Below are 56,711 nucleotides of genomic sequence, written 5' to 3'. Positions count from 1 at the left end.
CCGACCAGTGCCGGATCTGCCGGGACCCGCGCCGCACCGACGAGGTGCTCTGCGTGGTCGAGGAGCCCAAGGACGTGGTGGCGATCGAGCGGACCGGGGAGTTCCGTGGCCGCTACCACGTGCTCGGTGGCGCGATCAATCCACTGGAGGGCATCGGGCCGGACAACCTGCGCATCCGGGAGCTGATGACCCGGTTGGGCAGCGGTTCGGTGCGGGAGCTGATCCTGGCCACCGACCCGAACACCGAGGGTGAGGCGACGGCCACCTACCTCGCGTTGATGGTCAAGCCGATGGGCATCGCAGTGACCCGGCTGGCCAGTGGCCTGCCGGTCGGTGGCGACCTGGAGTACGCCGACGAGATCACCCTCGGTCGGGCCTTCGAGGGCCGCAGGGCGGTCTGACCGACCGGTGTCGACGTGGCTCGGCCCGCGCTCCGACCAGGCCGGGCCCGTCTGACACAGAATGGTCACCAGAGCAGGTGTGACGTAACAGTTTGGCATCGTGGATCGAGATCATTCGGCGAACGGGACGTCTGACCTTCGAATCGTCGGTCAGAAGGCGGCAAAGACACGATCCGATACCAACCGTCCATCCGGCTGTTTCCGCAGCGTCGGCCCGGGAGCTATGGTCACCGCCATCGGTGACCCCTGTCACCACGTTGTCCGTACCCCCAAGGACGAGGTGAAGCACGATGCGTGCATCCAGGCCGAAGGCCGCCGTCGCGGCCATTGCGGTCGCGGCCCTCGCGGTTGCAGGCTGTGCCGAGAGCGACCGCGATGACACTTCCGGCGGTAGCAAGAAGGACGTACTCGTCTTCGGTGTAGCCGGAGACCCGAAGGTGCTCGACCCGAGCTTCGCCAGCGACGGTGAGTCGCTGCGCGTGGCGCGTCAGGTCTTCGAGACGCTGGTCCGTCCGGAGGAGGGTGGCACCAAGGTCACTCCCGGCCTGGCCGAGTCCTGGACCCCGGACGCCGCCGGCACCACCTGGACCTTCAAGCTGCGCTCGGGCGTGAAGTTCCACGACGGCACCGACTTCAACGCCGAGGCCGTCTGCGTCAACTTCAACCGCTGGTACAACGCCAAGGGCCTCATGCAGAGCCCGGACGTGACCGCGTACTGGCAGGACGTCATGGGCGGCTTCGCCAAGAACGAGTCCCCCGAGCTGGGCGAGAGCCTCTTCAAGTCCTGCACCGCCAAGGACGCGACGACCGTCGACCTGGCCTTCACCCGGGTCTCCAGCAAGGTCCCGGCCGCGCTGATGCTCCCGTCGTTCTCGATCCACAGCCCGAAGGCCCTGGAGCAGTACGACGCCAGCAACGTCGGCGGCACCGCCGAGGACATCAAGTACCCCGAGTACGCCACGGCGCACCCGACCGGCACCGGCCCGTTCAAGTTCAAGTCCTGGGACGTCGCGAACAAGACGCTGACCCTGGAGCGCAACGAGGACTACGCCGGCAACAAGGCCAAGCTGAAGACCCTCATCTTCAAGACCATCTCCGAGGAGAACGCGCGCAAGCAGGCGCTGCGTTCCGGCGACATCCAGGGTTACGACCTGGTCGGTCCGGCCGACGTCGACCCGCTGAAGAACGAGGGCTTCAACGTCCTCACCCGCCCGGCCTTCAACATCCTCTACCTGGCGATCAACCAGAAGGGGAACCCGAAGCTGGCCGACATCAAGGTCCGGCAGGCGATCGCGCACGCGCTCAACCGTCAGGCCCTGGTCGACTCCAAGCTCCCGCCGGGCGCGAAGGTGGCGCTGAACTTCTTCCCGGACACCGTCGAGGGCTGGAACGGCGAGGTCACCAACTACGACTACAACCCGGAGAAGGCCAAGCAGCTGCTGGCCGAGGCCGGCGCGTCGAACCTGAGCCTGCGGTTCCACTACCCGACCGAGGTCACCCGGCCCTACATGCCGAGCCCGAAGGACATCTTCGAGCTGCTCTCGGCGGACCTCAAGGCGGTCGGCATCAACGTGCAGCCGATCCCGCTGAAGTGGAGCCCGGACTACCTGAACGCCACCACCTCCGGCGCCAAGCACGACCTGCACTTCCTGGGCTGGACCGGTGACTACGGCGACGGCTACAACTTCATCGGCACCTTCTTCGACCGGCAGAAGGACGAGTGGGGCTTCAACAACCCGGCCCTCTTCGCCCAGTTCAAGGACGCGGACTCGACCGCCGACCCGGCGGCCCGGGTGGAGAAGTACAAGGCGCTGAACAAGGCGATCATGGACTTCCTGCCGGGTGTGCCGGTGTCGCACTCGCCGCCGGCGATCGTGTTCGGCAAGGACGTGACCGGGATCAAGGCGAGCCCGCTCACCGACGAGCGGTACGCCACCGCCGAGTTCAAGTCCTGACCTGACGCACCAGGAACGCGGGCGGGCGCTGTGATTCACAGCGCCCGCCCGCAGCCCTCCGTACCCCCTTCGAGGTCACCGTGTTCCGGTTCATCGTCAGACGCCTGCTCCAGCTGATACCGACGCTGTTCGGGCTCTCCCTCCTGCTCTTCATCTGGCTCCGCCGGCTACCCGGCGGTCCGGAGACCGCGATCCTCGGCGAGCGCGGCACGCCCGAGATGCGCGCCCAGATCCGCCGCAGCATGGGCCTGGACGAGCCGATCCTGGTGCAGTACGGCCGTTTCGTCCGCCGGCTGATCCGGCTCGACCTCGGCACCTCCACCTCGACCAAGCGGTCGGTGGTCACCGAGTTCCTGGAGCGCTTCCCCGGCACGGTGGAGCTGTCCATCACCGCGATGGTGATCGCGGTCGGCATCGGCATCCCGCTCGGCTACCTGGCGGCCCGCCGCCGCGGCCGGCTGCTGGACCACCTGTCGGTGGGCGGTTCGCTGATCGGCATCTGCATCCCGGTCTTCTTCCTCGCCTTCGTGCTCAAGGCGATCTTCGCGGAGAACCTGGGCTGGTTCCCGTCCAGCGGGCGGCAGGACCCGACCCTGGGCGCGACCCGGATCACCAACTTCTTCGTCCTCGACGGGCTGATGACCCGGGAGTGGGACGCCGCCGCCGACGCCCTCTGGCACCTGGTGCTGCCGGGTATCGCGCTGGCCAGCATCCCGCTGGCGATCATCGTGCGGATCACCCGGGCCAGCGTGCTGGAGGTGCTCAACGAGGACTTCGTGCGGACCGCCGAGGCCAAGGGCCTGACCGAGCGGACCGTTCGCGGCCGGCACGTCCTGCGCAACTCCATGCTCCCGGTGGTCACCTCGATCGGCCTCCAGACCGGCCTGCTGCTCTCCGGTGCGGTGCTCACCGAGACCGTCTTCGCCTTCAGCGGCATCGGAGCGTTCGTCGCCGAGGCCATCGGCCAGCGCGACTACCCGGTGCTGATGGGCTTCATCCTGATCATCGCGGTGGTGTACGTGCTGGTGAACCTCCTGGTCGACCTCTCCTACAGCTTTATCGACCCGAGGGTGAGGGTCCGATGACGATCAGCCCCAGCAAGAAGAAGGAAAAGATCGACCGGCTCGCCGAGACGGCCGCCCGCGACGACGAGCGCGGCGTCAGCCTCTGGCAGGAGGCGTTCCGCCGGCTGCGCCGCAACCCGGCGGCCATCATCGGCACGGTGATCCTGGCGCTCTTCGTCCTGGTCGCCCTGGTCGGGCCGCTCCTGGTCCCGCACGCGCCGGACGCCCAGCTGTGGAAGGGCGAGGTCCGGCTGGGTGACTTCCCGGGACCGCGCGCGGAGAACTGGTTCGGCACCGACCAGCTCGGTCGGGACGAGTTCAGCCGGATGATCGTCGGTGCCCGGCAGACCCTGCTGGTGGGCATCGTCGCCACCCTGATCGGCCTCGCCGTCGGATCACTGATCGGTGGCGTGGCCGGTGCCGCCGCCGGCCTCGGCGGCCGGTGGGGCCGGGCGATCGACAACGTGCTCATGCGCTTCATCGACATGCTGCTGGCCATGCCGAGCCTGCTGCTGGCGATCAGCATCGCGGCCCTGCTCGGCGCCGGACTCACCACGGTCATGATCGCGGTGGGCGTGGTGTCGGTGCCGGTCTTCGCCCGGCTGCTGCGCGGCTCGATGATCGCCCAGTCGAACAGCGACTATGTGCTGGCCGCGACCTCGCTCGGGGTGAAGAAGCCGAAGATCGCCCTGACCCACGTGGTGCCCAACTCGCTGGCTCCGGTCATCGTGCAGGCCACGCTCACCCTGGCCACCGCGATCATCGAGGCGGCGGCGCTGTCCTTCCTGGGCCTGGGCAACAACGACGCCTCCATCCCGGAGTGGGGTGTGATGCTCGCCGACGCCCAGCCGTACCTCGACTCCGCGCCCCGGCTGGCGATCCTGCCCGCGGTGGCCATCATCATCACCGCGCTCGGTTTCACCCTGCTCGGTGAGGCGATGCGCGAGGCCCTCGACCCGAAGCTGCGGAAGTAGAACACCATGGCACTGCTTGAAGTCGAAGACCTCTCGGTCACCTTCGCCCGGCGCGGTCAGCGCACCGTGCACGCGGTCGACGGGGTGTCCTTCTCGGTCGATGCCGGCGAGGTCGTCGGTCTGGTCGGCGAATCCGGCTGCGGCAAGAGCGTCACGTCGCTGGCCATCATGGGCCTGCTGCCCAAGCAGCCGGGCCTGGCGGTGGGCGGCAAGGCCGTCTTCGACGGCACCGACCTGCTCCAGCTGGACGACCGGTCCCGCCGGGACATCCGGGGCCGGGACATCGCGATGATCTTCCAGGATCCGCTGTCCTCGCTGAACCCGGTGATCCCGATCGGGCTCCAGGTGACCGAGGTGCTCACCCGGCACCGGGGCATGAAGGGCGCGGCGGCGGAGAAGGAGGCGGCCGAGCTGCTCGACCGGGTCGGCATCCCCGACCCGAGGCGGCGGCTCAAGGAGTACCCGCACCAGCTCTCCGGCGGCATGCGCCAGCGCGCCCTGATCGCGATGGCGGTGGCCTGCCAACCCCGGCTGCTCATCGCCGACGAGCCGACCACGGCGCTGGACGTCACCATCCAGGCGCAGATCCTGGAACTGCTCAAGGGGCTGGTCCGGGACTCCGACACCGCGCTGTTGATGATCACGCACGACCTGGGTGTGGTCGCCGGCATGTGCGACACGGTCAACGTGCTCTACGCCGGTCGGGTCGTGGAGACGGCCCGCCGCCGCCCGCTGTTCCGCGAGCCGCGGCACCCGTACACCGTGGGGTTGCTCGGGTCGGTCCCCCGCCTGGACGCCGGGCGCGGTGAGCGACTCAACGCGATCCCCGGCTCGGTGCGCGACGTCCTGCCGTGGCCGGACGGGTGCGCGTTCGCGCCCCGCTGCGAACGACGGGTCGACGCGTGCGTGGGGGAGCCGCCGGCGTTGGTGCTGGCCCACCACGGCCGCAGCTACCGGTGCGTCAACCCGGCGCCGGTGGCCGGCTATGCGCCCGGCGACGACGTCCGTGCCGTGGTGCCGACGCAGGCGCAGCCCGGTTCGGTGCCGGCACAGGCCGTCCCGGACGACCCGCCGACGGTGCCCGGCCTGGGCCCCGCCCCGCGCGAGGAGGAGTCAGCGTGAGTGACGACATCCTGGTCGAGGTCCGCGACCTGAAGGTGCACTTCCCGATCCGCCGGGGAGTCATCTTCGATCGGACCGTCGGGCATGTGAAGGCGGTCGACGGTGTCGACCTGCGCATCCCGCGCGGCAAGACGTACGGGCTGGTCGGCGAGTCCGGCTGCGGCAAGTCCACGCTCGGGCGGGCGCTGCTCCAGCTCAACCCGCCCACCAGCGGTGAGGTGAGCTTCGACGGTGTCGAGCTGACCACGCTGCCGGCGGGCAAGCTCCGCACGATGCGCCGCCGCATGCAGATGATCTTCCAGGACCCGATGTCGAGCCTGGACCCCCGGCAGAACGTCGAGTCGATCCTCACCGAGGGACTGCAGACCCACGGCATCGGCACCGACCGCGACGACCGCCGCCGGATCATCGGCGAGACGCTGGACAAGGTCGGGTTGCCCCGCTGGGCGTTGTCCCGGTACCCGCACGAGTTCTCCGGCGGCCAGCGACAGCGCATCGGCATCGCCCGCGCGCTGGTGCTCGGACCGGAACTGATCGTCGCCGACGAGCCGGTCTCCGCCCTCGACGTGTCGATCCAGGCGCAGGTCGTCAACCTGCTGGACGAACTCCAGGAGACCCTCGGCCTGACCTACCTGGTCATCGCGCACGATCTGGCCGTCGTCCGGCACATCTCCGACACCGTCGGCGTGATGTATTTGGGTGCGCTGGTCGAGGAGGCACCGGCGGACCGGCTCTACAACGAGCCGCTGCACCCCTACACCCGGGCGCTGATGTCGGCGGTGCCGGTGCCGGACCCGGACGTGGAGGACCGCCGGGAGCGGATCCTGCTCAGCGGTGACCTGCCCTCGCCGGCCAACCCGCCGTCGGGGTGCCGGTTCCACACCCGCTGTCCGTGGGCCCAGCCGACCCGCTGCGCCGACGAGCGGCCGGTGCTGCGGGACATCGGCGGCAGCCGGGTGGCCTGCCACTTCGCCGAGCCGATCGCGTCCGGCGAGCTGCGGCCGCACCAGGTGAAGACCCAGCTCACCCGCCCGGCCGGCGAGGGCGAGGAGCCGCACAGCGTCTCCGCGCCCAGCGAGCCCGGCTCGTACGTGTAGGGAGTGTAAGGAAGGGCACCTTATTAACGCCTCCGGTAGAGGAAGGGCCCCTTTTTAACGCCAGGCGCGTTAAGAAGGGGCCCTTCCTTCCGATCGGGGGCGGGTCAGCCCTCGGGGCGGTTGAGCAGGCCGACCGCGATGGTGTGCACCGCGTCCACGCCGGCCGGGTCGGCCAGCGCCGCCCGGCCACCGGTCACCGCGTACCACTCCTCGGCGTCCTTGTACTGCACCGACAGCGTGACCTGGCCGTCCGCCCACTCGGTGCGCAGGGTCAGCTCCCCGGTCACCACGCCCACCTCGTCGGTCATCACCCCGCCAGGCCCGGCCACCAGGTCGGCCGTACGACTCTGCGCCCCGCCGCCGGTGGCGTCCGCGCTCATTCCGGCGCCCGGCGCGGCGGCGCCCGCCGTACCGTCGGCGGTCATCCCGGCGGTGCTCGGGCTGCCGGTCGCGGCGGCCGCGTCGTCACCGCCCGCGTCGGGCATCCGCTCCGGGGCGGGCGTCGCCCCGGCTCCGGTCACGGCTTGCTCGCCCATGTGCAGCCCTCCAACATCTCGGTCAGGGCGGCCTTCTCGGCTGTCGTCACCGTGAGCCGCCAGTGGTGCTTGACCGTGACCCAGTTCTCGGCGTACTGGCACCAGTACGACCGGTTCGCCGGTTTCCACTGGGACGGGTCCTGGTCACCCTTTGCCCGGTTGGAGGTCGCAGAAACCGCGATGAGCTGCGGTTGTTCCAGGTCGTTGGCGAAGTTTCCCCGCTTCGCGTCGTCCCACTCGTCGGCGCCCGACCGCCACGCGTTGGCCAACGGCACCATGTGGTCGATGTCCACGTCGGACGGATCGGTGAACGCTCGCCCGTCGTACACGCTCTCCCAGCGGCCGGCGACCACGTTGCAGCCGGAGAGCTTGATGCTCTCGCCGTCGCGCTTGAGGACGGTGTCCCGGACGTCGCAGTTCTTGCCGGTGTCCCGCCAGTGCGGGAACTTCTCCCGGCTGTAGCCCCGCATCGATCCCGCCTGGGCGACGGTGAGCTGCCCCAGCATCTGCGCGGCGTTGCCGCCGTCGCCGCTCGGCGTGGGCGTGGGCTCGTCGACCGGGGCGCAGCCGCCTCCGCCGAGGGCGAGCACCGCGGCGAGCGCGGCCGTCACCGCGGCGCGCGGTCCTGATCTGGTACGCACAGACGACACCCCTCCAGCTTGCGTGCTCCCGGCGATCCCGCACAGTACCCGGACACGGTTTTGGCATTTCGTGGCGTCTGTCATGAGCGCACGGCAGATTGGTACACATGACGTCACCCGCGCCCGTGCTCCGGATGGGAAGCGCCGCCGGACGGGGTACCCTCCTGGCGGCGGTCCTCGCCTCCGGGATGGTCTTCCTCGACAGTACCGTGGTCAACGTCGCCCTGCCCCGGCTCGGCCGTGACCTCGACGCCGACGTCGCGGGTCTGCAATGGACCGTCAACGGATACCTGCTGATGCTCGCCGCGTTCGTGCTGCTCGGCGGGGCGCTCGGGGACCGGTTCGGCCGTCGGCGGATCTTCCTGGTCGGGGTGGTGTGGTTCACGCTCGCCTCGGTGCTGTGCGGTCTGTCCCAGGACACCAGTCACCTCGTCGCGGCCCGTTTCCTCCAGGGCGCGGGCGGGGCGCTGCTCACTCCCGGCTCGCTGTCGGTGCTCCAGGCCAGCTTCCACCCCGACGACCGGGGCCGGGCGATCGGCGCGTGGAGCGGCCTGTCCGGCGTGTCCACCGCGCTCGGACCCTTCATCGGCGGGTGGCTGATCGACGCGCTCTCCTGGCGGTGGATCTTCTTCCTGAACGTGCCGATCGCCGTCGTCGTGCTCCTCGCCGCGGTGCGCTGGGTGCCGGAGAGCCGGGACGAGGCGGCATCGCGGACCCAGGGGCCCGGCCGCCGGCACCGCCGGTTCGACGTGGCCGGCGCGCTGCTCGGCGCGGCCGCCCTGGCCGGCATCACGTACGCCCTGATCGACGCCCCGGTCCGCGGCTTCGACTCCCTGCCGGTGCTCGGCTCGGCGCTGGTCGGCCTGCTCGGCGCGGTGGTGTTCGTGCTGGTCGAGCGGCGCCGGGGCGACACCGCGATGCTACCCACCGGGCTGTTCGGCAGCCGCCTCTTCTCGGTGCTGAACATCTTCACCGTGGTGGTGTACGCGGCCCTCAGCGGTTTCACCTTCTTCCTCGCCGTCTACCTCCAGAACGTCGTCGGCTGGTCGGCGCTCCTCACCGGCGTCTCACTGCTGCCGATGACGGTGCTGCTGCTGGTCGGCTCGGCCCGGGCCGGCGCGCTGTCGGCCCGGATCGGTCCCCGGTTGCCGCTGACCGTCGGACCGGTCGTCGCCGCCCTCGGCCTGATCCTGCTGCGCGGTGTCGACCCCGGCGCGTCGTACTGGCGGGACGTCCTGCCCGGGGTGACGCTCTTCGGCGCCGGGCTGACCCTGGTGGTCGCGCCACTGACCGCGTCGGTGCTGGCCGCCGTGGAGGACCGGTTCGCCGGCGTGGCCAGCGGGTTCAACAACGCGGCCTCCCGGGCCGGCGGCCTGCTGGCGATCGCCGCGCTGCCGCTGCTGGTCGGGCTTTCCGGTTCCGCGTACGAGCAGGAGGCCGCGCTGACCGACGCGTACCGGGGGGCGATGCTGTGGTGCGCCGGGCTGCTGGTCGCCGGGGCGGTGCTGGCACTCCTGCTCGTTCACCGGCCGCCCCGTCAGGCGCCCCCGTCGCAGCCCTGTCACTCGCTGCCCGCGTCCACACCGCCCCGGCCCGGCGGGCGCTGACGTCAACGCGCGCTGGGGCCGACGGGGCGTTAAGAAGGGCCCCTTCCTCTACGCCAGGCGTTAAGAAGGGCCCCTTCCTCTACGCCAGGCGTTAAGAAGGGGCCCTTCCTCTACGCCAGGCGTTAAGAAGGGGCCCTTCCTTACACCTGGTGGGCGCGGTTGACGGCGCTGGTGACGGCCTTGATGGAGGCGGTGACGATGTTGGCGTCCACGCCGACGCCCCACACGGTGCGGCCGTCGATGTCGCACTCGACGTAGGCGGCGGCCTGGGCGTCGCCGCCGGAGGAGAGCGCGTGCTCGTGGTAGTCGAGCACCCGTACCGCCACGCCCACCGACTGCAACGCGTTGACGTACGCGTCGATCGGACCGTTGCCGACCGCGGTGACCGAGGTGGCGCCGTCGCCGCGGGCCACCCGGGCGTCGATCTCGACCTTGCCCTCGACGGTGCCGATCGTGTAGCCGACCAGCGTGACCGCCGGGTCGACCTGGTGGTCGACCAGGTAGTTCGTGGCGAAGATGTCCCACATCGCGCCCGGGTCGACCTCGCCGCCGCCGTGGTCGGTGACCTGCTGGACCACGCCGGAGAACTCGATCTGGAGGCGGCGCGGCAGGTCGAGCTGGTGCTCGGACTTCATGATGTACGCGACGCCGCCCTTGCCGGACTGCGAGTTGACCCGGATGACCGCCTCGTAGGTGCGGCCCAGGTCCTTCGGGTCGATCGGCAGGTAGGGCACGGCCCAGGTGACGTCGTCGACCGGCGTCCCGGCCGCCGCGGCGTCGGCGTGCAGCGCGTCGAAGCCCTTCTTGATGGCGTCCTGGTGGGAGCCGGAGAAGGCGGTGTAGACCAGGTCGCCCGCGTACGGGTGGCGCTCGTGCACGGGCAGCTGGTTGCAGTACTCGACGGCGCGCTTCACCTCGTCGATGTCCGAGAAGTCGATCATCGGGTCGATGCCCTGGGAGAACAGGTTCAGCCCCAGCGTGACCAGGTCCACGTTGCCGGTGCGCTCACCGTTGCCGAACAGGCAGCCCTCGATCCGGTCCGCGCCGGCGAGCAGGCCCAGCTCGGCGGCGGCCACCCCGGTGCCCCGGTCGTTGTGCGGGTGCAGGCTCAGCACCAGGCTGTCCCGCCGGGGCAGGTGCCGGTGCATCCACTCGATCGAGTCGGCGTAGACGTTCGGCATGGCCATCTCGACGGTCGCCGGCAGGTTGACGATCAGCTTGCGGTCCGGCGTCGGGTCGACCACCTCGATGACCTTGGTGACGACCTCCAGCGCGTACTCCAGCTCGGTGCCGGTGTACGACTCGGGGGAGTACTCGTAGTGGATCTCGGTGTCCGGGGTGTGGATCTCCGCGTACTTCTGGCAGAGCCGCGCGCCCTGGGTGGCGATGTCGGTGATGCCGTCCCGGTCCAGCCCGAAGACCACCCGGCGTTGCAGCGTGGACGTGGAGTTGTAGAAGTGCACGATCGCCCGCCGGGCCCCGCGCAGCGATTCGAACGTCCGGTCGATCAGGTGCTCCCGGCACTGGGTGAGCACCTGGATGGTGACGTCCTCGGGAATCAGGTCCTGCTCGATCAGCTGCCGGACGAAGTCGAAGTCGGTCTGGCTGGCCGAGGGGAAGCCGACCTCGATCTCCTTGTAGCCCATCTGCACCAGCAGCTGGAACATCCGCCGCTTGCGTTCCGGGGACATCGGGTCGATGAGCGCCTGGTTGCCGTCGCGCAGGTCGACCGCACACCAGCGCGGGGCCGTCTCGACCCGACGGGTCGGCCAGGCGCGGTCCGGCAGGTCGATGCGGAACTGCTGGTGGTACGGCTGGTAACGCCGGAACGGCATCCGGCTGGGGCGCTGCCGGGCGATCGGATCGGTGTCGGTGGTGCCGGCTGGGTGAGCCATGGCGGAGTGCTCCCGTGGTCATGTGACGTCAGCGTTGGTGGTCGGCGTCGGTGCCGGGTCGGCGCGCCGGTGGTCGGCGTCGTGCCGGTGGTCGGCGTCGGTGCCGAGCGAGAAGTCCTCTGGCGGTGCTGGGCGGCGCGGTTCGACTCCGCGACGAGGTGCCGGCCGTCAGGCCTCGTCGCGGCAACCAAGGAGGAGGTACGCCTGCCACATGACAGAGTCACCCTACGTGGTGGGACGGGGTGTGGGAACCCCGGTCCGCAGTTTGAGACGGGGGGAGTGTTGCCGGTCAGGCGAGAAGCAGTTCGCCGAGAGGCCGGCGCCGGCGCAGGCCGATCTCACCCGGCAGCAGGTCGGCGGGGAGGCTGAGCGGGTCACCGAGCTGGCCGACCGCCACCACGACCGCCGGCCGTACGTCGGCGGGCAGGTCCAGGTCGGCGGCGAGGCCGTCGTGGTCGAGGTCCCGGAGTTGGCGTACGTGCAGGCCGAGGGCGGTGGCCTGGACGGTCAGGTGGGCGACCGCCTGACCCAGGTCGTACGCGGCGCAGCCGGTCGGGTCGGCCTCCGGGGCGAGGTGGGCGGCGAGCACCAGCATCGAGGCGCGGTTCACCCACCGCTGGTCGGCGGCGGACAGGTTGACCACGATTCGTTTCCAGATCTCGTCGTCCCGGTGTCCCGGCGCGAACCGCCACGGCTGGCGGTTGCCCGCCGACGGGGCCCAGCGGGCGGCTTCCAGCAGGGCCGACGCCTCACTCGGGGTGACCCGCGCGGCGGGGTCGAAGGACCGGGGACTCCAGCGGAAGGCGAGCAGCGGAGTGAGGTCAACCATGGGGGAAGCGTCCCGTATGGGCGATTCATCCTTTCGGAGGGGGGCACTGAGCGTGGCCAAGAGCACACGTAACCGATCGGTGGTCAGGACGTTTCGGAGCTGAACTCCGGCTCCGGGGTCGCCACCCCCAGCGGCTCCCCCTCCACCACCGGACCGGCGAGCTGGACGGTCGCCGGGGGTGGCGCGGGCGTACCGGTCAGGAGCAGCGTGCCGAACGCGGTGCGGACCGCGGTCGGCGTGCCCTCCGGGTCGTAGCAGTAGATGCCCGGATCCAGCGGGGCGGTGATCGACGCCGAGGTCGTCTCCACCGAGTAGCAGGTGCCGGTCGCGCCCGGCGGCGGCTGCGCGGGGGACACCGCCAGCGGCGACCTCCGGTCGGTGAGCACCCCCAGCCAGTCGGTGAACGGGTGCTGCACCCGGGGGTCCAGCCGACGCGGCACCGCGTCGTCCGGATCGCCGAGACGGAGACAGGTCGATGGCTCCGGCCGGCTCGCCGACGGCAGCGAGCACTGGAACAGGCCGTCGGCGGTGGCCGCGAACGACACGTCCGCCGTACCGCCGAGGGCGCCGCCGGGAACGTCGACCCGCCAGCTGCCGTCGGTCGCGCTGGTCACCACGACCGTGCGGTCCGCCGCGTCCGGAACCCGCAGGGTGTACGCGGCGACCAGGTGCCGGTCCTGCGCCGCCGCCGCCAGCCCGGCCAGCTCGTCCCGCGCGGCGTCCGCCACCACCGGCGGCTCCGCGGCGCTCGGGGTCGGTGCCGCCGCCGGTTGGTCCGGTGCGCAGGCGGCGAGCAGGGCCGGCAGGCCCAGCGCCAGCGGTACCGCCAGCCATCGGGCCCCCCGCCCGGCCCCGGGTGTCGCCGGCGCGGTTCCGGCCGGGCGGCTCGACGCGGGCGGGTGGATCGGCTGCGGCGGGGCGGCCGGGGGTGAGGCCGCGCCGGCCGGGCGGAGGTGGACGCGCATCCGCACATTCTCGCCGTCGCCGGACGCCGGTGGGCGGCGGTGGCCCCCTACCGTCCCGGCGTGTCCCGGCGCGTGGACGACCTGTCCCCGGCGGTGTGAACGCTGGGTGACCAGTGTGTCCCCGGTCACTGCGCCCGCGCCGCCGAAGCCGGATGGTGGGATCACCCGACCCGCCGGATCTGGGCGACCGATACCCTGATGGCGTCTGACACGCGCCGCCGGCCTTCATCCGGCGGCGTCGGCACGCTCAGGGTCGCTGGGAGGGAGTGCACCGTCGTGGCACTCGTGGTGCAGAAGTACGGCGGATCCTCCGTCGCCAATGCCGAGCGGATCAAGCGGGTGGCGGAGCGCATCGTCGCCGCGCGAAAGGCCGGTGACGACGTCGTGGTGGTGGTCTCCGCCATGGGCGACACCACCGACGAGCTGCTCGACCTGGCCAACCAGGTCAGCCCGCTGCCGCCGGGCCGCGAGCTGGACATGTTGCTCACCGCCGGGGAGCGGATCTCGATGGCGCTGCTGGCCATGGCGATCCACAACCTGGGGTACGAGGCACGCTCGTTCACCGGTTCGCAGGCCGGCGTGATCACCACCTCGGTGCACGGCCGGGCGCGGATCATCGACGTCACGCCGGGCCGGCTCAAGGGCGCGCTCGACGAGGGCTCGGTGGTCATCGTCGCCGGCTTCCAGGGTGTCTCGCAGGACACCAAGGACGTGACCACCCTCGGCCGGGGCGGCTCGGACACCACCGCCGTGGCGCTCGCCGCCGCGCTGCGCGCCGACGTGTGCGAGATCTACACCGACGTGGACGGCATCTTCAGCGCCGACCCGCGGATCGTGCCCAACGCCCGGCACATCAAGAAGATCACCTACGAGGAGATGCTGGAGCTGGCCGCCTGCGGCGCGAAGGTGCTGCACCTGCGCAGCGTCGAGTACGCGCGGCGCGCGGGGTTGCCGATCCACGTCCGTTCGTCATACTCGACCAACACCGGCACCATGGTCACCGGATCGATGGAGGACCTTTCCGTGGAACAGGCGCTGATCACCGGGGTCGCCCACGACCGCAGCGAGGCCAAGATCACGATCGTCGGGGTGCCCGACGAGCCGGGTGCCGCCGCGAAGATCTTCGACACCGTGGCCGGTGCCGAGATCAACATCGACATGATCGTGCAGAACGTCTCCACCGAGGGCACCGGGCGCACGGACATCTCCTTCACCCTGCCGAAGACCGACGGTCCGACCGCCATGGCCGCCCTGAGCAAGATCCAGGAGACGGTCAAGTTCAAGGGCCTGCTCTACGACGACCACGTCGGCAAGGTGTCGCTGATCGGCGCCGGGATGCGCTCGCACCCGGGTGTCGCGGCCGGTTTCTTCGCCGCCCTCGGCGCGGCCGGCGTGAACATCGAGATGATCTCCACCTCGGAGATCCGGGTCTCCGTGGTCTGCCGGGACACCGACCTGGACGCCGCCGTCCGCGCCATCCACGACGCCTTCGACCTCGGCGGCGACACCCAGGCCGTCGTCTACGCGGGAACGGGGCGGTAGCCCGGTGACGTCGCTGCCCACCCTGGCCGTGGTCGGCGCGACCGGTGCCGTCGGCACCGTGATGTGTGAGCTGCTCTCCGCCCGGAAGAACGTGTGGGGCGAGATCCGGCTGCTCGCCTCCGCCCGGTCGGCGGGGCGCGTGGTGCGCTGCCGGGGCGAGGAACTGGTCGTCCAGGAGTTGACCGAGGACGCGTTCGACGGCGTCGACGTCGCCATGTTCGACGTGCCGGACGAGGTCTCCGCGCGGTGGGCGCCGGTCGCGGTGCGCCGAGGGGCGATCGCGGTGGACAACTCCGGTGCCTTCCGGATGGACCGGGACGTCCCGTTGGTGGTCCCGGAGATCAACCCCGAGCAGGTCCGCAACCGGCCCAAGGGCATCATCGCCAACGCGAACTGCACCACCCTCGCGATGATCGTCGCGGTCGCCCCGCTGCACCGCGAGTACGGCCTCCGCGAGCTGGTCATCTCCTCGTACCAGGCGGTTTCCGGGGCGGGTCAGGCCGGCGTGGACGCGTTGCACACCCAGCTCACGAAGATCGCCGGCGACCGGGTGCTCGGCTCCCGCACCGGTGACGTCCGGCAGGCGGTCGGCGACGAGCTGGGTCCGTTCCCCGCCCCGCTCGCGCTCAACGTGGTGCCCTGGGCCGGCTCGGCCGCCGACGGCGGCTGGTCGTCCGAGGAGATGAAGATGCGCAACGAGTCGCGCAAGATCCTCGGCCTGCCCGACCTGAAGGTCTCCGCCACCTGCGTACGGGTTCCGGTGGTCACCGGCCACTCGATCGCCGTGCATGCCGTCTTCGCCACCGAGGTCGCGGCCGAGGGCGCCCGGGAGGTGCTGCGCAACGCGCCGGGGGTGATCATCGTGGACGATCCGGCGGCCGGGGAGTTCCCGATGCCGATCGACGCCGTCGGCACCGACCCGTCCTGGGTCGGCCGCATCCGCCGCGCCCTGGACGATCCCCGCGCCCTGGACTTCTTCGTCACCGGCGACAACCTGCGCAAGGGCGCCGCCCTCAACACCGCCCAGATAGCCGAACTCCTGTCCAAGGAACTGACCCGCTGATCCCGGGTGCGACGGGCTGGGCGGGGCTAGGCGGGGGCCAGGCGTACGCCGTCCCGGCCCTGGCGTTTGACCTGGTAGAGGGCCTGATCGGCGCGGCGGAGGGTCACCTCGGGTGACTCGCCGGAGCGGGGCAGGGCGACGCCCACGCTGATCGTGCGGCCGGTGCGCCGGGCCGCCTCGGCCAGCCGTTCGGCGATGCGGACCGCCTCGTCGGGGCGGCTCACCTCGATCACCGCGACGAACTCGTCGCCGCCGATCCGGTACAGCTCGTCGCCGTGCCGCAGCGCGCCCTCCAGGGCCCGGGCCAGGCCGACCAGCACCCGGTCACCGGCCTGGTGGCCGTACGTGTCGTTGACCGTCTTGAAACCATCCACGTCGATGGCGAGCAGGGCGGTACGCCCCGGGGTGGCCGCGGCGATGCGTTGCCCGAACGGGCCGGTGTGCCGCAGCCCGGTCAGCGGGTCGGAGCTGGCCTGCTCGCGGAGCCGGGCCACGGTACGCAGCAGGTCCAGGGCGCTCCACGCCTGTCCGGCGAGCAGTTCGATCAGGTTGACCGTGGTCGGGTCGGGGCGCAGCAGCCGCTCGTCGGCGACCAGCAGCAGCCCGCCGCCGTCGGGTGGGCCGACCGGGACCGCCACCAGGGTGCGTACCCCCGCGCGGGCCAGCGGCGCGTGGTCGGCGGTCGGTGGGTGCCCGGCCTCGCCGAGGGTGTAGCCGGCGCCGTTGCGGTGGGCGCGACCGATCATCCGGCCCAGCGCGGCCGGGCCGGCCTCGGTCAGTTCGGCCCGGATCCGGGACTCCAGTTCACCCGGGACGGCGGTGGGGCCGCCCAGCCGCGGGGTGTCGCGGTCGGCCAGGATCAACACCGCCGCGGCGAGCGTCGACACGTCCCGGGCGGCGGCGATGGCCGCGGTCAGCAGGTCCCACTCGGTCGGCGCGCCGGTGAGGGCGGCGGCGTGCCGGAGCAGTTTCTCGCTGCGGCTCTCCGCGGGCGGCCCGCCCAGGGCGACGATCCGGGCGCCGAGGCGGGCGGCGAGGCGCTCGGCGACGTCCCGCCAGGCGTCCAGGTCGGCCGGTGCGCACCACTGGAGGTCCAGCACGCCGATCGGACGACCGGCCGGGTCCAGCACCGGTACGCACACCTCGGCCGTGACGTCCGGCCGGATCGGCAGGTAGTCGGGGTCGTCCGCGACGTCGGCGACGACGGCGGTCCGGCCCGACGCGTACACCCGGCCGACGATCCCGGCCTTCGGCGGCACCGTGGCGAACACCTGCCAGGACCCGGTGGCGGCGACGCAGCGCAGCCGGTCGTGGACCTGGAGCAGAACGGAGATGGTGGCCGGGGCGTGCCGGGCGAGCGCGGTGACGGTGTCCTGGCACGCCTCGACGGCGGTCGACGCCATCGGCAGGCGGACCGTCACGTCACGGATGACTCGCTGAAGATCCACGGCACGTCGTTCCAGGTCGGGAGGCACCCGGCCGGTGCCGGGTCGCCGATCAAGGGTAACCAGCGCCGCGGGGTACCACCGCCCACCAAGATCGAATGCTTGTTCGTACACATGTTTCATCCACAGGGTGTGGACGCGGCCTGTGGGTTACCGCTCGCGGCGCTAGCGTGGAGGGTCCCGAGCCGCAGGAGGCGCGATGCTCATCGCCCAGCTCAGTGATCCGCACGTCACCACCGGAGTGCTCGGGGCCGAGCCGGCCGCCGGCCTGCACCGCGCCCTCGGCCGGATCCTCGCGCTGAACCCCCGCCCGGACTGCGTGGTCGTCACCGGCGACCTGGTCGACCGCGGGCGTCCCGACGAGTACGCGGCGCTGCGCGAGATCATCGGCCGGTTCCCGCTGCCGGTCCACCTGGCCGCCGGCAACCACGACGACCGGGAGTCGCTGCTCGACGCGTTCGGCGGGACGCCCTGGCTGGGTGGCGGCTTCTCGGCGTACTACCACGTCGACCACCCCGCCGCGACGATCGTGGTGCTCGACTCGCTGGTGCCCGGGTCCAGCGGTGGGCGGCTCGGCGAGGAACAGCTCGGCTGGCTCGACGGTGTCCTCGCCGGGCGGCCCGAGGTGCCCGCCGTCGTGTGCCTGCACCACCCGCCGGTCGCGGTCGGCATCCCGGCCGCCGACACGATCCGGCTCGCCGACTCCGACGCGCTCGCCGAGGTGCTCGCCCGGCACCCCCACGTGGTACGCGTCGCCGCCGGTCACCTGCACCGGCCGGTGACGACGGCGTTCGGCGGCACGGTGCTCACCGTCGCGCCGAGCACCTGGAAACAGGCGACCCTGACCATGGTCGAGGACGAACGGGTCGGCTGGGTGGCCGAGCCGACCGCCCTGCTGCTGCACCGCGTCGACCCCGACGGCTGCGTCACCCACCTGGTGCAGGTCAGTCACGCCGCCGGCATGACCTGCGGCTTCTGACGCCAGCGGTCGGAGTCGGCGGTGCGGGAGATCTGGTACGTCGCGTACGGGTCGAACATGTACGCGGCCCGGCTCGGCTTCTACCTCGCCGGTGGATGCCCGCCCGGCGGGCTGCGGACCTACCCGGGGTGCCGGGACCCGCGCCCGCCGAGCCGCACCCGACCGGTCACGCTGCCCGGTGGGATCTACTTCGCCGGCGAGTCCCGGGCGTGGACCGGTGGGATGGCCTTCTACGACCCGGGGCTGCCCGGCGCGGCGGCCGCCCGGGCCTACCTGCTCGACGTCGGCCAGTTCGCCGACGTCGCGGCGCAGGAGATGCACCGGGAGCCCGGCGCCGACCTCGACCTGGTGGACGTGGCGGTGGCGAGCGGGCGGGCGACCCTGGGCCCCGGCCGGTACGAGACGTTGATCTGTCCGGGGCGACTGGACGGGATCCCGCTGCTGACCTTCACCGCGCCGTGGACGGCCGCGGACGTGAAGTGGCGGGCCCCGGCCCCGGCCTACCTCGCGACGATCGCCCGTGGACTGCGCGAGGCGCACGGCTGGGACGTCGACCGGATCGCGGGCTACCTGCTCGACCGGCCGGGCATCGCCGGCACCTGGGAGCGGGAGAGCCTGGCCCGCTCCCTGCGGACCCACCTGGACGGGTGAGCCGGACCGTCGACATTCTCCGGTCACCTGACCGTATCCGCAGGTCCACCGCCGCTCCGGTCGACTGGCGGCGGTTCGGATGAGAGGCTGTCCCCGACGCGGGCGGCGGTCCCCCACCGTCGCCACCCGTACCGAACCTGTCGACGGCGCGGACCGGCCCGGCGTGACCCATCGCCCGGCCGCCCCGCGTCGGATTCCCACGAGGAGATCCATGTCCATCCCCGGGATGCGTCGGGCCGCCATCGGCCTGACCGCGCTCGCCGTGGCCGCGTTCGGCGCGGTCACCACCACCCCCGACGAGGCGGACGCCCGGCCCAAGCCGGTCGACGTCAAGCTGCTCGCCCTCAACGACTTCCACGGCCACCTCGAACCGCCGACCGGTTCCAGCGGCGCCATCGCCGGCCAGCCGGCCGGTGGCGTCGAATACCTCGCCACCCACCTGGCGGAGCTGGCCGAGGCCGGCCGCAAGAAGAACACCATCACCGTCGCGGCCGGCGACCTGATCGGCGCGTCCCCGCTGCTGTCCGCGGCGTTCCACGACGAGCCGGCCATCGAGGCGCTGTCGCTGGCCGGCCTCGACTACGCCAGCGTCGGCAACCACGAGTTCGACGAGGGCGCCGCCGAGCTGCTGCGCATCCAGAACGGCGGCTGCCACCCGGTCGACGGCTGCGCCGACGGCACCCCCTACAAGGGCGCCGGCTTCCAGTACCTCTCCGCCAACGCGTTCAAGACCAGTACCGGCAAGCCGCTGCTGCCCCCGTACGCCATCCACAAGGTGCAGGGCGTCAAGGTCGGCTTCATCGGCATGACCCTGGAGGGCACCCCGCAGATCGTCAGCCAGCAGGGCGTCGCCGGGCTGACCTTCGCCGACGAGGCGGTCACCGCCAACCGGTACGCCCACGAGCTGCGCCGCAAGGGCGTGGAGGCCATTGTCGTGCTGCTGCACGAGGGCGGCACCCAGGCCGGGGCCGGCGGCATCAACGACTGCGTCGACTTCACCGGCCCGGTCGTGGACGTGGTGAACCGGATGGACCCGTCGATCGACGTGGTGGTCAGCGGGCACACCCACCAGGCGTACAACTGCGAGGTCAACAACAAGCTGGTGACCAGCGCCAGCTCCTTCGGTCGCCTGATCACCGACATCGACCTGAAGATCGACCGGCGCAGCGGCGACGTGCTCTCCGCGACCGCCGAGAACGTGGTGGTCACCCGGGACGTGACCAAGGACGCGCGGCAGACCGCGCTGATCGACCGCTACAAGGAGGTGCTCGGCCCGGTCGCCGGCCGTGAGGTCGGCACCACCGCCGAGGCGCTCGTCCGCGCCCAGGAAACCCTCTTCGGTACGTCTCTGGGCGAGTCGCCGCTGGGCAACGTGATCGCCGACGCGCAGCTCGCCGCCACCGACGACGAGCAGGGCGCGGTCGCGGCCTTCATGAACCCCGGTGGCGTACGGGCCGACCTCGACGCCGGCACGGTCACCTACGAGGAGGCGTTCACGGTCCAGCCGTTCGCCAACAACCTGGTGACCCTCGACCTCACCGGCGCGCAGCTCTACTGCCTGCTGGAGCAGCAGTTCGTCACCGGGCGGACGCTCTACCCGTCGTCCACCGTCGGCTACACGGTCGACCCGAACGGCACCACCGCCCCCACCGCCGACCCGTGCGCCGGCACCCGGGTGGTACCGGGCAGCCTCACCCTGGGCGGCACCCCGGTCACCGCCGACGCCACCTACCGGGTCACGGTGAACAACTTCCTGGCCGGCGGCGGTGACGGCTTCAGCGTCCTCACCGGCGGCACCAACGCCGTCACCGGCCTGATCGACCTGGACGCGTTCGTGGCCTACCTGACCGCGAACTCCCCGGTGTCGGCTCCGGCACTGGACCGCATCCGCACCACCGCCGAGGTCCCCGCGGCCTGATCGGCACCCGCACGGAAACGGGCCCCGGAGCAGCCGCTCCGGGGCCCGCCCCCGTTCCGCCGTCGGTCCGGTCTGCCATGCTGACCCGGTGAGCACGACCTGGCGCCACCTGCCCGCACCCGCCCGGGAGATCGCGGTTACCGCCACCGACGCGGTCGTCGCCGCCCGGGAACAGGACGGCGAGGCGTACGACGTGGCGGTCGGGCGGCTCGCGGCCGCCGACCGGTCGGGGTTGGTCCTCGGCGCGGTGGTCCGGTCCCTGCTGGAGCAGGGGCATCCGGACGGGTTGGCCGGCGACGACGTACGCCAGGTGCTGGAACGGTGCGTGCGCGGCGCCGCGCGGTGGCGGACGGACGTCGACCCGCACGTGGTGCTGGTCCTGCTCGCCGGCGCCCTCGGCCTGTACGACCCGGAGGCCGACGAGACGCCGCCCGGCCCGGCGGCGATCGCCGCGCACGGGCCGCTGCTCGTCACCGACCTGCTGGCGACGACCGGCGAACCGTTCGACGCCCACCTGGCGGCGGCGTTCGCCGAGATCCACCGCACCGAGCTGCACGACTGAGCCTTCGTTTCCCGATCGTTGCCGACGGGGACAGCGGGCCACCGTGGGCCGGCGTTAGTTTGCCGGAAACGACCACGGGGGTGCTCGATGGGCTTTACGACCAGATCCAGACTCGCCGCGGCGCTCGCCGCGCTGACCCTGCTGTCCGGCCCCGCCGGGTGCGGTGCGGGCGACCCGACCGGCCCGGACGGAACGGCCGCGACGGCGGGCGGGAGCCCGTCGGCAGCGCCGGAGAAGCCGGCGCCGGGCGACCACCGCCTGACCATCGAGGGGCGGACCGGCGAGTACGAGCTGCACGCGCCGCCCGGTTACCGGCCCGGACGGAAGACGCCGCTGGTGGTGGCGATCCACTATCGCGGGGCCGACGTGAAGACGATGCGCGACATGACCCGGCTGGACGCCACGGCCGACCGGGAGGGCTTCCTGGTCGCGTACCCGTGCTGCGGCGGCCACGAGGACGTCGGCTTCGTCCGGGCGATGGTGGAGCACCTGGTGCGGACGTGGGACGTCGACCCGGACCGGGTCTACGCCACCGGCATGTCGGCCGGGGGTTCGATGGCGTTCCGGCTGGCCACGGAGGCGCCCGACCTGTTCGCGGCCATCGCCCCGGTCAGCAGCGGGCTCGCCGGCGGCCAGCCGGGGGGCACGGGCGGGCCGGCCCGGTCGGTGTCGGTCCTGTCGTTCATCGGCACCGACGATCGCAACGCCGACGCGCTGGAGATCCGGCTCGTCCAGTGGCGGCGTGAGTACGGCTGCGTGGACCAGCCGCTGGCCTGGGTGGACCGGGCCAAGACCGTCAACCGGGTCGTCTCGACCTGCCCGGGTGGCACCGAGGTCGTCGGCTACACGATCAACGGAATGGGCCACAACTGGCCGGGCGGCGCCGCGCTGGGGCTGGGCGCGCCGGACACCGCGATCAACGCGACCGAACTCATCTGGGACTTCTTCGCCGCCCATCCGCGCCGGGCGGGCTGACCGGGAGGCCGGTCAGCCGTCGCGGCGCAGCCGGCCGGTCTCCGCGCCCTTCGCGTCCAGCAGCACCAGCACGTCGCCGTCCAGTCCCGCCCGCCGGGCCGTCTGCAACCACTGGCCCACCGGCACCGCGTCGCAGCCGATCAACGTCTGCGGGCCGGCGATGGCCAGCAGCGCTCCGTCCGGCCCGGCCACCCAGCGTCCGGACAGGCCGTTGCAGCCGTCCGACCCGCGCCACGCGCCGTCGTCGGTCAGGACGACGTGGGCGGGTGTCGGCCGGCGACCCGGGTCGACCACCGGCAGCCACCGGCCGACCAGCGCGTCCCGGGTGACCGGCGGGAGCGCCGCCGGCAGCGGCGTGGACGGCGCCAGCCAGGCCCGCGCCTGGTCGGTCACCACCGGCGGCGCGGTCCACGCGGGATCCGTGTCCGGCGGTACGGTCGGGCGGGCCCCCGGCGACAGCCGGGCTACCTCCGCGCCCGCGTCGTCGAGGAGCACGCGCACGTCGCCCTGCACCTGGTAGTTGCCTGCCCGGGTCAGCCAGCCGGGCGTACCGGGTGGGCCGGGCGGCCCGCACCGGCCGTCCGCGGCCCCGGAAGCGCCGTTGACGTGGGCGACGAACAGGCCGACCTCGTCCGCCCGCCATTCACCGATGAGCTGCTGGCACCTGCCGAAGACGGTCAGTCCGTCGTCGGCGAGCCGGAGGATCGTGCCGGACTCCACCTCGGCCCCGCGCACCGTCCAGACGCCGATCAGGTCCGTCGGCTCGCCGACGGTCACGGGAGCCTGCTGCGGAAGGGTGCCGGCCGGCGGCCCGTCCCCCGGAGCGGAGCAGGCGGTCAAAGCCAGCGTCAGTGCCGCGAACCCCAGCGCGTACCGACCGTGTCGCATGTGTCCTCCCGTACCGTCGTCACCAGCACGGATTGGACGGCCCGGTCGGGCGGCCGGTTCCCGCCCGGCCCTCGCACGCCCCGCCACTGCGCGGGCCGCTACCGCTCGTAGTCGGATCGGAAGGCACAACTCACGAGCGCCTCATTTCTCTCCGACATAGATATGTCTGACTGACATGAGGCGCCTCCGATCCATCGTCGGCGGTTGCCGGCCACCGACTGACCCGCCGCAGACGGGGGCCCGGGTCAGTCGGTGGGCAGGAGCGGGCGCATGAACGTCCGCTCGTAGCGCACCACACACCCCGACTCCTCGCGGATGCGGTCCGCCGCGACGAACTCCGGGTCGTGGCCGAACCGCGAGCGGTACCGCTCGTAGGCGGCCAGGCTCTCGAAACTGAACAGCGCCTCGGCGCGGTCGCTGGCGCCCTCGGCAGGCAGGAAGTAACCGTGGTGGACACCACCGTGCCGGTTCACCAGTCGCATCCACTCCCGGGCGAAACGTTCGAACGCCTCGATCTGCGCGGGATCGATGGTGTAGTGCAGAACGCAGGTGATCACCGCGACACCATACGCGTAATGTCGTGACGCCGAGCGCCGGCTGAAGCGCCGGCAGCGAAGGGGGGCCGGTGGGCTACGACCTTGAGTGGGCGGATCTACCCGAACCCGCGGCGACCGCGCGCTCCCGCTTCGAAGCCTGCATCGAGTCGGGGGATCTGTGCGGGCACGCTCCGTCATGCCTGGATGCGTACGCGTCGCTGCGGGGTCCCTGTCACCTCAGCCTGAACATCGCCGCCATGGGCTTCTGCCGAGACGGAATGCGCCGCACGGGCATGGTCTACCACGCGACCCCGCGGCCCTTTCCCGATTGGCCGTTTGACGGCGTCGAAGACTGGCGCTCTGCCGATCGGAGCCGTCGGGACGCGTACCACGAAGCCGAACGGGCGGCCTCGGCCCAGACGGTCGCCGGCAGGACGGGTATCCCGGTGTTCAAGCTGACGAGCAACGGTCCGTGGCTGGTCGGGGCGCAGGAGATCGAGGAAGCGCTCGGCTGCTATCAGGGGTCGTCACCGAGCCTGCGGGCGGAACTGGAGCGGGATGACCTGTGGGTGGCCTGGCTCGACTGGCTCAGACAGACCGTCCAGCACGGCGGCTTCACCGTACGGTGACCTACCGTCCTTCCCGGACCGCCCCGCGCTCTCGGCGAGCCGGTCGGATCGGGTGTCGCCCGAGGTCATTCGGCCTCCGGAGGTGTGTCCCGGTCCGGATCGGTCGGCTCGGTCGCGGTACTCCGCTGCGGCACTTCCTCGGCGGTGCGGAGGACGTCGCGGGCGGCGGTCGCCACCGCGCAGTGCGGGGTTCGGCAGATCGGGCACCGGTCGTCCGGGCCCGGGCCCGTGTTGGCGGAGGACGGTACGGGCGATGAGGATCAGCCGGTTACGGATCTGGGGCAGGGACAGGTGCGGTCCGGTCATGGTTCAGCCCAAACCGAGGGTGACGGCGAGTTGGGTGATGGTGGTCGGGGTGCGGGGGTCCCGGGCGATCTGGGCGAGCAGATCCCGAGCGGCGGGTCGTAGGCGGACCTCGGCCGGTGCGATGCGGTCGGCGTCGATCAGGAGCCGGCCGGCGTTGATCGGGTCGTCGGCGTGAAGGTAGGCGCAGGCGGAGTCGACCAGGTGTGCCGCGCGGTGTTCGGGAGCCAACCACCGCCAGCCGTCGCGCCGGACAGCCTTCTCGTGCCAGGTCGCCGCGTTCCGAACGTCGCCCAGCTCGACGGCTACGGCGGTGCGGGCCAGGGCAACCGCAGTGGGTCCGAACCCGGTGCGGTAGTGGTCATGGCCGTCGTTGACGTGGGTGGCCAGTGTCGCGGCCTCGTCGAGCAGGTCCTCCGCAGTGCGCGCATCGGAATGGAAGGCGGCGGCCAGGGCCGCCTGGACGAGCAGCGTGCCGCACAGGGACAGCGCCGGGGGTGGGCCGAACTCGATCACGGGTGGGGCGATGCGGTAGGCGGCGTTGAGCATCGCAGATTTCGCCACTCGTGCCTGCCCGCAGGCGCGTAGCACCTGACCGAGTTGCACTGCTGCGGCGGCCACCAGGACCCGATCACCGGTCGCGGCGTTCATGGCCCGGTCGACGGCCAGCCACGCCAGGTCAGGGTCGCCGAGCTTCACCAGCAAGGAGGCGGTGATCCGGTACGCCTCCACCAGCGGCACCCGGCCCGCGGTCGGATCACCGGAGTGGGTGCGCTCGACGTCGGCCAACAGCTCAGGCAGCAGGTCGGTCAGTTGTGGATAGCGGGCGCGCTGGAAGGTTGTCCAGGCGTGTACGACCTGCCGGGCCACCTGATCGACCGGCAGAGCCGACCGGTGGGCCGCCGGCCTGTCGAGGGGGACGTCGTACCGGGACAGGGCGGCCCGGACCCGCTCGACGCCCTCGCCGCGCCCGCTCGTTCCGGTGGGCTGGGCATCCCGAGCCAGCAGCACCGCCGTGTCGATGCGCAGGACGGCAGCGATCTCCTGAAGCGTCGTCACCTTGTCCAGGGCCCGAACGCCCCGCTCGACCTTGTCCACCCAACTCTTCGACTTACCGAGCCGGTCGGCGAACACCTGCTGCGACAACTTGCGCCGCCCCCGCCAGTACGCCACCCGCCGCCCGACCGGCAACAGCTCAACGCTGCCCACGACGCCACCACCGATCCGGCACCGCCCGGGTGGTCTCCTCCGCCGGTATCCGATCCGCCTCAGCCTCGGCGAGAAGCCGCCGCATGGCCCCTTCCCGCTCGGCGGCCTGAATCTGCTCGCCCCGGCTCACCGCCGGCTCGTCACCATCACCCGGCATCCCCACCTCCGTCAGCAGCCGCACGGCGGCAAGTTCGGCCGTCGCCTGTACACACTGACGTCCGGATGCCGTCGGCTGCGACGGCACAAGATGCGACAAGACGACCACATCGGTGACGACATTAAGGCGACATGACGCTATCGTGACGGTCATGACCGCCCCCAACACCGCGCTGCGCGCCGTCCGTACCGGGATGCGGATGAGCCAGGACGACTTCGCTCGCGCCCTCCAGGCCGCCGGTCACCGTGTCGGCGAGCCCAACGACGCCAACAAGAGACTCGTCCAGCGATGGGAGTCCGGCGCGATCGCCGCACCGCGCCCCGTCTACGCCCGCGCGCTGGAGGTCGTCACCGGCCTACCCATATCGCTGCTGGGCTTCGCCGCAGTGCCCGGCGGTCACGTCGCCGATGACGAGCACGGTGGCCACGACCTGACATCTCCCATTTCCAACCTGGCCACGCCGACGCCGACGTCCAAGCCCACCACGGTCCACAGGTCGTACGAGGGCGTGTGGCTCAGCCGCTACCAGTACTACTCCAGCGGTCGGGGGGACTCCTTCGCCGGGCAACACTTCGTCGTGATGCTCCAGCACGGAGACAGGCTGACCGCGCGCAGCCTGCCTGGATCGGCGTCCTCGTCTCTCTCGCTGGACCTGACCGTGGACGGTCCTGTTGTCACCGGCACGTGGGTGGAGCAGACCGACCCGACCGGCTACTACCGGGGCGCCCGTTACCACGGTGCGATCCAGCTCCTGGCCGAGCCCACGGGTCGACGGATGGCCGGGAAGTGGGTCGGCTTCGGCAAGGACATGGACGTCAACACCGGGCCGTGGGAACTTGTTTTCCGCGATGCATCAACCGCCAAGGCGACGCTCGACCGTTACAACACGCTGGCTACGTAGCGCACTGCTGCCCAGGAGCTTTCGACATCTCGACGAAGCACCTGTCTCCGCGTTCGCCAGCCCGCCGCTGTCATCGTTGCGGTCAGTAGCAGCGCTGCCGCAATAGGCTGTCGATCGTGCATGGGTTCACCGATGTCGACCGCCAGTCCGACCCGGACGCGTGGGTCGGCCTACTCGACCGGCTCGCCAAGGAGCCTTTCTACCGGGCATATCAGCAGCGGGCCCGCGAGTTGCTTCACCCGACGCCCGGCCGTCGCTACATCGAGGTTGGCGCCGGCACAGGGGCAGGCGCAGCCCATCTGAGAGACGAACACGATGTCAGCGTGGCAACCGTGGATCGCTCGCTGACCATGGCTGCTGCCATGCAGGCCCGCGGCCTTCCGCAGTGTGTCGTCGCCGACGCCCATCAACTACCGTTTCGCGCTGATTCCTTCGACGGGGCGTGGGCCGATCGCACCTTGCAACATCTCGCCGATCCCCACGCCTCGGTTGAGGAACTCGTCAGGGTCGTACGGCCAGGCGGTCGCATCGTCCTCGCGGACCCCGACTACGACACCCAGGTGCTCGACATCGCCGACCAAGATCTGGCGCGGCGCGTGCTGAGGTTCCGGGCTGATTTCCTCCTTCGCAACGGCACCCTGGCACACCAGCATGCTGGCCTTCTCGCCACACACGGCCTGGTCGACGTCACCGTCGAGCCCCGAACGCTACTGGTTCGAAACCCGACCGCCGTCGACAATGTTCTTGGCCTCCGCAGTTGGGCTGCTACGGCGGTCAAACGCGGAGAACTCGAACCCGCCGAAGCTCGTGCGTTCGAAGACCAGTTCGACGAGGCCGTCAAGGCACGCCGGTTCACCTACGCGGTCACCTTCTTCCTGACCTCCGGCACCGTCACGTGAGATAGCTGTCCGATACCCCTGCTCGCCACCATGCGAGGAGCCGACCCTCGCGTGTGTCGCCGTCGATGGGGTCGCTTGTTTCTACCCCTTCTGCTGCTTCCCTGCTGCCGTCGGCGAGCCTAGGTTGATCCGCAGCAAGCGAACTGAGGGGCGCACATGGGCGAGGGCGATGCCGCATCGATGGATGTCGCCGAGCGTCTGACGACCAGGCGGCGAGGCCTGTTCCGGAAGGTGGTCACCCGCGAGGCCGTGGGTGTCGGCGACCGTGAGACGGTCGTACGGTGGCTGCGCGGGCTCCATCAGGAAGAGAACCAGACGGTGGTCATCCACCGGCCATGGGGATCGATTTGTGTTGTCGCCGACGGACGTGCCCCCACTGACGTCATGGTGACCGACGGCGACCGGATGTGGTACGCGGCCCGCCCGGGTAGCGGTCTCCCGCAGAAGCTTCCCCAACTGTCCCCAGACCAGGTCGAGCACGTCATGCTCGACGCTCTGACCTCAGACACCCCACCTCGATGGCCAGAGTGGCGGGAATTCTGACTCGCTCAAGCGCCCCGGCGAGAGCCTGCGCCAGCTACTGCTGCACGAAAGCGTAGAGGGCACATCCATCGATTGGATGTGCCCTCTTACCTCTGGTCGGGGTGGCCGGATTCGAACCGACGACCTCTTCGTCCCGAATGTTGATCGAGTATGTGGCTGAGTCGTAACCGCTGTCGTCCGTTGCAGATGTTCGTGGTTTCCACACCATCGCGTGTCCGTCCTTGGCGCATGTTGACAGGTGTCTTGCTGACGTTCTGCTGACTCCAGCCTCGCTTGGCGCGTGCTGCTCGGCCGTGCCCGCCAAGTGACGTTTGTCGGATAGCCGACGAAATCGGGCGGACTTCGTCAGCCCCGGCAATGCCGTAACGTGGACCTCGTGTTTCCCAGCTTGCAGTACACCGACTTCCACAAGTTCCTTGTCAGTGTTGGTGGGCTAACAGCCGGAGTTGGCATTGCTATACCCGTTTTGTTGCTGCGAAGTCAGAATGTTCTGACCACGTCCCAGAAGCAGTTGTCAGAGTTGCCCCCCGAAGCGCAGTCGGCCATCCGCCTTCAGCAGAAGCAGATGACGCTCCTACTGCATTCGTGGCCCTACGTTACGGGGTTCCTAGTCGTCTCTGGCCTTTGTCTTGTTGTATGGGGCGCAATTTCTTGGAAGAAGCAACAAACGCGCACGGATAGCCGCGAAGTCGCAGAACTAGCCAAGCTGGAAGCTGAGAGGGAAAAGACCTATCAGGAGACTTTGCTCCTGCTGCGTGAGCACCAAGAGCCTCCTGAGGAGGCAGAGAAAATTCTTGAAGAGAAAATAGGGGAAGAGGAACTGGGGAGTGCGGAGGAGAGCGAAGCCTCCGATGAGCTGTCTAGCAACTCCCACGGCCCGAGTGAGCCGGTACCTTCCGAGCCTCTAGTTCGAACTCTGAATCCCGCAGTAGTTACTCTAGGCGCCCCGGCGATCAGGGCGCGGGGGCGAGCTGTGATGGACGGAATAATCGAAGCATTTGCGACGGCTTTCGGGAAGGGAGCCGACATCGTGCCCGACGTCCGGCTCGGCGGAACCCACATGGACGCCGTGATCACATCCAGGTTGGAGCATATTCCGAACCTTGTCCTTGACGTTCGGTTGGCTGATGGCAACCTCAATAATGTCAGGAACCGCATGAACGAGGCGATTGTCTGGGCGATCCGAGCGCGACGGGTAGGAAGAAAACAGCTAGGGACCAATGTCGTACCGGCAGTCTTCCTGGTGGTCACAGACTCGGTTCTGACTGGACAAAAGTCGCTATTCGGTGACGTTGCGCCCAGTCCTCGATTCCAGAAAGTTGTTCGATTTGCGTCTGACATCCTGGAGGAGGTTGCAGACGTTGAAATTCCGTTGAATGTCGTGATCGCAGAAGTCTCGTCGATTACGCCAGCAGCGCTTCTGAAAATCGACTGGAGAACGACTGGGGCTCGCGTCATCGCTCTCCCTGTAAGCGATAACCAAAAGGATGCGCTCTAAGTCGAATCGTCCGTGCATTATCGTTATACCTTTTGCCGCCGGGTCGATCACTGCGGTAGGGGTGAGGTCGTTGTCGAGCCTCAACCGCGCTGCCTGGAGTTCTGCGAGCGGGGCTAGGGGCGGCTAGGAGTACCGAGCCGTGTCGGGGAGAATGTGGGTGTGACGACGACGCCAGATCCGCAAGCTGAGTGGTGGACGACTTCTGACGTGGCCGCCTACATCGGCGTCCAGGTCGCCACCGTGGTGACGTACCGCAAGCGGGAGCAGATGCCGGCACCCGACATGACGGTTGGACGTACGCATATGTGGCGACCTGGACGGATCATCGACTGGCACGCCTCCCGACCACGCCCTGGCGTAGGTGGCCGACCAGGAGGCAGCGCCTAGGCATCCCGAGCGCCCAGCGCGCGTAGCTCTTCGAGGTAGGCTGCGGCTTCCTGCTCGGTCGGGTACTGCTTCGCGAGAATTTGGCGCAGCTCACCGGACACCATTAGCAGTGAAGGTAGGGACTTCCGCTCGCCCGAAATCGCCTGGCGTCCTAACGAGACAGCTCGCTCGACATCGCCTTCTCTCGCCGCTACCACCCCGAGCGTGATCTCTGCCTCGGCGATCCGCATTGGCTTGCGCTGCGTTCCATCGGCGTCGGTTGACGAACGTATCACCTCGTCCGCGTAAACCGCCGCGCGCTCGTTATCGCCGAAAAGGCGATAGCAGTCCATCGCGTAGAAGTCGAACTTGGAAGGGTCGACTACGAAGTGGTGGTCAACATCTTCGGGATAGGGGAGCGTTTCGAGGATGGCGCGGCCATGATCGAGCGCCTTTTCCATCTCGCGTCGGTCGCCGATTCGTGCCCATGCCTTTGCCTTCTGCGCTGCAAGCTGCACCGTGACGCTGCGGTTATGGGCGACAAATTCTCCAGCGTTGGACGCGGCGATCACACCCCGGTAGTCCCCCTGCGTGATGGCGAACCACGCCGCCATCTCATGCGCCCATCCCATCACGTCTGCGTCTCCGGCCTCCTCACCGAGCGACTGCGCGGCGCGGCGCGTCGCCCTAGCCTCATGCCGTTGACCCATGTCGTATTCGACGCAGCCGATCAGAAGAGAAACTGTTCCCGCGAGCGAGAGCACTTCCTGATGCTGTGAGAGCGTCAGGCGGCGGTCGAGAAGATTGCAGATTCGGCGCAGCCAGGCATGTCCCTCGATCGAAAGTTGTTCCGGGCTCATGTAGGGGTATTCGGAACAGAGGCGGTCGGCCGTTATGCGCAATGCCTCAAGCGTAGCGGGCGAAACGTCGGAGGTGCGAAGCCTCGACACAAATTCGAGAGTGTTCATGCCAACACCTTCGAGCAGTTCGGCTTCTGCGTTGCGATGCCCAGCGCGGGGAAAGAACGCAGCGCTCACTGTGCCGAAAGTCTTTGCAATGAGAGGCTTGTAGAAGTCGTCTGGTTCGACCTCGCCCGCCTCCCACCGTTTCCAGTTTCGCAGCAAGCTCGACGTGCCTGGAATCGTCTGGTCGGCGTGGCTTTCGAGTGCGCGAACGGCATCCATCTGTGACCATCCGCGCGCCTGTCGCTCAGCCCTCATCCGCCGTGCCCACCGGGGCCGGTCGTCGTGGTGCGCGCTGTCGCTCCCCATGCCTCCAAGTATCCCGCCGTTGACCCGGTGACAGGGAAGGGGACAACGACCTGTCCCCATCAATGACACTCGTCGGCTACCCGTTACCTGCGCAAACGTAGTGGCACGGCAACGAGCCGAACGCCAGCGGCGACGTGATGTGTTGACGAAGAGCTAGTTGAGCTAGTACTTTCCGAGTCACGGTCAGTGCTAGCTGAGCTAGTACTGGCTACGAGAAGTTGGCCTCGGCGGGCTCCTACCCCCGCCGAGGCCAGTGCAGCAACGTCCCTCCACGCGAACGGAGTACGAAGATGCAGGTCAAGGGTACCGCTCGTGAGCTGCCAGCTGTGACGACCGGGAAGGTCGTCATTGAGGACGGGGATCACCTGTACGGCGAGGGTCCGGCGGTGGTGTTGGTGGCTCCGCTGCCGCTGACGGGTTCTGAGTTGCTGGCGGCGTTGTTCGGCTACGACACCGGGTTGACCCTCGGTGAGCTGCTGGACATGTCCGACGATGACGTGCGCGCTCATGTGGCGTGGGCGGTGTCGACGTTCGGGCTGATCCGGGTGCAGCAGCGCGCCGACGAGTGCGAGGACGAGAGCGCCGGTTACGACGCTGAGGCGTTGGCGTTCATGGACCTGTGTGCCCGCAAGCTGACGGCGGCGTTCGGTGTGGCGGTGCCGACGCGGTTCGGGCGGCCGGCGCGGCGTGGGCGGGTGCTGCGCCCGGTTGCCGCGCGTGACCTGGTGGCGGTGGCGTGATGGCCCGGCCGAACTCGACCCGCATGCGAGCAATCAAGCGGGCGTTGGCTGACCGGGACGGCGCGGGGTGCTTCTACTGCGGTCACCCGTTCAACACCCTGCTGGCCGCGACGGTGGATCACCTGATCCCGCAAAGCGTCCTGCCGGGGTGGGCGCTGATGAACCTCGTGTTGGCGTGCCGGCCGTGCAACGAAGCCAAGGCCGACCAGCTCCCGCAGGTGTTCCTCCGCGCCGCCGGCTGCGCGCCGTTGCCGCGCCGGCCGCATCCGTTCGTCACCACCGTCGCCGCCCTCGCCGCCCGCCTGGCGCGCGTCGAGCTGCGCCACCGGCCGTCAACCGAGGTTGTCACCGCCGGGTGACGGATGCGCCCTGGTGGCTTGCGTCACCGGTGATCGAACCGGCAAGCCGCTCCGCGCCGGACCCAGGTCCGGCAACCCCTAGACCGCACCCCGCACCAACGGACGGGAGTCCCTGCTGTGACCGCCACGAACAAGAGCCGATGGGACCGGCTGACGCCGGACTCACCACCACCAACCACCACGGCGGGCGGATCTTCGGCCCCGGGTGTCCGACCACCACAACCGGCTGAAACACTCCGCAGCGCAGCGACGGGCGGACCTGATCCCGCTGCCGAGTGTTTCAGCCGATCTGAGCCGGAGATGCCCCCGCGCCCGCCGGGCCTGCACGGTCCTGCCGCCGGTCACGGCCCGGATGGTGAACCGGTCCACGAACCGGCCAGCACGGATCAGGTTGAGTCCGGCGGGAACGCCGAGCACGGCCGCACGATCCTGCTGACCCCCGCCTCTCAGATCCGCATGCGGCCCGTGTCGTGGACGTGGACCAACCGCATTCCCTCCGGCGCGCTCACCGTGATCCCCGGCCGCGAGGGCATCGGCAAGTCGCTGACCCTCGCCTGGCTCACCGCCCAAATCACGAGGGGCGTGCTGCCCGGCCGGCACCACGGCACGCCCCGCCCCGTGATCTACGCGGCCACGGAGGATTCGTGGTCGCAGACCATCGGCCCGCGCCTGTTCGCGGCCGGCGCGGATCTCGACATGGTGTACCGGGTCGACGTGCAGCACGACGGCGGTTTCGACGCCCTCACGCTGCCTCGGGACTGCTCGGCACTTGGTCGGGAGATCACCCGTCTCGGTGTGGCGCTGCTCGCCGCCGATCCGCTGCTGTCGCTGATCCACGCCGGGATCGACACCCACCGGGACCGGGACCTACGGACCGCGCTTGAGCCGCTGGTGAACATGGCCGACCGGACCGGTTGTGCGGTTGTCGGGCTGGCGCACTTCAACAAGTCCGCCAGCCCCGACGCCCTCAACCTGATTACCGGCTCGCGGGCGTTCTCTGCCGTCGCCCGCGCCGTGATCGCCATCGCCCGCGACGACGAAGCCGGCGACGGCTCCTGCGTCATGTCCCAGGCGAAGAACAACCTCGGCCCCCTGGACCTGCCGTCGCTGCGGTACGTCGTGGAGTCCGTCGAGATCCCCACCGACGAAGGCCCCGCCTACGTTGGGAAGCTGACCATCACCGGCGAGTCCGACCGCTCTGTGTCGGACATCCTCGGCGACGGTGCCAGCGACGGCGAGAACCGCGCCGAGCGCGACGAGTGCGCCGACTGGTTGAAGTCGTACCTCATCAGCCAGGGCGGCGAGGCGGCCCGCGAGGACGTGCTCAAGGCCGCCCGCGCCGCCGGGTTCGCCGAGGCGACCCTCAAGCGCGCTCGCACCCGCGCCAGGGTCACCACCACCCGCGCCGGCTTCCCGTCTCGGTCGCTCTGGCAGATGACCGTGCGTGACGACCGATCGCCAGTCGGCTCACAGTCGGCTCAGTCGGCTCACCTCACGGAAGCTGAGCCGACTGGACTGACTGAGCCAACTGGCGCTCCAACCGGCCGATTCGGTCACGGTCCGTCACCCCGCTAGGGGCGGCCAGGTGTCAGCGCTGTCAACGCCTGTCAACGGTCGGCGTTGACAGCGCCGCACCCGCCGCGACCAGCACCAACGCCACGATCCCGAGGGAGTGTCAACGTGTCAGCGCCACGAGACCCGATCCCGCAGCATCTACCGAACCAACGCCCTCAAGCACGTCCGGTACGAACCGCCACCCGCCGAATGCGGCCCGCTGAGAGCCGCCGAGACGCATCGGCGCATGGCCTAACCCCGGCCCAGCGCGGATCATGCGCCTACGGCCCTCTCAACCGCCCGCCCTACGCCGATCCGCCGCCCCGCTCTGCTGACCCTCCACAAGGGATGGGCTGGCCGGGAACGGCCGGCAGGAAGCCGCACAGCGGGCGTGACGCAACCCCGCCGGCAGGCGTTCGTCACCCGGCCGCCGACCCTCCTAGCCCTAGGACCCGGCACCTCCTAGACCTAGGAGCACCCCTAGGAGCCGAACCCGCCGCCCACCAGGGACCTAGCGGTCTAGGACCCGCCAGCCGACCACCCCGCCCACCCGCGCCAGCGGCCACCACGACGACCGGGCACCTCCTAGCCGACCGGCGACGCAAGCCACCTGGTGACAACCCCGGTTGTCACCGCGCCGCCCAGCTCGACCGCGGGCGTTGCGTCACCGCCAGGCGGCAACCGCAACCCGCGACCGGTCGCGCCGCCGCGACCCGCACCGACCGCAGCCCACCACCCACCGCAATCCCGGCGCGAGGTAGCGGCCAGCCGCTACCAGGTAGCGCCACCGCTACCCCTGCCGCTACCGGCCCCAGCAGCCCAAACAACCACAGGTAGCGGGTAGCGGCACCCCCGCCGACACCCCGAAAACCCGCCCCACAGCGCTCCACCGACCCCCGACAGCCGCTACCGCTACCCGCCTACTACGTCGCCGCCGACTACTACCAGCAGTCGGCGAAGTAGTACCGCCACCCAGGAGGAAGCACCCGTGAGCACGGTCATCCCGTTCCCGCAGCGCCCCACCCCAACCGAGGCGGGAGGCATCTCCACCACCCGCCGCGCCCCCGTCGTCAGCGCCGTCTACACCGTCGCCGAAACCGCAGAGATCCTGCGCCTGTCCCTCGGCTCCACCTACGCCCTGGTCCGCTCCGGAGAAATCCCCGCACTCAAGCTCGGCGGCCGGTGGGCCGTACCCAAGCGCCGCCTCCACGAATGGATCGACGGACTCCCCACCGCCAGCGTCGAAGACGTCGAAAAGGAGCTAGCCGCCATCGAGCGCCGCGAGCAACGCCAGCAGCGCCGCCGCGACGGCGCGTAGCCGCCACCGTGCCGCTAGGTCTAGCGCCACCACCCGCTAGACCTAGCGGCACCGCTAGCGGCCCAACCCCGCCCCCACCTGGCACCTAGCGCCTATCGGCACCACCGGTCAGAACGGCTGAACCCCTCCGCAGCGGCCGACCGACGTGGGTTCAGCAGCGCTAGACGACCGCGACGCCTCACCCGCCAGGTCCACGCTCCGTCACCAACCGACGCCAGTCGACCGCGCTAGCAGACCTGCAATCGATAGCGGCCCGCCCTGCTAGCGATAGCAACCCCGCTAGCAGCCAACCACCGGCCCCACCAGCGGCATAGCAGATAGCAGCCCACCAGCAGAAACACCCCCACGCCCGGCCAGAACGCGAATCCGCACCCCCGCAAGACCTGCTAGCGCGGCCGATCACCGGCCGCGTCAGAGGTCACATACCGTCACCGAGACGAGGAGATTCACGACCGTGGGATTCGTCATCCGAACCGACGCCGGCACCTACCGCGCCAACTGGCGGGACGCGACCGGCCGACAGAAGGCCAAGACCTTTCCGACCAAGCGCCAGGCGAGAGACTTTCTCGCCGAGACGGAGGCAGCGCTCAGCCGAGGTACCTACGTCGACCCACACGCCGGCCGTGTGCTCTTCGAGGTCTACGCGGCTAAGTGGACCGCTGGCCGCAACGACGAGGTGGTGACCATCGCTCGGGACGCTTCGGTCATGCGGCACCGGGTGCTGCCTCGCTGGGGCGCGGTCCCGGTGGGCCGGATCAACCACTCCGACGTTCAGCAGTGGGCGACCGAACTGGGGCAGCGCCTGGCCCCGGCGACCGTTCGGGAGTGCTGCCGTCTGCTGCGCGCCGTGCTGGCGCTGGCCGTCCGGGATCGCATCATCGCGGAGAACCCGGCCGACGGCGTGCGCCTGCCCAAGCGTCGCCGCACCGACGCCGATGAGCAGGTCATCACCCGAGAGGCGTTCGCGGCCCTGCTGCCGGAGATCCCGGAGCGCTACCGGGCGTTGGTGGCGCTGGCGGGCGGGACCGGGCTGCGGTGGGGTGAGTGCGTGGGCCTGACATGGGACGCGATCGACCTGGACAAGGCCACGGTGAAGGTCAGCCGGGTCGGCGTTGAGGTGGCTGGCACGGTGACGTTCAAGCCCTACCCGAAGTCGCGCGCTGGCCGGCGCACGGTGCCGCTGCCGCCGTTCGCGGTGCGGGAGCTGCGGCGCCACCGCAAGGCCGTGCCGCCGGGCGCGGCCGGCGAGGTCTTCACCAACGAGGCGGGCGGCTCGATGCGCCGCACGGTCTTCCGGGCGTGGATCTGGCGGCCGGCGCTCGTGCGTGCCGGGTTGCTTGGCCAGGTGGCCCAGGTCGGTCCCCGCGCGTGGCGCGCGACGTGGCGGGATCGCGACGGCAACGAGGTCAGCGAGGAACTCCCGAACCGGCGGGTTGCCCGCGCCCGCGTGTCTCGCATGGCGCAAGGCGGGTTGCGCTTCCACGACCTGCGGCATTCCTACGCCACCTGGCTGATCACCGACGGCGTACCGCTCAACGACGTTGCCCGCGTGATGGGGCACGAGCAGATCTCGACCACGCTCGACCGCTACACGCACGCGTTCGAGGCCGGCGCGGACCGGGTGCGGGAGTCGTTCGCTGACTTTCCGCTGACTTCCGACGAAGACGATCACCAGAAGGGCGGCAAGGAAGTGGCCTAGATCAATGGCTTAGATTACGGCAGGCATGGAAAAAGGCCAGGTGAGATGCCCTCTCACCTGGCCTTGCCCATCTCGGTCGGGGTGGCCGGATTCGAACCGACGACCTCTTCGTCCCGAACGAAGCGCGCTACCAAGCTGCGCCACACCCCGAGGCGTGCCGACAAATAGTAGCCCACCCGTTGCCAGGGTCAAACTCGGTACCCCTCCCGCTCGGCCACCCGCCGATCTTGGAAGAGAACGGCCCTCGGAGGGGCCAAAACCTTCCCAAGATCGCGGGGGCCGAGCAGGCCGAGCGGCGCGAGCAGGCCGAGCAGCGGGAGCCGCTGGTCAGCGGGGGATCAGCGTCAGGATGCTCGCCTCGGGCCGGCAGGCGAACCGGACCGGCGCGGTCGGGTGGGTGCCGAGGCCGGCGGAGACGTGCAGCCACGAGTCCGAGCCGGGCCAGCGGTGCAGGCCCTTCGCCATCGACCGGGGCAGTCCGCAGTTGGTCACCAGCGCGCCGACGCCGGGCACGCAGACCTGGCCGCCGTGGGTGTGACCGGCCAGCAGCAGGCCGAATCCGTCGGCGGCCATCTGGTCGAGCACGGCCGGCTCCGGGGAGTGGGTGAGCGCGATGGACAGGTCGGCGGAGGGGGAGGCCGGGCCGGCGACGGCGGCGTAGTCGTCCCGTTCGATGTGTGGGTCGTCAACGCCGACCAGCTCGACCAGGCGACCGCCGGCCTTCAGGTTGGTGCGGGCGTTGTTCAGGTCGGCCCAGCCGGCGCCGGTGAAGACGTCCCGCAGCTCCTCGTACGGCAGGTCGACCCCCTCGGCGTACTCCCGCTTGGGCACGAAGTAGGTGAGGGGGTTCTTGATGACCGGCCCGGTGTAGTCGTTGGAGCCGAACACGAACGCACCCGGATGGTCGAGCAGCGGTTGCAGGGCCCGCAGCACGCCGGGCACCGCGCCGGGGTGTGCCATGTTGTCCCCGGTCACCACCACCAGGTCGGGGTCGAGGGCGGCCAGCGACGCCACCCAGTCCTGCTTGCGCCGCTGGTCGGGCATCATGTGCAGGTCCGACAGGTGCAGCACGCGCAGCGGTTCGGCGTCGGCCGGCAGCACCGGCACGTCGTACCGCCGCAGGGTGAACATGTTGCGCTCGACGAGGGACGCGTACGCCAGGGTGGCCGCGCCGAGGGTGGCGGTGGCGGTCGCGAGCCGGAATAGTGTGCGCTTTCGCATGGCGACCAGGGTAGTTTGACCGTCCATGAGCACGTTGAAGGACCGTCTCACCGCCGACATGCGCGCCGCCCTCAAGGCGCGCGACGAGCTGACCACCTCGACCCTGCGGATGGCCCTCGCCGCCGTCGGCACCGCCGAGGTCGCCGGCAAGGCCAAGCGCGAACTCACCGACGACGAGGTGCTCTCGGTGCTGACCAAGGAGGCGAAGAAGCGGCGGGAGGCCGCGACCGCCTTCGCCGACGCGGGCCGCACCGAGCAGGCGAGCAAGGAAGTTGCCGAGGGTGAGGTGCTGGAGCGCTACCTGCCGAAGCAGCTCTCCGCCGACGAACTGACCGAACTGGTCGCGGGGGCGCTCGCCGCGGGCGGCTTCAGCGGTCGGGCGCAGCTGGGCCCGGCCATGAAGGCGGCCCAGGCCGCGGTGGCCGGCCGGGCCGAGGGTGGCCGGGTCGCCGCCGAGGTACGCCGACAGCTCGGCCTCTGACGCCGTCCACAGCTGAACGGAACGGGCGGGCACCCCGTTGTCGGGGTGCCCGCCCGTTGCGCGGGACGACGTGCGGCTCAGCCGCCGGGGCGACCCGGCGGACGGCCCGGGTTGGGCGGCGTGCCACCGGGTCCGGGGGCCGCGCCGCCGCCCTCACTGATCTGGATGGTGACCACGCCACCCTTGATCGTCCGGCCGTCGGGGCTGGTGCCGGCCGCGGTGCCGGCGGGGCACTCCGACGTGACCTTGACGTCGGAGACCACCGCGTCGAAGCCGGCGCCCTCGATCCGGTTCTTCGCCGTCTCGACGGGCGCGCACTTCACCCCGGGGATGCTGCGTTGGTCACCCTCGGAGATCTTCTTGCCCGGCGGCTCGAAGTCGATGCGGTCCTTGCCCTTCATGGCGTCGCGGAGCGTCTCGTAGACCGGCGGGTTGATGCCGTCCTTCGGGGAGTGCTTCATCTTGACGTTGGTCTGCGGCCAGTCCGGGTCGGCCATGATGCCGGCGACCGCGTACTGCTTGGTCATCGCGACCAGGGCGGCGGTCTTCTCCGAGTCGGTGGTGCCGGACTTGCCGGCGACCGGGGCCTTGACCTCCTGCTTCACCGCGGCAGCGGTGCGGCTGCCGCCGCACTTGCTGGTCGAGGAGCTGTCCCCGACCGGGCAGCGGGCGGCGTCGACGGCGGCGCGGGCGACCTCGGTGCTGACCCGCTTCTCACAGTTCGGGTTGGCGATGTCGAGCTTCTTGCCGTCCGGTCCCTTGATCTCCTGCACCGGGATCGGCTCGCAGTACTTGCCGTCTGCGGCGAGCGTCGCGTACGCGTTGGCCAGGTCAAGCGGCGTGGCCGAGGAGACGCCCAGCGTGAACGCTCCCCAGTCGTGCGCCGCCTCCTTGTCGTTGGCCCAGGCGTTCTCCTGGCCGACCCGGAAGTTGATGCCGAGCCGCTTGGCGACGTCCACCACGTTCTCCGCGCCGACCTGCTGCTGCAGCGGCACGAAGTAGGTGTTGATCGAGGCGGAGAAGGCGCTCCACATGTTCTGCACGCCGCCGGCCTTCAGTCCGGAGTTGGTCGGGCAGTACTTGTTGGTGCCCTTACAGGCGGCGGGGCTGCCCTCCTCGACGATGTATTCCGACTTGAACTGCTGCGGGGCGTTCATCGTGTAGCTGAGCGGGATGCCCTTCTCCAGCGCCGCGACGATGGTGAAGATCTTGAAGGTCGAGCCGGCCTGGTAGCCGGTGATCCCGTCGCCGCCGGTGAGCAGCGGGTTGACGGTGCTCGGGTAGTTGCCCCGCTTGCCCTTCTTCCGCAGCTTCGGGTCGCTGTGCGGCTTGTTCTTCGGGCTCTTCGGGTCGTCGAGCTTGAAGGTGCGGTTGACCGACAGCGCCCGGATCCGACCGGTCCCGGGCTCGACCACCGCCACCATGGCGGCCTCCTTGGAGGTCTCCTTCTTCGCCTTGCGGACCGCCTTGTCCGCGCCCCGCTGGGCCTGCACGTCGAGGGTGGTGGTGATGTGGTAGGCGCCGCTCTTCAGCCGCCGCTCCCGGTCGTAGGTGGTGGAGCCGAACGTCTCCTGCTGCATCCACCAGCGGTAGACGGCGTCGCAGAAGAAGCCCCACTTGTTGTCGGTGGCCTGGACGCAACCGTTCGGGGCCCGCTCGCCCACCACCTTCAGCTCGACCTTCTTGGCGGCGTCGGCCTGCTCCCGGGTGATGGCGCCGGTCTCGACCATGTTCTCGATGACGTAGTTGCGGCGGTCCAACGCCTGCGGCTTGCCGCTCTTGGTGGTGGGGTTGAACGCGCTCGGCGCCTTCACCATCCCGGCCAGCATGGCCGCTTCCTCGATCTTGAGGTCCTTCGGCTTCTTGTTGAAGTAGACCTGGCTGGCGGCGCCGATGCCGTACGCGCCGTTGCCGAAGGCGGCGATGTTCAGGTAGCGCTCCAGGATCTCGTCCTTGGAGAGCTCCTTGTCGATCTGGAGGGCGTAGCGCATCTCGCGCAGCTTGCGGGCGCTGGTGTCCTCGGTGGCCGCGACCACGTCGGCCGGGTGGGTCGCCGAGTACGCGATGGCCAGCCGGACGTACTGCATGGTCAGCGTCGAGGCGCCCTGCCGGTCGGCACCGGAGCTGTTGTTGACGAAGGCGCGGGCGACACCGTTGAGGTCGACGCCGTTGTGCTTGTAGAAGTCGTGGTCCTCGGCCGCGATGATCGCCTGCCGCATGATCGGGGCGACGTCCTTGAGCTTGACGTCGCGCCGGTTCTCGTCGTACATCGACGCCAGCAGTGTCTTGCCGTCCGAGGCGTAGAGATAGGTGATCTGCGGCGAGCGGGCCACGGTCAACTCCGTCGGCAGCGCGCCGAAGGTCTCCGCGCCGGCCTTGGCGGCCAGGCCGGACATCGCCACCGCGGGGAAGGCCGCCGCCGCCACCACCACGCCGGCCAGTAGGCCGCAGATCAGCAGCGATGCGGCGTTGGTGAAGACATTGTGGTCACGTTTCCGCATCCAGGTCACCTCGACAGGGTACGCGAACAGGGATCGAGGGGCGCCGGGGCGTCTTTCCCCCATTTCCTGCGCGCGCCGACCTCGTTGTGCTAAACGCACGACCCCCGGTCCGAGGTTGCGTGGATGCGGCACCGAGTCTCTCCCCTGTCGGGGACGGCGCGCAGCGTTTTCACCGACTCCGGCCGGGTAAGCGGCGGTCAACAGCCCGGGAAGCCGGGAGTGTCCGGAATGATGGATTTCGCCGACAACGTTGCGTAATCAGCTAACTACAGAGCATGATGGTGGCGGCGACAGCGCCACATGTCGCCCGTGCCGCCTTGGGGAAGGCCGGCCGGGCGACCGGGGGGAATTGCCGGCTGGTCCGCGACGGGGTCGGTAGTACTGCAAGGGGGGACGTGTACACATGGGCATGGTCACTGACTGGCCGTCGCTGGCGGCGTGTCAGAACGGGGATCCGGACGCGTTGTTCGTACAGGGCGCCGAGCAGAACGTGGCGAAGCGCATCTGCCGCAGCTGCCCGGTCCGGTACGAGTGCCTGGCCGACGCGCTGGACAACCGGATCGAGTTCGGTGTGTGGGGCGGGATGACCGAGCGCGAACGCCGTGCGCTGCTGCGCCGCCACCCGCAGGTGACGAGCTGGCGGAAGATGTTCGAGGCCGCGATGCGCAAGAACGCCAAGGACAAGGCCGGCGGCAAGGACAAGATCCTGGTCGCCAGCGCCGGTTGACGCCGGTCACGGTCGGCTGATCGCCGCACCGATCGTCCGCAGCCCGTCGACGTCGTGCACGTCGGCGGGCTGTGCCGTCACCGATGCCGTCGGCACCGTCGGGAACGCCTCGGTGAACCGTTGGGCCACCTGCTGCTCGCGTACCGCCTGCTGGGCCAGCGCGGCGTGGGCCCGCAGCACGTCGGCGGTGCCCTCGTGGCCGCCGGCCTCGGCCAGCCGCTCCGCGGCGGCCAGGCTCTCCGCGGCGCCCAGGTCCGCCGCCGGGCGGTGCACCCGGTTGAGCACCAGACCGGCGAGCGGCATCTTCTCCTCGCCCAGCCGGCTGGCGAAGTAGGCGGCCTCCCGGACCGCGTCCGGCTCCGGCGCCGCGACCAGCAGGAACGCCGTCTCCCGCGCCTGGAGGATGCGGTACGTCTGTTCGGCGCGCTGCCGGAAACCGCCGAACATCGAGTCGAGGGCGGCCACGAAGCCGGACAGGTCGGTCAGCAGCTGGGCGCCGAGCACCTTCTGCACGACCTTGGAGAACATGCCGAACGAGGCGGTCACCAGCGTGAACATGCTCCGGCCGCCGGTGCGGGCCGGCGCGAGCAACAGCCGCAGCATCCGCCCGTCGAGGAAGCGGGACAGCCGTGCCGGCGCGTCGAGGAAGTCCAGCGCGGAACGGGACGGCGGGGTGTCCACCACGATGAGGTCCCACTCGCCGCGCGCGTGGAGCTGGCCCAGCTTCTCCATCGCCATGTATTCCTGTGTGCCGGCGAAGGTGGAACTCATGGCCTGGTAGAACGGGTTCGCGAAGATCTCCGCCGCCTTCGCCGGATCGGTGTGCTGAAGCACCACGTCGTCGAAGGTGCGCTTCATGTCCAGCATCATCGCGTGCAGTTCGCCGCCGCTGCCCTCGACGTCGATGCCCTTGACCTGGCGCGGGGTGTTGTCCAGCTCGTTCAGCCCGAGCGACTGCGCCAGCCGGCGGGCCGGGTCGATGGTGAGCACCACCGTCCGTCGGCCGTGCTGCTCGGCGGCCCGCAGCGCGAGCGCGGCCGCGGTGGTCGTCTTGCCCACCCCGCCCGCCCCGCAGCACACCACGATCCGTACGCCGGGATCGGCGAGGATCCGGTCGACGTCCAGTGGCGGCGGCGCCACGTCTTCGGAAGGCACCAATCGAGCGTATCGGGCCGGTCGGGTCCGCGCGCCCGTGCCGAGGGCAGGTGTGAGTCAATCCGCCCGGACGAGCGCCTCGGCGAGCCGGTCCAGGCCGGCGCGGTCCACCCCGTCGGGCAGCAGCGGCAGCTCGGTCAGGGGCACGCCCAGCTCCACCAGGTCGGTGCGGAGCGAGTCCTCCAGTTCCCGCCGGACCGCCTGGTCCCGGGCCTCGGTGGCCAGGCCGGTGACGGTGCGCTCGTCGGCCGGCAACCCGGCCGCGAGCAGGCCCGCACGCAACTCGTCCGCCTGCACCACCCGCCCGGCCGGGATCGGCGGACGGGTGGCGTTGACGATCACCCGGCCCACGCCGAAGCCGAGCGAGGTCAGGTCGGCGATCGCGTCGACCGTCTCCTGGACCGGCATCTCCTCCAGCAGGGTCACCACGTGCACCGCGGTCATCGGGGAGCGCAGCAGCGCCGCGACCCCCTCGCTCTGCGTCTTGATCGGCCCGACTTTCGCCAACCGGGCGGTCTCGGCGGTGACGTTGAGGAAACGCCCGATCCGTCCGGTCGGCGGCGCGTCCAGCACCACCGCGTCGTACGTCCGCCGCTGCCCGGCGGTGCGGGTGGTGGCCTCCTTCACCTTGCCGGTGAGCAGCACGTCCCGCAGGCCCGGGGCGATGGTGGTGGCGAAGTCGATCGCGCCGAGCTTGCGCAGCGCCCGCCCGGCCGCGCCCAGCTTGTAGAACATGTCCAGGTATTCCAGCAGGGCCTCCTCGGCGTCCACCGCCAGAGCCCGCACCTCACCCCCGCCGGGGGCGTCGGCGAGGTGCCGTTCGGAGTACGGCAGCGGGTCGGTGCCGAAGAGTTGGGCGATGCCCTGCCGTCCCTCGACCTCCACCAGCAGGGTGCGCCGGCCGTCGGCGGCCAACGCCAGGGCCAGTGCCGCGGCGACGCTGCTCTTGCCGGTCCCGCCCTTGCCGGTCACCACGTGGAGGCGGGCCGACCATCGGGTGCCGGCCGGCCCGGCCTGCTGCTCAGCTGCTCGCACCCGTCGAGCCTATCCACGTCGGCCGGTCAACCGACCTCGCAGACCCACCAACCCGTCTTCTTCACCACGGTGAACCGGAGTTCCTGGTCGGCGATCTTCTCGTCGGCGGTGGTGACGGTGAGGCGGGTGGACACCGTCGCGCGGTCCCCGGTCTGGTTGTCCACCTTGGGGCTGGTCCACCGGAACCGCGGGTTCTGGTGGGTGGCGACGTACTGCTCCACCTCCGCGACCTTCGCGCCGATCTTCTCGTCGTCGCGGGAGTCCCCGCAGACCAGCCGGGCCGCGCCCGACGCGTCCCGGTCCCGGTAGACGGCGGTGAGGAACTGCTCGACCGCCGCCGCCGGCTCGTCGGCGCCCTGGCCCTCCTCGGTGCCGCGCAGGGTGAGGAACGTGACGACCGCGCCGCCGGCGCAGAGCAGCAGGATCACCGCCAGCGCGACCGAGGCGATCAGCACGCTCCGCTTCCGCTTCGGCGTCTCCGCGCTCTGGTAGGGCGGGTAGGGGGCGGGCGGCGGCGGAATCGCGGACGGGTCCTGGCGTGGCACCGGTGGCACCGGGGCTCCGGTGCCCGGTGGGGTCGGGGCACCCGGCTGGCCGGACGGCGATCCGGTAGGGCCGCCGCTGGGTGGTTCGGTCATCTGTCCCCCACAGGATCTGACGAGTGGTCGAGCCGTGCGCGCCCGTTCCGACCGGAAGGGTAACGGTCGATCCCGCCGTGCGGAGGGGGCCGGTCGGGGCCGGCGTCACACGCACGCGCCGCGCGGAGCGGCGGTCGGGTTCCTTACCAGCACTGTGTCGCATATGTGACTTTGGGTAACTCGACATGCGCGTCCTGTTGTCGGGACTCGCGGCCCCCGCCTACCGTCGCTTCGGTGCGAGGAACGGGCTGGGGGAGGCTCGGTCCCGACGCGACGAGACAGGTACGACGCCCGGAGGTAGCGGCATGCGCGACGCGGACAACTTCCCCCGAATCCAGTTCCCGGTCACCGACCGGGTGCGCCGATCCGGCGGCTGCGGCGACGGCGAGCCCGGTGGTCTGCCGATCAACGAGCGGTCCTACCGGCGGCTCGCCGAGCCGGTGGACGTGCTGAACGCGCTGGGTCGCCGGGGTGATCGCGGCCGGGACGAGGACGGGCCCGGCTACGTCGTCCATCTGCCGATCCGGGTCACCGACCTGGCCGCGGCCACCGCGTTGGCCAGCACCGTGGCGACCTCGCTGAGCTTCCTGGGTGAGTTGGACGCCGGGGAGACGACCGTCTCCACCGCCGACGACCAGAACAACCGGCACCGGGTCTTCTGCGACCTGCTGCTGCCCGACCGGTCCCGGTGCCCCCAGCCGTACGAGCACGGCGGCCCCTGCGGCGGTCCCGCGGTCGCCCCGGAGCAGCGTCCCGGGCCCGGGCCGACGAGCGGACCGTAGGCTGTCGGAGGACAGAGTCACCGCACCCGAGGGAGTCCTCCACCGATGCAGAAGTGGGAATACGCCACGGTCCCGCTGCTGGTCCACGCGACCAAGCAGATCCTCGACAACTGGGGCGAGGACGGCTGGGAGCTGGTCTCCGTGGTTCCCGGTCCGAACCCGGAGCAGCTCGTCGCCTACCTCAAGCGCCCGAAGGCGTGAGCGGCGTGAGCAACGGTCCGCACGGGAAGCTCGCCGAACTCGGGCACGAACTGCCCGAGGTCGTGCCGCCGGTCGCCAGCTACGTGCCGGCGGTCCAGTCGGGACAGCACGTGTACGTGTCCGGGCAGCTGCCGATGGTGGAGGGCAAGCTGCTGGCCACCGGCAAGGTGGGTGCCGGTGTCTCCGCCGACCAGGCCAAGGACCTCGCCCAGCGCTGCGCGCTGAACGCGCTGGCCGCCGTCGACTCGCTGGTCGGCCTGGAGAACGTGGTCAAGGTCGTCAAGCTGACCGGTTTCGTGGCGAGTGCGCCCGGCTTCACCGGCCAGCCGGGCGTGATCAACGGTGCCAGCGATCTGTTCGGCGCGGTGTTCGGTGAGGCCGGCCGGCACGCCCGCAGCGCCGTCGGTGTCTCCGAGCTGCCGCTCGACTCCCCGGTCGAGGTAGAGGTGATCGTCGAGGTCGCCTGAGCGGACCTTCCCGCGATCGTGCACTTCCGGTCCCGACAAAGCCCTTGAACAGGCACGAACCGGCGACCGGAAGTGCAAGATCGTGGCGGGTGGCGGGCGGGGTCGTACGATCGCAGCCATGGGCGGGCATGTGACGGCGCCGGCGGCGGCCCTCGCCGACCGGCTCCCGGGCTGGGTTTCGCTGCTGCGCGCACCGAACCCGGGACCGATGACCCTGGACGGCACCAACACCTGGGTGCTGCGGGCACCCGGCGCGGAGCACGCCGTCGTGGTCGACCCCGGGCCGGCCGACGAGGCGCACCTGGCGGCCATCGCCGCGCAGGGGCCGGTCGGCCTCGTCCTGATCACCCACGGGCACCCGGACCACACCGAGGGCTCGGCACGCCTGCACGAGCTGCTCGGTGGCGTACCGGTGCGGGCGGCCCACCCGGCGCACACCATCGCCGCCGGCCCGCTCGGCGTCGACGCGCCGCCGCACGTGCCCGGTCTCGACCTGCGGCTGGTCCCGACCCCGGGGCACACCGCCGACTCGGTCTGCCTGCTGGTGACGCACGGCGACGAGCGGGTCGTCCTCACCGGCGACACCATCCTCGGCCGGGGCACCACCGTGGTGGCGCACCCGGACGGCAACCTCGGGGACTACCTGGACAGCCTGGAGCTGCTCTCGGCGTACGCCGGCGTCCCGGCGCTGCCGGGTCACGGCCCGGCGCTGGCCGACTGCGGTGTCGCGGCGGAGTTCTACCTCGCCCACCGGCGGGCCCGGCTGGACCAGGTCCGGGCCGCGCTCGACGCGGGCGCCAGCACCCCGGCGGAGGTGGTCGCGGTCGTCTACGCCGACGTGGACCGCTCGCTGTGGTGGGCCGCGGAGTGGTCGGTCCGGGCCCAACTGGAATACCTGGGACGGGAATCACCCGGCGGTCACCCGGGGTTGGAGCAAGCGTGACCTGCCCCGTGTGCGGAACCGTCGCCGTCCCCGGCGCCCGGTTCTGCCACAACTGCGGCGCCGCCCTGCCGGCCGCCGCCACGTTGCCGGCCGCCGAGCGTCGGGTGGTCACCGTGCTCTTCGGCGACCTCTCCGACTTCACCTCCTGGTCGGAGGACCTCGACCCGGAACGGGTCGGCGCGGTCACCGACCGGGTGCTCGCCGCGCTGGCCGGTGCGGTCAAGACCTTCGGCGGGCACGTGGACAAGCTGACCGGCGACGGCATCATGGCCGTCTTCGGCGCTCCGGTCGCCCACGAGGACGACGCCGAGCGGGCCGTGCGCGCCGCCCTGTCCATGCAGCGGGCCGTCCGCCGGGTCCTCGACGACGAGCGGGGCGGCGGGGCGCCGCTCGGCCTGCGGGTCGGCCTGAACACCGGCGACGTCATCGCCGGCATCCAGGCCGCGATCGAGTACACGGTCATCGGCGACACGGTCAACACCGCCGCCCGGCTCGCCGACGCGGCGGCCGTGGGCGCCGTCTACGCCGGGGCGCGGACCTCCGCCGCCACCCGGCACGTCGCGTCCTGGCGGGCCCTGCGCCCGCTGCGGCTCAAGGGCAAGCGCGAACCCGTCGAGGCGTACGAGCTGCTCGGCCTCCTGGACGCCCCGGGCACCCGTTCCGGCCTGGGCGACGAGGCGCCGTACGTGGGCCGGGAGACCGAGATCGGCCGGGTCGCCGGCCGGCTCGCCGAGGTGGTCGACCGGGGCGAACCCCGGGTGCTGCTGATGACCGCCGAGGCCGGTATCGGCAAGTCCCGGTTCGCCGCCGAGGTGGAACGCCTCGCCGCCGGTTACGACGTCGGGCCCGGGCGCTACGCCGCGCACACCGGGGCCCGGGTGCTGTCGGTCCGCTGCGCCGCCTTCGGCGAGCGGCGTCGACTCGCCCCGCTGGCCGACCTGGTGCGCGCGGCCACCGGCCTGCCCACCGACACGTCCACCGCGCTCACCCGGCCCGCCGTCGAGGAGCGGCTGCGCCGTCTCGCCCAGCGCCTCGGCCGCTCCGGTGACCCCGCGCCGATCGCCACCGACCAGATGCTGGCCCTGCTCGGTTACGCCGAACTGCCCAGCGGAGGCCCCACCGACCAGGGGGAGTGGAGCACCACCGCGCCGGCCGCCGACACCGAGGCCGTACCCAACGCGGTCGCCGACCTGCTCAGCGCCCTGGCCAGCGAGGCGCCGCTGGTGGTCGTCGTGGACGACCTGCACGACGCCACACCGGAGACCATCCGCGCACTGGGCCTCACCCTGTCCCGGCTGTCCGGCCCGGTGCTGGTGCTGCTGCTCGGGCGGCCCGAGCTGACCCGTACGGCCGGGGCGCTGACCCGGGTGGCGGACGCCGAGGTGCACGCGCTGCCGCCACTGCGCGGCGCCGACGCGGCCCGGTTGCTCACCAGCTACCTCGGTGGCGGCCGGCTGCCGCAGGCCGACGCCGACCGGCTGCTCGCCACCGCCCAGGGCAATCCCTTCTACCTCGCCGAGCTGGTCACCCTGCTGATGGAGCGCGGCGCGCTGACCGCCGGCGGCGGCAACTCCTGGCGACTCGCCCCCGGTTCGCTCGGTAGTCGGCTGCTCTCCCGCGATCTCGCCGCCGTGCTCGCCGCGCGCATCGACGCGCTGCCGGCCGGCGCCCGCGCCGTCCTGCGGGACGCGGCCGTGGTCGGCGACACCGTGCCGGAGGGCGCGCTGGAGGCGCTGGGCGAGCAGCGCAACGGCCGCGCCGGACGTCCGGCCGCGGTGGTCGCCGTCGAGCTGGAGCGGGCCGTCGAGGAACTGCTGCAACGCCGGATGCTGCACCGCGTCCGGACCGGATTCGCGTTCGCCACCCCGCTCATGCGGGAGGCGGCCTACACCGGGGTGAGCAAGGCGGAGCTGGCCGAACGGCACGCGGCGCTGGCCCACTGGGCGGCCGACCCGCCCGCCGGATCCGCCGCGGCCGGCGGTTTCCCCGAGCCCGCCCGCGACGACTTCGTCGCCGCCCACGTCGAGCGGGCCGCCACCCTGGCCGACGCGGTCGGACTGCGACCGGACGCGCCGGCCCGCGCGGTGGTCCCGCTCGGCGTCGCCGCGCTCGGCCGGTCCGCCCGCCGGTCGCTCCAGGCCGGCGAGCCCGCCCTGGCGGTGGAGTACGCCGAGCGCGCCACCGAACTCGCCCGCGGCACCGTGCCGGCGGCCGACCGGGTGGTGCACGCCCGGGCCCTGCTCCAGGTCGGCCGCCCGGCCGACGCACTCGCCTTCGCCGAGAAGATCGCCGCGAACGCGGGGGACGAGGCAGCCACCCGGACCAGCGCGCTCCTGCTCGCCGGTCAGGCCCACCAGACGATGGGCGACCAGGGCCGGGCGGTCGCCTGCTGGCAGGAGGCCGTCCAGGTGGCCACCGCCGGATCGCTGCCCACCCTGCGCGCCTCGGCGATGCGAAGGCTCGGCATGGCCGACTTCATCGCCGGCCGGCTCGGCCAGGCCAGCAGCCGGCTCGCCGCCTCCTACCAGGTCAGCGTGCAGGTGCAGGACCGGCGCGGCCAGGCGTGGTCCCTGCAGAACCTGGCCTGGGTCACCACCACCCGGGGCGACTTCGCCGGGACCGACGCCGTACTGGGTCGGGCCGCCCGGCTGTTCGCCGAGCTGAAGGACCCGTACGGGCGGGCGTGGCTGCGCGGCACCACCGCGTTCGCCCGGCTGCTCGCCGGCCGGCTGCGCGAGGCCTGCCGGATGGCACAGGTGTTCCTGCCCTTCGGTGAACGGGTCGGCGAGGCGTGGGCGGTGGGCACCCTGCGCGCCGTCGAGGCCTTCGCCACCGCCGAACTCGGCGAACTGGCCGAGGCCGACCGGCAGGCCCGTCGCGCGTACCGGGAGTTCGCCGCCGCCTCGGACGACTGGGGGCGCGGCTTCGCGCTGGTCGTACGCGGCGTGGTGGCCCGCGGGCTGGGCGAGCCGGAGCACGCCGCCGACCTGCTCACCGACGCCCAGTCGTACGCCGAGCGCACCTCCCACCCGCTGCTCACCGGGATGGCCGGCACGCTGCGCGGCTTCGTGGCGCTGGACATGGGCGACTGCGACACCGCCGAGCGGTGCGCCCGCGCTGTGCTGACCGCCGTCGAGCCGCACAACCCGCAGGCGCCCGCCCAGGTGGGGCCCCGGGTGCTGCTGGCCACCGCCCGGCTGGGCGCCGGGGATCCGGCCACCGCCGTCGGGCTGCTCGCCCCGGTCGCCACCGCCGCCGCCAACGCCCCCTCGCTGCTGTTCTCCCGCCGCCAGACGATGGCCCGGTACGCCTCCGCACTGCTCGCCCACGGTCAGCGCGAACAGGCCCTGGACTGGGCCCGGCGGGCGGCCGGCGCCCCGGCCGAGGACGTTCGCAGTCAGGTCATCGCCGCCAGCGTGCTGGCCGAGGCGCTCGCCGCCTGCGGACGACCGCAGGAGGCCCTGGCCAGTGCCGAAAAGGCGGTGCGTCTGGCGTACGCCACCCAGCAGCGCAGCGAACGCCGGGCCGCCGACGCCCTCCGCGTCCGGCTGGCCGCCGCGACCTGACCCCCGCCCCCGCTGCGCGGCGGGCGGAGTGGGCGGGGCAGGTCTGGCGGTTTCGGGGATGTGGGTGTCGGGGGTGGCCGCTAGCGTGTCTGGTTCGAGGCGAGTCCACTCTGGGGCCGTCCGGGGTCAGGGAGGGCCGTGATGAGGCTGCCGCGTTCCGCCGCCGGCTGGACGATCGCCGTCTTCGGCCTGCTGGCGCTGCTGATGGGAGCGGTCGGGCTGGTCTGGCCGGAGGCGTTGCTGCGCCTGCTCGGGTTCGAGGTGCCGTCGAGCCGCGCGGTCGGCGACCACACCGGCACCTTCCTGATGGCCTCGTCCATGGCCTCGTTCAACATGGGTGTCTACTACCTGCTCGCGACCGCGACCGAGTGGCGTCCCTTCTACCGGTTCACCGTCTGGTTCCGGCTGGTCACCTTCACCGTCTTCACCATCGCGGTGCTCTCCGACGTCGCTCCCGACCGGTTCTTCGGGGTGGCCGCCTGGGAGGGGCTGGGTGCGCTGGCGACCGCCGCCGGGCTCTGGTGGGACGACCGACGCACCGGGGGATCCACCGGCGTCGTGGAAGCGGCGCCGGCCGGGTCGGGTGCCGGCGTGGGCGCCTCCGTCGAGAGTGCCGGACCTGGTACGGGGCCCGCTGGTGCCCCCGCGCCGGGTGCGGCTCGCTGAGCGACCGGCCCGATTGGGTATTTTCGAAGCCGTGACCGAGACCCCGCCCGGCGCCCTGCCGAAGCCCATCGTGCCCGGTCTGACTGATCTGACGGTGTTTGCCCGGGGTGGTTATGCCACCATCTACCGCGCCACCCAGATCTCGGTCGGGCGAGAGGTGGCGGTCAAGGTCGAGAACCGCACCCTCGACAGCGACCACGACCAGGCCCGTTTTCTCCGGGAGGCGCGCGCCGCCGGACGGATGTCGTCACACCCCCACGTGGTCGACCTGTTCGACGTCGGGGTCACCGTCGACCAGCATCCTTACCTGATCATGGAGCTGTGCGACGGGTCGTACGCCGAGCGGATGCGCACGTCGCCGCTCGGCCCGGCGGAGGCCCGGGACCTCGGGGTGAAGATCGCCGACGCGATCGCCCACTCGCACGCGGCCGGGGTGCTGCATCGCGACGTGAAGCCGGCCAACATCCTCTACTCGCACTTCAACCCGGCGGTACTGGCCGACTTCGGGCTGGCGGTGCTGGCCGAGATGCGGGACGCCTCGGTCGCTCTGGAGGTGCTCACCCCGGCGTACGCGCCGCCGGAGATGTTCAGCCACCGCCCACCGTCGCCGGCCGTTGACGTCTACGCGCTGTGCGCCACGCTCTACGCGGTGATGCACGGTCGTCCGCCCCGGTGGCGGTCGGAGCGCAACCCGAGCCTGGTGACCGTGTTGGAGATGTTCCACCAGCCGGTACCCGGTCTGCCCGGAGTGCCGGAGGAACTGGTCGACGTGCTGCGCGCGGGCATGTCCAACGACCCGGGGGACCGGCCGACCGCCACCGAGCTGGGTGGGCTGCTGGCCGGTCTCGCCCTCGACGGCGGCGGCGCGGACGGTGCCGGCGCACGGACACCGCCCCGCACCGGGCGCGGCCCCACCGTCTACGACACGCGGCCGGCCCCGCGTACGCCGGTCGAGGACCCGCACCCGACGATGCCCGCCACCGACCGGCGGTGGCGTCGGCGCTGGTTCCTCGGCGGCGCCGGGGTGGTCGCCCTGGCCGCCTCGGTCGGCGTCGGTGCGCTGCTCGCCGGCCCACCCGCCGGCCGGACCCCGACCCCGTCGTCCGGGGTGGCGGCCACCAGCGCGCTGCGCCCCGCGTGCACCGGGACGACCGGGCTGCCCGCCGGGGCGGGCTGCGCCGACGAGCTGGAGTGCTTCGGGCCGATGCAGGTACGCGGCGCGCGGGCCCGCGCCGAGCGGGTGCCGTGCGCGAGCGAGCACACCTGGGAGAGCTACGCCGAGGGAGAACTGCCGTCGAGCCTGGTCGGCGCCGGCTACGACGAGGTCAGCGCCGATCCGGTGGTACGCCAGGTGTGCAACCCGAGCACCTTCCGCCTCACCAGCGGCATCAGCTACGCCGACGGGTGGAACCTGGAGGTGCTGCCGCCCAGCGACGCGGTCACCGACCGGACGTACCGCTGCCTGGCCGGGCGAGGTGTGGACGCGCTCGCCACGCCGACGCTGACCGCGAGCTGACCCGCGGCCGGCTGCCGGCCAAGGACCGGTCAGCGCCCGCGGCGCCGCTCGCGTACCGCCCGCAGGGTCTCCCGGTTGTCCAGCGTCTCCAGGGTGTCGGCGTCGATGCCGTGGAGCCCGCCGCTGTCGGCCGGCGCGGTCCCGGGGGGTGGTTCCTCGCCGGCCCGGTCCCGGGCGGCGGCGACGGCCACGCCGGCCACGGCCGCCAGCAGCACCACGACCAGGGCCAGGCCCACGCCGAGCAGGTCCCCCGGGCGCCACACCAGCAGCGTCACCAGCAGTGCGACCGCCGCCAGTGCCGCGACGGCCGCCAGCTTCCGCGCATCGGGCCTCAGAAAGCTCACCCGTCCAGCATGTCGCCGTCCGGCTCGCTGTCAACCATGGACGGTGGGAATGGGATTGCGGGTCCCTTCTCCGCCGGGGCGCGTATTGACCCGGTGCCTCGACATCGGCTGTCATGGAACACCGCGGTCTATCCCACCGAGCAGATGGCACGGATGCCGCAGTTCGCCCGGTTCGACGCTCCCGCGGGCGAATAGGTCGGGTCGATCATCCGAGGTTCAGTAGGACTTGTCCTGACCGAGGACGTGCTGGGCGACGAAGTTGAGGATCATCTCCCGGCTGACCGGGGCGATCCGGCCGGCCCGGACCGCGCCGAGCAGCGTGGCCACCCCGTACTCGGTGGTCATGCCGGCCCCGCCGAGCGCCTGCACGGCGGTGTCCACGGCGAGCGCGGCGGCCTCGCCGGCCGCGTACTTCGCCATGTTGCCGGAGACACCGGCCTCCAGGTCGCGGCCGGCGTCGTAGAGGGTGGCCGCCTTCTGGATCATCAGGCGGGCCAGTTCCACCTGCACGGCGGCGTGCGCCAGGGGATGCGACACGCCCTGGTGGGAGCCGATCGACCGGCCGCCCCACACCTTCCGGGTCACGGTGTAGTCCGACGCGCGCTCGATGGCGTACCGGCCGGTGCCGGCGCCCATCGCGGCGACCGTGATCCGCTCCGGGTTGAGGCCGGCGAACAGGGCCGGCAGGCCGGCGTCCAGGGACTCGCCGACCAGCGCGTCGGCGGGCAGCCGCACGTCGTCGAGGTAGAGCAGGAACTGGTTCTCCGGGGACAGGATCTCCATGTCCAGCCTGGACTTCTCCAGGCCGGGCGCGTCGGTCGGCACGATGAACAACGCCGGCTTGAGCTTCCCGGTGGCCGAGTCCTCGGTGCGCGCCACGACCAGGACGAACTGCGCCTCGTCGACGCCGGAGATGTAGACCTTGCGCCCGGAGACCAGCCAGTCGTCGCCGTCCCGGCGGGCGACCGTGCCGAGCCGGTGGAAGTTCGACCCGGCGTCCGGCTCGGTGATCGCGAAGACGATCTTCTGCGAGCCGTCGGCGAGACCGGGCAGGTGGCGCTTGCGCTGCTCGTCGGTGCCGTGCTTGTTGATCACCGTGGCGGCGATGGCCGGAGAGACCACGAGCAGCAGCAGGGGACAGCCGGCAGCGGCCAGTTCCTCGCAGACGATCGCCAGCTCGGTGATGCCGCCACCCCCGCCGCCGTACTCGGTGGGGATGTTGACGCCCAGGTAGCCCAGCCGGCCCGCCTCGTCCCACAGCTCGGTGGTGTGCTCGCCGGCCTTCGCCTTCTGCACGAAGTAGCCGTGGCCGTACTTGCGGCCGAGCGCGCGTACGGCATCGCGGAGCTGGTCCTGCTCGGGCGTGAGGTCGAAGTTCATGACGGTGCCTCCTCAAGGGGGGTGACCACGGCGAGCACGGCACCGGTGTCGACCTGACCGCCGGCCGGGACCGGCAGCTCGGCGACGATGCCGTCGGTCGGGGCGAGCACGGGGTGTTCGAGCTTCATCGCTTCCAGGGTCAGCAGCAGGTCACCGGCGGCGACCCGCCGGCCGACCTCGACGTGCACCCGGGTCACCGCGCCGGGCAACGGCGCGACCAGCGACCCGGCGGCCAGCTCCGCGGTGGGCAGGGGGAGGCGCGGCAGCTCGGTGAGGCTCGCCGCCCCGCCCGGGCCGTCCACGAAAATCTCCGAACCCTGACGGTGTACGCGGTACGCCCGCCGCACCCCGTCCACGTCCAGCACGACCCGCTCCGGGTACGCCTCGACCAGCGCCACGGTGGCGTCGCTGGACAGGTCCGTGGACCACTCGGCCACGCCCCCCGAGCGGTTCAGGCGGTAACGGACCTCGATCTCGTTACCGTCCGGTCCGGTGAAGCGGGTGACCTGCGGGAACGCCGGTACGTTGCGCCAGCCCGACGGCAGCCCGGCCAGCACCGGCGCCGAGGCGCGGCGGCCGGCGGCCGAGGCGAGCGCCGCCGCCAACGCGACCAGGGGGACCTCCTCGGCCGGCAGCAGCGGCTCGAAGACCTCGGGGTGCCGGTCCAGGAAACCGGTGTCGATGTCGACGGCCCCGAACTCGGGGCTGCGCAGGACACGGACCAGCAGGTCCCGGTTGGTCGCCACGCCGTGCAGCTCGGCCCGAGCCAGCGCCCCGGCCAGGGCGCGGGCCGCCTCGGTGCGGGTGGCCGCCCAGGCGACCACCTTGGCGAGCATCGAGTCGTAGTGGATCCCGACCACCGAGCCGCCGACGACACCGGAGTCCAGCCGCAGTCCGGCCCGGCCGAGGTTGGCGAACTCGCGGTCGACGCCGGGGATCGCGAAGCGGTGCAGCGTGCCCGTCGCGGGGCGAAAGCCCTGCGCCGGCTCCTCGGCGCAGAGGCGCACCTCGATCGCGTAGCCGCGTACCGCGACCGGGCCGCGGAGGTGCTCGGGCAGCGGCTCGCCCTCGGCGACCAGCAGTTGCAGCCGAACCAGGTCCAGCTCGCCGAGGGCGACCAGCTCGGTGACGGGGTGCTCCACCTGCAGGCGGGTGTTCATCTCCAGGAAGTAGACGTCGCCGTCCGGCGCGAGCAGGAACTCGACCGTGCCAGCGCCCACGTAGTCGACAGCCCGGCCGGCCGCCTCCGCCGCGTCGTGCAGACGCTCCCGCACCTCGTACGGGAGCACCCCGGGGGCCTCCTCGACGATCTTCTGGTGGCGGCGCTGGATCGAGCATTCGCGGACGCCGAGGGCGGCCACCGTACCGTGGGTGTCGCCGAAGATCTGCACCTCGACGTGCCGGCCACGTTCGACGTACCGCTCGATGAAGACCGTGCCGTCGCCGAACGCCGACGCCGCCTCGCGGCGCGCCGAGGCCACCGCCTCGGGCAGCCCGGCGGCTTCGCGGACCACGCGCATGCCGCGCCCGCCGCCCCCGGCGGACGCCTTCACCAGCACCGGGAAGCCGGTGACCTGGTCGGCGCTGGTCCAGGTGGGCAGCATCGGCACGCCCGCCTCGGCGAGCAGCGACTTCGCCGCCATCTTGTCGCCCATCGCGGCGATCGCCTTGGCGGGCGGCCCGACCCAGGTCAGTCCGGCGTCGGCGACTGCCGTGGCGAACTCGGCGTTCTCCGCGAGGAAGCCGTAGCCCGGGTGAACGGCGTCCGCGCCGGCCTTGCGGGCCGCGTCCAGGATCAGGTCGATCCGGAGGTACGTCTCGGCGGGCGTGTTCCCCGGCAGCCGGACGGCCCGGTCGGCCTCGGCGACGAACGGCGCGTCGGCGTCGGCGTCGGAGTGCACGGCGACGGTCTCGATGCCGAGCATGCGGCAGGTGGCGAAGACCCGGCGGGCGATCTCGCCCCGGTTGGCCACGAGAAGTCTGGTGATCATGGTCGC

The 56,711-nt window shown here is 71.3% G+C and carries 52 protein-coding genes and 1 tRNA gene (1 of these 53 running past the window's edge); 33 read left to right on the top strand and 20 right to left on the bottom strand.

Annotation, left to right across the window (positions count from 1 at the left end; genetic code table 11):
• From recR to D7223_RS22470, 6 genes are all read left to right on the top strand, one after another.
• Positions 1 to 401, top strand: the 3' portion of a protein-coding gene (gene recR, locus D7223_RS22495) for a recombination mediator RecR (protein WP_120730396.1). The gene continues 193 nt to the left of window position 1, outside the view; the window shows 401 of its 594 coding nt (coding positions 194–594); its start codon lies beyond the left edge, outside the window; it ends in the stop codon at positions 399 to 401.
• Positions 402 to 691: 290 nt separating this feature from the next.
• Positions 692 to 2,356, top strand: coding sequence for an ABC transporter substrate-binding protein (locus D7223_RS22490; RefSeq protein ID WP_120730395.1), 1,665 nt, complete (start codon positions 692 to 694; stop codon positions 2,354 to 2,356).
• A gap of 80 nt (positions 2,357 to 2,436) precedes the next feature.
• Positions 2,437 to 3,441: an ABC transporter permease gene (locus D7223_RS22485; RefSeq protein ID WP_120730394.1), complete on the top strand. Its 1,005-nt coding sequence runs from the start codon at positions 2,437 to 2,439 to the stop codon at positions 3,439 to 3,441.
• The gene (locus D7223_RS22480; protein WP_120730393.1) at positions 3,438 to 4,394 is read left to right on the top strand and encodes an ABC transporter permease; all 957 of its coding nucleotides are present in this window, start codon (positions 3,438 to 3,440) and stop codon (positions 4,392 to 4,394) included. The genes D7223_RS22485 and D7223_RS22480 overlap by 4 nt, the downstream gene beginning before the upstream one ends.
• 6 nt (positions 4,395 to 4,400) lie before the next feature.
• Complete coding sequence (locus D7223_RS22475) at positions 4,401 to 5,516, top strand: ABC transporter ATP-binding protein (RefSeq protein ID WP_120730392.1); 1,116 nt, start codon at positions 4,401 to 4,403, stop codon at positions 5,514 to 5,516.
• Positions 5,513 to 6,613 (top strand): ABC transporter ATP-binding protein, encoded by a 1,101-nt coding sequence (locus D7223_RS22470; RefSeq protein ID WP_120730391.1) that lies wholly within the window; start codon positions 5,513 to 5,515, stop codon positions 6,611 to 6,613. Before D7223_RS22475 ends, D7223_RS22470 begins: the two co-directional genes overlap by 4 nt.
• A gap of 104 nt (positions 6,614 to 6,717) precedes the next feature.
• Here D7223_RS22470 and D7223_RS22465 read toward each other — a convergent pair whose 3' ends face one another.
• Together D7223_RS22465 and D7223_RS22460 are read right to left on the bottom strand one after the other, a co-directional pair.
• Positions 6,718 to 7,149: a hypothetical protein gene (locus tag D7223_RS22465; RefSeq protein WP_120730390.1), complete on the bottom strand. Its 432-nt coding sequence runs from the start codon at positions 7,147 to 7,149 to the stop codon at positions 6,718 to 6,720.
• The gene (locus D7223_RS22460; RefSeq protein ID WP_238162165.1) at positions 7,131 to 7,790 is read right to left on the bottom strand and encodes an HNH endonuclease family protein; all 660 of its coding nucleotides are present in this window, start codon (positions 7,788 to 7,790) and stop codon (positions 7,131 to 7,133) included. The genes D7223_RS22465 and D7223_RS22460 overlap by 19 nt, the downstream gene beginning before the upstream one ends.
• A gap of 107 nt (positions 7,791 to 7,897) precedes the next feature.
• Here D7223_RS22460 and D7223_RS22455 point away from each other — a divergent pair, with 107 nt between their 5' ends.
• Positions 7,898 to 9,397 carry an MFS transporter gene (locus D7223_RS22455; protein ID WP_120730388.1) on the top strand — a complete coding sequence of 500 codons (1,500 nt, stop codon included), beginning with the start codon at positions 7,898 to 7,900 and terminating at the stop codon, positions 9,395 to 9,397.
• 140 nt (positions 9,398 to 9,537) lie between these two features.
• Here D7223_RS22455 and leuA read toward each other — a convergent pair whose 3' ends face one another.
• From leuA to D7223_RS22440, 3 genes are all read right to left on the bottom strand, one after another.
• Positions 9,538 to 11,292, bottom strand: coding sequence for a 2-isopropylmalate synthase (leuA, locus tag D7223_RS22450; protein WP_120730387.1), 1,755 nt, complete (start codon positions 11,290 to 11,292; stop codon positions 9,538 to 9,540).
• Between the two features lie 289 nt (positions 11,293 to 11,581).
• Complete coding sequence (locus D7223_RS22445; RefSeq protein WP_120730386.1) at positions 11,582 to 12,121, bottom strand: nitroreductase family protein; 540 nt, start codon at positions 12,119 to 12,121, stop codon at positions 11,582 to 11,584.
• 83 nt (positions 12,122 to 12,204) lie between these two features.
• Positions 12,205 to 13,086, bottom strand: a complete 882-nt coding sequence (locus D7223_RS22440) for a hypothetical protein (protein WP_238162164.1) — start codon at positions 13,084 to 13,086, stop codon at positions 12,205 to 12,207.
• Positions 13,087 to 13,362: 276 nt separating this feature from the next.
• On the opposite strand from D7223_RS22440, the gene D7223_RS22435 reads away from it, so the two are divergent.
• Complete coding sequence (locus D7223_RS22435) at positions 13,363 to 14,628, top strand: aspartate kinase (protein ID WP_120730385.1); 1,266 nt, start codon at positions 13,363 to 13,365, stop codon at positions 14,626 to 14,628.
• A 4-nt stretch (positions 14,629 to 14,632) separates the two neighbouring features.
• Complete coding sequence (locus tag D7223_RS22430; RefSeq protein WP_120730384.1) at positions 14,633 to 15,691, top strand: aspartate-semialdehyde dehydrogenase; 1,059 nt, start codon at positions 14,633 to 14,635, stop codon at positions 15,689 to 15,691.
• A 26-nt stretch (positions 15,692 to 15,717) separates the two neighbouring features.
• Here the strand turns inward: D7223_RS22430 and D7223_RS22425 are convergent, their stop codons facing one another.
• Positions 15,718 to 17,094 carry a GGDEF domain-containing protein gene (locus D7223_RS22425; protein ID WP_420330339.1) on the bottom strand — a complete coding sequence of 459 codons (1,377 nt, stop codon included), beginning with the start codon at positions 17,092 to 17,094 and terminating at the stop codon, positions 15,718 to 15,720.
• Between the two features lie 241 nt (positions 17,095 to 17,335).
• Between D7223_RS22425 and D7223_RS22420 the strand changes: the two genes are divergently transcribed.
• The 5 genes from D7223_RS22420 to D7223_RS22400 all read left to right on the top strand — a co-directional run bounded on the left by D7223_RS22420 (position 17,336) and on the right by D7223_RS22400 (position 22,221).
• Positions 17,336 to 18,115, top strand: a complete 780-nt coding sequence (locus D7223_RS22420; RefSeq protein WP_120730382.1) for a phosphodiesterase — start codon at positions 17,336 to 17,338, stop codon at positions 18,113 to 18,115.
• A 21-nt stretch (positions 18,116 to 18,136) separates the two neighbouring features.
• Positions 18,137 to 18,766, top strand: coding sequence for a histone deacetylase (locus D7223_RS22415; protein WP_120730381.1), 630 nt, complete (start codon positions 18,137 to 18,139; stop codon positions 18,764 to 18,766).
• Between the two features lie 211 nt (positions 18,767 to 18,977).
• Complete coding sequence (locus tag D7223_RS22410) at positions 18,978 to 20,684, top strand: bifunctional metallophosphatase/5'-nucleotidase (RefSeq protein WP_120730380.1); 1,707 nt, start codon at positions 18,978 to 18,980, stop codon at positions 20,682 to 20,684.
• Positions 20,685 to 20,772: 88 nt separating this feature from the next.
• Positions 20,773 to 21,246 carry a hypothetical protein gene (locus D7223_RS22405; RefSeq protein WP_120730379.1) on the top strand — a complete coding sequence of 158 codons (474 nt, stop codon included), beginning with the start codon at positions 20,773 to 20,775 and terminating at the stop codon, positions 21,244 to 21,246.
• Positions 21,247 to 21,333: 87 nt separating this feature from the next.
• Positions 21,334 to 22,221: a CE1 family esterase gene (locus D7223_RS22400; RefSeq protein ID WP_120730378.1), complete on the top strand. Its 888-nt coding sequence runs from the start codon at positions 21,334 to 21,336 to the stop codon at positions 22,219 to 22,221.
• Between the two features lie 12 nt (positions 22,222 to 22,233).
• Here the strand turns inward: D7223_RS22400 and D7223_RS22395 are convergent, their stop codons facing one another.
• Positions 22,234 to 23,109 (bottom strand): META domain-containing protein, encoded by an 876-nt coding sequence (locus D7223_RS22395; protein WP_120730377.1) that lies wholly within the window; start codon positions 23,107 to 23,109, stop codon positions 22,234 to 22,236.
• 245 nt (positions 23,110 to 23,354) lie between these two features.
• The gene (locus D7223_RS22390; RefSeq protein WP_120730376.1) at positions 23,355 to 23,666 is read right to left on the bottom strand and encodes an NIPSNAP family protein; all 312 of its coding nucleotides are present in this window, start codon (positions 23,664 to 23,666) and stop codon (positions 23,355 to 23,357) included.
• A gap of 68 nt (positions 23,667 to 23,734) precedes the next feature.
• On the opposite strand from D7223_RS22390, the gene D7223_RS33685 reads away from it, so the two are divergent.
• A complete protein-coding gene (locus D7223_RS33685; RefSeq protein ID WP_238162163.1) occupies positions 23,735 to 24,274 on the top strand; it encodes a hypothetical protein in 540 nt (179 codons plus the stop codon).
• Between the two features lie 309 nt (positions 24,275 to 24,583).
• Here D7223_RS33685 and D7223_RS22375 read toward each other — a convergent pair whose 3' ends face one another.
• Both D7223_RS22375 and D7223_RS22370 read right to left on the bottom strand, forming a co-directional pair.
• Entirely contained in the window at positions 24,584 to 25,786 is a 1,203-nt protein-coding gene (locus tag D7223_RS22375; protein ID WP_238162162.1) for a helix-turn-helix domain-containing protein, read from the bottom strand.
• Complete coding sequence (locus D7223_RS22370; protein WP_147252667.1) at positions 25,773 to 26,096, bottom strand: hypothetical protein; 324 nt, start codon at positions 26,094 to 26,096, stop codon at positions 25,773 to 25,775. Before D7223_RS22370 ends, D7223_RS22375 begins: the two co-directional genes overlap by 14 nt.
• On the opposite strand from D7223_RS22370, the gene D7223_RS22365 reads away from it, so the two are divergent.
• The 4 genes from D7223_RS22365 (at position 26,086) to D7223_RS32560 (ending at position 29,784) form a co-directional block, all read left to right on the top strand.
• Positions 26,086 to 26,844: a helix-turn-helix domain-containing protein gene (locus D7223_RS22365; protein WP_120730374.1), complete on the top strand. Its 759-nt coding sequence runs from the start codon at positions 26,086 to 26,088 to the stop codon at positions 26,842 to 26,844. The genes D7223_RS22370 and D7223_RS22365 overlap by 11 nt on opposite strands.
• A gap of 116 nt (positions 26,845 to 26,960) precedes the next feature.
• Positions 26,961 to 27,743 carry a methyltransferase domain-containing protein gene (locus tag D7223_RS22360; protein ID WP_120730373.1) on the top strand — a complete coding sequence of 261 codons (783 nt, stop codon included), beginning with the start codon at positions 26,961 to 26,963 and terminating at the stop codon, positions 27,741 to 27,743.
• A 156-nt stretch (positions 27,744 to 27,899) separates the two neighbouring features.
• Positions 27,900 to 28,286: a hypothetical protein gene (locus D7223_RS22355; protein WP_120730372.1), complete on the top strand. Its 387-nt coding sequence runs from the start codon at positions 27,900 to 27,902 to the stop codon at positions 28,284 to 28,286.
• Between the two features lie 376 nt (positions 28,287 to 28,662).
• Positions 28,663 to 29,784 (top strand): hypothetical protein, encoded by a 1,122-nt coding sequence (locus D7223_RS32560; RefSeq protein WP_147252668.1) that lies wholly within the window; start codon positions 28,663 to 28,665, stop codon positions 29,782 to 29,784.
• A gap of 383 nt (positions 29,785 to 30,167) precedes the next feature.
• Here the strand turns inward: D7223_RS32560 and D7223_RS33680 are convergent, their stop codons facing one another.
• On the bottom strand, positions 30,168 to 31,334 hold the full coding sequence (locus tag D7223_RS33680; protein WP_238162161.1) for an NsdA family TPR-like regulatory protein: 1,167 nt from the start codon (positions 31,332 to 31,334) through the stop codon (positions 30,168 to 30,170).
• A 413-nt stretch (positions 31,335 to 31,747) separates the two neighbouring features.
• On the opposite strand from D7223_RS33680, the gene D7223_RS22345 reads away from it, so the two are divergent.
• The 5 genes from D7223_RS22345 to D7223_RS22325 all read left to right on the top strand — a co-directional run bounded on the left by D7223_RS22345 (position 31,748) and on the right by D7223_RS22325 (position 37,091).
• Positions 31,748 to 32,161 (top strand): hypothetical protein, encoded by a 414-nt coding sequence (locus D7223_RS22345; protein WP_147252669.1) that lies wholly within the window; start codon positions 31,748 to 31,750, stop codon positions 32,159 to 32,161.
• A gap of 23 nt (positions 32,162 to 32,184) precedes the next feature.
• Complete coding sequence (locus D7223_RS22340; RefSeq protein ID WP_202864680.1) at positions 32,185 to 32,520, top strand: HNH endonuclease; 336 nt, start codon at positions 32,185 to 32,187, stop codon at positions 32,518 to 32,520.
• A 456-nt stretch (positions 32,521 to 32,976) separates the two neighbouring features.
• Positions 32,977 to 34,095 (top strand): AAA family ATPase, encoded by a 1,119-nt coding sequence (locus D7223_RS22335; RefSeq protein ID WP_238162160.1) that lies wholly within the window; start codon positions 32,977 to 32,979, stop codon positions 34,093 to 34,095.
• A 967-nt stretch (positions 34,096 to 35,062) separates the two neighbouring features.
• Positions 35,063 to 35,392, top strand: a complete 330-nt coding sequence (locus D7223_RS22330; protein ID WP_120730369.1) for a helix-turn-helix domain-containing protein — start codon at positions 35,063 to 35,065, stop codon at positions 35,390 to 35,392.
• 454 nt (positions 35,393 to 35,846) lie between these two features.
• A complete protein-coding gene (locus tag D7223_RS22325; protein WP_120730368.1) occupies positions 35,847 to 37,091 on the top strand; it encodes a tyrosine-type recombinase/integrase in 1,245 nt (414 codons plus the stop codon).
• Between the two features lie 76 nt (positions 37,092 to 37,167).
• On the opposite strand, the gene D7223_RS22320 is transcribed toward D7223_RS22325, so the two are convergent.
• Together D7223_RS22320 and D7223_RS22315 are read right to left on the bottom strand one after the other, a co-directional pair.
• Positions 37,168 to 37,241, bottom strand: a tRNA-Pro gene (locus D7223_RS22320).
• A 177-nt stretch (positions 37,242 to 37,418) separates the two neighbouring features.
• Complete coding sequence (locus D7223_RS22315) at positions 37,419 to 38,312, bottom strand: metallophosphoesterase (protein WP_120730367.1); 894 nt, start codon at positions 38,310 to 38,312, stop codon at positions 37,419 to 37,421.
• 25 nt (positions 38,313 to 38,337) lie between these two features.
• On the opposite strand from D7223_RS22315, the gene D7223_RS22310 reads away from it, so the two are divergent.
• On the top strand, positions 38,338 to 38,793 hold the full coding sequence (locus D7223_RS22310) for a GatB/YqeY domain-containing protein (protein ID WP_120730366.1): 456 nt from the start codon (positions 38,338 to 38,340) through the stop codon (positions 38,791 to 38,793).
• A 77-nt stretch (positions 38,794 to 38,870) separates the two neighbouring features.
• Here D7223_RS22310 and D7223_RS22305 read toward each other — a convergent pair whose 3' ends face one another.
• Positions 38,871 to 41,294, bottom strand: coding sequence for a transglycosylase domain-containing protein (locus tag D7223_RS22305; protein WP_120730365.1), 2,424 nt, complete (start codon positions 41,292 to 41,294; stop codon positions 38,871 to 38,873).
• A gap of 403 nt (positions 41,295 to 41,697) precedes the next feature.
• Between D7223_RS22305 and D7223_RS22300 the strand changes: the two genes are divergently transcribed.
• Complete coding sequence (locus D7223_RS22300; protein ID WP_120730364.1) at positions 41,698 to 42,021, top strand: WhiB family transcriptional regulator; 324 nt, start codon at positions 41,698 to 41,700, stop codon at positions 42,019 to 42,021.
• Between the two features lie 6 nt (positions 42,022 to 42,027).
• Here D7223_RS22300 and bagB read toward each other — a convergent pair whose 3' ends face one another.
• Genes bagB through D7223_RS22285 form a run of 3 tightly spaced genes read right to left on the bottom strand, consistent with a single transcriptional unit; the run spans position 42,028 to position 44,849 of the window.
• Complete coding sequence (bagB, locus tag D7223_RS22295; protein WP_186832317.1) at positions 42,028 to 43,179, bottom strand: ArsA family ATPase; 1,152 nt, start codon at positions 43,177 to 43,179, stop codon at positions 42,028 to 42,030.
• Positions 43,180 to 43,233: 54 nt separating this feature from the next.
• Positions 43,234 to 44,211, bottom strand: a complete 978-nt coding sequence (gene bagA, locus D7223_RS22290; RefSeq protein ID WP_120730363.1) for an ATPase BagA — start codon at positions 44,209 to 44,211, stop codon at positions 43,234 to 43,236.
• Positions 44,212 to 44,237: 26 nt separating this feature from the next.
• Positions 44,238 to 44,849, bottom strand: coding sequence for an Rv0361 family membrane protein (locus D7223_RS22285; RefSeq protein WP_120730362.1), 612 nt, complete (start codon positions 44,847 to 44,849; stop codon positions 44,238 to 44,240).
• A gap of 305 nt (positions 44,850 to 45,154) precedes the next feature.
• Between D7223_RS22285 and D7223_RS22280 the strand changes: the two genes are divergently transcribed.
• The 7 genes from D7223_RS22280 to D7223_RS22250 all read left to right on the top strand — a co-directional run bounded on the left by D7223_RS22280 (position 45,155) and on the right by D7223_RS22250 (position 52,990).
• Positions 45,155 to 45,631 (top strand): hypothetical protein, encoded by a 477-nt coding sequence (locus D7223_RS22280; protein ID WP_120730361.1) that lies wholly within the window; start codon positions 45,155 to 45,157, stop codon positions 45,629 to 45,631.
• A gap of 45 nt (positions 45,632 to 45,676) precedes the next feature.
• On the top strand, positions 45,677 to 45,832 hold the full coding sequence (locus D7223_RS22275) for a Sp36 family protein (RefSeq protein ID WP_013736319.1): 156 nt from the start codon (positions 45,677 to 45,679) through the stop codon (positions 45,830 to 45,832).
• A gap of 5 nt (positions 45,833 to 45,837) precedes the next feature.
• Positions 45,838 to 46,299: a RidA family protein gene (locus D7223_RS22270; RefSeq protein WP_120730430.1), complete on the top strand. Its 462-nt coding sequence runs from the start codon at positions 45,838 to 45,840 to the stop codon at positions 46,297 to 46,299.
• Between the two features lie 118 nt (positions 46,300 to 46,417).
• On the top strand, positions 46,418 to 47,242 hold the full coding sequence (locus D7223_RS22265) for an MBL fold metallo-hydrolase (RefSeq protein WP_120730360.1): 825 nt from the start codon (positions 46,418 to 46,420) through the stop codon (positions 47,240 to 47,242).
• The gene (locus tag D7223_RS22260; protein ID WP_120730359.1) at positions 47,239 to 50,808 is read left to right on the top strand and encodes an adenylate/guanylate cyclase domain-containing protein; all 3,570 of its coding nucleotides are present in this window, start codon (positions 47,239 to 47,241) and stop codon (positions 50,806 to 50,808) included. The genes D7223_RS22265 and D7223_RS22260 overlap by 4 nt, the downstream gene beginning before the upstream one ends.
• A 141-nt stretch (positions 50,809 to 50,949) precedes the next feature.
• Positions 50,950 to 51,474 (top strand): hypothetical protein, encoded by a 525-nt coding sequence (locus tag D7223_RS22255; protein WP_238162158.1) that lies wholly within the window; start codon positions 50,950 to 50,952, stop codon positions 51,472 to 51,474.
• Positions 51,475 to 51,505: 31 nt separating this feature from the next.
• Positions 51,506 to 52,990 carry a serine/threonine-protein kinase gene (locus tag D7223_RS22250; protein ID WP_120730429.1) on the top strand — a complete coding sequence of 495 codons (1,485 nt, stop codon included), beginning with the start codon at positions 51,506 to 51,508 and terminating at the stop codon, positions 52,988 to 52,990.
• Positions 52,991 to 53,019: 29 nt separating this feature from the next.
• Here the strand turns inward: D7223_RS22250 and D7223_RS22245 are convergent, their stop codons facing one another.
• From D7223_RS22245 to D7223_RS22235, 3 genes are all read right to left on the bottom strand, one after another.
• Positions 53,020 to 53,334: a hypothetical protein gene (locus tag D7223_RS22245; RefSeq protein ID WP_120730358.1), complete on the bottom strand. Its 315-nt coding sequence runs from the start codon at positions 53,332 to 53,334 to the stop codon at positions 53,020 to 53,022.
• A 216-nt stretch (positions 53,335 to 53,550) separates the two neighbouring features.
• Positions 53,551 to 54,714 (bottom strand): acyl-CoA dehydrogenase family protein, encoded by a 1,164-nt coding sequence (locus D7223_RS22240; RefSeq protein ID WP_120730357.1) that lies wholly within the window; start codon positions 54,712 to 54,714, stop codon positions 53,551 to 53,553.
• Positions 54,711 to 56,705 carry an acetyl/propionyl/methylcrotonyl-CoA carboxylase subunit alpha gene (locus D7223_RS22235; protein WP_120730356.1) on the bottom strand — a complete coding sequence of 665 codons (1,995 nt, stop codon included), beginning with the start codon at positions 56,703 to 56,705 and terminating at the stop codon, positions 54,711 to 54,713. Before D7223_RS22235 ends, D7223_RS22240 begins: the two co-directional genes overlap by 4 nt.
• Between the last annotated feature and the right edge of the window lie 6 nt (positions 56,706 to 56,711).

The sequence above is a fragment of the Micromonospora endolithica genome (assembly GCF_003626595.1).
In the GTDB taxonomy this organism is placed as follows: Bacteria; Actinomycetota; Actinomycetes; order Mycobacteriales; family Micromonosporaceae; genus Micromonospora; species Micromonospora endolithica.
The sequence above is the reverse complement of the archived record's forward strand: the minus strand, read 5'-3'. Positions and strand labels throughout refer to the sequence as shown.

What these genes read in the sequence shown, in the direction of transcription:
- D7223_RS22370 (WP_147252667.1), bottom strand. Translation starts at nt 26,096, where the DNA reads ATGACCGTCACGATAGCGTCATGTCGCCTTAATGTCGTCACCGATGTG.
- D7223_RS22280 (WP_120730361.1), top strand. Translation starts at nt 45,155, where the DNA reads ATGCGCGACGCGGACAACTTCCCCCGAATCCAGTTCCCGGTCACCGAC.
- D7223_RS22340 (WP_202864680.1), top strand. Translation starts at nt 32,185, where the DNA reads ATGCGAGCAATCAAGCGGGCGTTGGCTGACCGGGACGGCGCGGGGTGC.
- D7223_RS22475 (WP_120730392.1), top strand. Translation starts at nt 4,401, where the DNA reads ATGGCACTGCTTGAAGTCGAAGACCTCTCGGTCACCTTCGCCCGGCGC.
- D7223_RS22310 (WP_120730366.1), top strand. Translation starts at nt 38,338, where the DNA reads ATGAGCACGTTGAAGGACCGTCTCACCGCCGACATGCGCGCCGCCCTC.
- D7223_RS22355 (WP_120730372.1), top strand. Translation starts at nt 27,900, where the DNA reads ATGGGCGAGGGCGATGCCGCATCGATGGATGTCGCCGAGCGTCTGACG.
- D7223_RS22315 (WP_120730367.1), bottom strand. Translation starts at nt 38,312, where the DNA reads ATGCGAAAGCGCACACTATTCCGGCTCGCGACCGCCACCGCCACCCTC.
- D7223_RS22240 (WP_120730357.1), bottom strand. Translation starts at nt 54,714, where the DNA reads ATGAACTTCGACCTCACGCCCGAGCAGGACCAGCTCCGCGATGCCGTA.
- D7223_RS22480 (WP_120730393.1), top strand. Translation starts at nt 3,438, where the DNA reads ATGACGATCAGCCCCAGCAAGAAGAAGGAAAAGATCGACCGGCTCGCC.
- D7223_RS22255 (WP_238162158.1), top strand. Translation starts at nt 50,950, where the DNA reads ATGAGGCTGCCGCGTTCCGCCGCCGGCTGGACGATCGCCGTCTTCGGC.
- D7223_RS22425 (WP_420330339.1), bottom strand. Translation starts at nt 17,094, where the DNA reads ATGGCGTCGACCGCCGTCGAGGCGTGCCAGGACACCGTCACCGCGCTC.
- D7223_RS22235 (WP_120730356.1), bottom strand. Translation starts at nt 56,705, where the DNA reads ATGATCACCAGACTTCTCGTGGCCAACCGGGGCGAGATCGCCCGCCGG.
- D7223_RS22335 (WP_238162160.1), top strand. Translation starts at nt 32,977, where the DNA reads ATGCGGCCCGTGTCGTGGACGTGGACCAACCGCATTCCCTCCGGCGCG.
- D7223_RS22305 (WP_120730365.1), bottom strand. Translation starts at nt 41,294, where the DNA reads ATGCGGAAACGTGACCACAATGTCTTCACCAACGCCGCATCGCTGCTG.
- D7223_RS22300 (WP_120730364.1), top strand. Translation starts at nt 41,698, where the DNA reads ATGGGCATGGTCACTGACTGGCCGTCGCTGGCGGCGTGTCAGAACGGG.
- D7223_RS22410 (WP_120730380.1), top strand. Translation starts at nt 18,978, where the DNA reads ATGTCCATCCCCGGGATGCGTCGGGCCGCCATCGGCCTGACCGCGCTC.
- D7223_RS22400 (WP_120730378.1), top strand. Translation starts at nt 21,334, where the DNA reads ATGGGCTTTACGACCAGATCCAGACTCGCCGCGGCGCTCGCCGCGCTG.
- D7223_RS22275 (WP_013736319.1), top strand. Translation starts at nt 45,677, where the DNA reads ATGCAGAAGTGGGAATACGCCACGGTCCCGCTGCTGGTCCACGCGACC.
- D7223_RS22285 (WP_120730362.1), bottom strand. Translation starts at nt 44,849, where the DNA reads ATGACCGAACCACCCAGCGGCGGCCCTACCGGATCGCCGTCCGGCCAG.
- D7223_RS22265 (WP_120730360.1), top strand. Translation starts at nt 46,418, where the DNA reads ATGGGCGGGCATGTGACGGCGCCGGCGGCGGCCCTCGCCGACCGGCTC.
- D7223_RS22395 (WP_120730377.1), bottom strand. Translation starts at nt 23,109, where the DNA reads ATGCGACACGGTCGGTACGCGCTGGGGTTCGCGGCACTGACGCTGGCT.
- D7223_RS22440 (WP_238162164.1), bottom strand. Translation starts at nt 13,086, where the DNA reads ATGCGCGTCCACCTCCGCCCGGCCGGCGCGGCCTCACCCCCGGCCGCC.
- D7223_RS22420 (WP_120730382.1), top strand. Translation starts at nt 17,336, where the DNA reads ATGCTCATCGCCCAGCTCAGTGATCCGCACGTCACCACCGGAGTGCTC.
- leuA (WP_120730387.1), bottom strand. Translation starts at nt 11,292, where the DNA reads ATGGCTCACCCAGCCGGCACCACCGACACCGATCCGATCGCCCGGCAG.
- D7223_RS22445 (WP_120730386.1), bottom strand. Translation starts at nt 12,121, where the DNA reads ATGGTTGACCTCACTCCGCTGCTCGCCTTCCGCTGGAGTCCCCGGTCC.
- D7223_RS22490 (WP_120730395.1), top strand. Translation starts at nt 692, where the DNA reads ATGCGTGCATCCAGGCCGAAGGCCGCCGTCGCGGCCATTGCGGTCGCG.
- D7223_RS22455 (WP_120730388.1), top strand. Translation starts at nt 7,898, where the DNA reads ATGACGTCACCCGCGCCCGTGCTCCGGATGGGAAGCGCCGCCGGACGG.
- D7223_RS33680 (WP_238162161.1), bottom strand. Translation starts at nt 31,334, where the DNA reads ATGGATGCCGTTCGCGCACTCGAAAGCCACGCCGACCAGACGATTCCA.
- D7223_RS22465 (WP_120730390.1), bottom strand. Translation starts at nt 7,149, where the DNA reads ATGGGCGAGCAAGCCGTGACCGGAGCCGGGGCGACGCCCGCCCCGGAG.